At 72.3% G+C, this 55,068-nt stretch carries 56 protein-coding genes (1 of these 56 only partly in view); 23 read left to right on the top strand and 33 right to left on the bottom strand.

Translation table 11 applies throughout. The annotated features are described in order from the left end of the window. The 3 genes from DT019_RS13460 to DT019_RS13450 form a co-directional block, all read right to left on the bottom strand. Window positions 1-1,198: the 5' portion of a phospho-sugar mutase gene (locus DT019_RS13460; RefSeq protein ID WP_114037024.1), read on the bottom strand. 464 nt of this gene lie to the left of the window's left edge; only the first 1,198 of its 1,662 coding nucleotides appear in the window; it begins with the start codon at window positions 1,196-1,198; the stop codon falls past the left edge of the window. 25 nt (window positions 1,199-1,223) lie between these two features. Further along, window positions 1,224-2,045 carry a purine-nucleoside phosphorylase gene (locus tag DT019_RS13455; protein ID WP_114037023.1) on the bottom strand — a complete coding sequence of 274 codons (822 nt, stop codon included), beginning with the start codon at window positions 2,043-2,045 and terminating at the stop codon, window positions 1,224-1,226. 232 nt (window positions 2,046-2,277) lie between these two features. Next, a complete protein-coding gene (locus DT019_RS13450; RefSeq protein WP_100575073.1) occupies window positions 2,278-2,715 on the bottom strand; it encodes a gamma-glutamylcyclotransferase in 438 nt (145 codons plus the stop codon). Window positions 2,716-2,939: 224 nt separating this feature from the next. On the opposite strand from DT019_RS13450, the gene DT019_RS13445 reads away from it, so the two are divergent. Further along, complete coding sequence (locus tag DT019_RS13445; protein ID WP_114037022.1) at window positions 2,940-4,379, top strand: NAD(P)H-quinone dehydrogenase; 1,440 nt, start codon at window positions 2,940-2,942, stop codon at window positions 4,377-4,379. 153 nt (window positions 4,380-4,532) lie between these two features. Further along, window positions 4,533-5,489: a DeoR/GlpR family DNA-binding transcription regulator gene (locus tag DT019_RS13440; protein ID WP_114037021.1), complete on the top strand. Its 957-nt coding sequence runs from the start codon at window positions 4,533-4,535 to the stop codon at window positions 5,487-5,489. Window positions 5,490-5,495: 6 nt separating this feature from the next. Here the strand turns inward: DT019_RS13440 and DT019_RS13435 are convergent, their stop codons facing one another. Together DT019_RS13435 and DT019_RS13430 are read right to left on the bottom strand one after the other, a co-directional pair. After that, window positions 5,496-6,074, bottom strand: coding sequence for a TetR/AcrR family transcriptional regulator (locus DT019_RS13435; protein ID WP_114037020.1), 579 nt, complete (start codon window positions 6,072-6,074; stop codon window positions 5,496-5,498). Window positions 6,075-6,336: 262 nt separating this feature from the next. Then, window positions 6,337-8,091: an acetyl/propionyl/methylcrotonyl-CoA carboxylase subunit alpha gene (locus DT019_RS13430; RefSeq protein WP_114037019.1), complete on the bottom strand. Its 1,755-nt coding sequence runs from the start codon at window positions 8,089-8,091 to the stop codon at window positions 6,337-6,339. 393 nt (window positions 8,092-8,484) lie between these two features. On the opposite strand from DT019_RS13430, the gene DT019_RS13425 reads away from it, so the two are divergent. Further along, window positions 8,485-8,934 (top strand): hypothetical protein, encoded by a 450-nt coding sequence (locus DT019_RS13425; RefSeq protein WP_114037252.1) that lies wholly within the window; start codon window positions 8,485-8,487, stop codon window positions 8,932-8,934. A 10-nt stretch (window positions 8,935-8,944) separates the two neighbouring features. Here the strand turns inward: DT019_RS13425 and DT019_RS13420 are convergent, their stop codons facing one another. Next, window positions 8,945-9,556 (bottom strand): Maf family protein, encoded by a 612-nt coding sequence (locus tag DT019_RS13420; RefSeq protein WP_114037018.1) that lies wholly within the window; start codon window positions 9,554-9,556, stop codon window positions 8,945-8,947. 29 nt (window positions 9,557-9,585) lie between these two features. Beyond that, a complete protein-coding gene (mmpB, locus tag DT019_RS40730; protein WP_262985322.1) occupies window positions 9,586-9,714 on the bottom strand; it encodes a morphogenic membrane protein MmpB in 129 nt (42 codons plus the stop codon). Between the two features lie 229 nt (window positions 9,715-9,943). Between mmpB and DT019_RS13415 the strand changes: the two genes are divergently transcribed. Then, the gene (locus tag DT019_RS13415; RefSeq protein ID WP_114037251.1) at window positions 9,944-11,224 is read left to right on the top strand and encodes an SGNH/GDSL hydrolase family protein; all 1,281 of its coding nucleotides are present in this window, start codon (window positions 9,944-9,946) and stop codon (window positions 11,222-11,224) included. A gap of 60 nt (window positions 11,225-11,284) precedes the next feature. Here DT019_RS13415 and DT019_RS13410 read toward each other — a convergent pair whose 3' ends face one another. Further along, window positions 11,285-11,491, bottom strand: a complete 207-nt coding sequence (locus tag DT019_RS13410; RefSeq protein WP_114037017.1) for an acyl-CoA carboxylase epsilon subunit — start codon at window positions 11,489-11,491, stop codon at window positions 11,285-11,287. 20 nt (window positions 11,492-11,511) lie between these two features. Then, window positions 11,512-13,122 carry an acyl-CoA carboxylase subunit beta gene (locus tag DT019_RS13405; protein ID WP_114037016.1) on the bottom strand — a complete coding sequence of 537 codons (1,611 nt, stop codon included), beginning with the start codon at window positions 13,120-13,122 and terminating at the stop codon, window positions 11,512-11,514. Window positions 13,123-13,253: 131 nt separating this feature from the next. Here DT019_RS13405 and DT019_RS13400 point away from each other — a divergent pair, with 131 nt between their 5' ends. The 5 genes from DT019_RS13400 (at window position 13,254) to hutH (ending at window position 19,470) form a co-directional block, all read left to right on the top strand. Continuing rightward, window positions 13,254-14,108 carry a biotin--[acetyl-CoA-carboxylase] ligase gene (locus tag DT019_RS13400; protein WP_114037015.1) on the top strand — a complete coding sequence of 285 codons (855 nt, stop codon included), beginning with the start codon at window positions 13,254-13,256 and terminating at the stop codon, window positions 14,106-14,108. A gap of 181 nt (window positions 14,109-14,289) precedes the next feature. Continuing rightward, entirely contained in the window at window positions 14,290-15,510 is a 1,221-nt protein-coding gene (locus DT019_RS13395; protein WP_114037014.1) for an adenylate/guanylate cyclase domain-containing protein, read from the top strand. 40 nt (window positions 15,511-15,550) lie between these two features. After that, window positions 15,551-16,339: an enoyl-CoA hydratase/isomerase family protein gene (locus tag DT019_RS13390; RefSeq protein ID WP_114037013.1), complete on the top strand. Its 789-nt coding sequence runs from the start codon at window positions 15,551-15,553 to the stop codon at window positions 16,337-16,339. 87 nt (window positions 16,340-16,426) lie between these two features. Then, window positions 16,427-17,560, top strand: a complete 1,134-nt coding sequence (locus tag DT019_RS13385) for a sensor domain-containing diguanylate cyclase (protein WP_114037012.1) — start codon at window positions 16,427-16,429, stop codon at window positions 17,558-17,560. A gap of 368 nt (window positions 17,561-17,928) precedes the next feature. Beyond that, window positions 17,929-19,470 carry a histidine ammonia-lyase gene (hutH, locus tag DT019_RS13380; RefSeq protein WP_114037011.1) on the top strand — a complete coding sequence of 514 codons (1,542 nt, stop codon included), beginning with the start codon at window positions 17,929-17,931 and terminating at the stop codon, window positions 19,468-19,470. Window positions 19,471-19,580: 110 nt separating this feature from the next. Here the strand turns inward: hutH and DT019_RS13375 are convergent, their stop codons facing one another. After that, complete coding sequence (locus tag DT019_RS13375; protein ID WP_114037010.1) at window positions 19,581-19,862, bottom strand: LPXTG cell wall anchor domain-containing protein; 282 nt, start codon at window positions 19,860-19,862, stop codon at window positions 19,581-19,583. Between the two features lie 108 nt (window positions 19,863-19,970). On the opposite strand from DT019_RS13375, the gene DT019_RS13370 reads away from it, so the two are divergent. Further along, window positions 19,971-20,297: a hypothetical protein gene (locus DT019_RS13370; RefSeq protein ID WP_114037009.1), complete on the top strand. Its 327-nt coding sequence runs from the start codon at window positions 19,971-19,973 to the stop codon at window positions 20,295-20,297. Between the two features lie 215 nt (window positions 20,298-20,512). Continuing rightward, window positions 20,513-21,781: an Ig-like domain-containing protein gene (locus DT019_RS13365; RefSeq protein WP_114037008.1), complete on the top strand. Its 1,269-nt coding sequence runs from the start codon at window positions 20,513-20,515 to the stop codon at window positions 21,779-21,781. 23 nt (window positions 21,782-21,804) lie between these two features. Here DT019_RS13365 and DT019_RS13360 read toward each other — a convergent pair whose 3' ends face one another. Beyond that, the gene (locus tag DT019_RS13360) at window positions 21,805-22,662 is read right to left on the bottom strand and encodes a helix-turn-helix domain-containing protein (protein ID WP_114037007.1); all 858 of its coding nucleotides are present in this window, start codon (window positions 22,660-22,662) and stop codon (window positions 21,805-21,807) included. Window positions 22,663-22,820: 158 nt separating this feature from the next. On the opposite strand from DT019_RS13360, the gene DT019_RS13355 reads away from it, so the two are divergent. Beyond that, window positions 22,821-23,858, top strand: coding sequence for an NAD(P)-dependent alcohol dehydrogenase (locus DT019_RS13355; protein ID WP_114037006.1), 1,038 nt, complete (start codon window positions 22,821-22,823; stop codon window positions 23,856-23,858). A 202-nt stretch (window positions 23,859-24,060) separates the two neighbouring features. Then, entirely contained in the window at window positions 24,061-24,426 is a 366-nt protein-coding gene (locus DT019_RS13350) for a DUF1330 domain-containing protein (protein ID WP_114037005.1), read from the top strand. Between the two features lie 48 nt (window positions 24,427-24,474). Here the strand turns inward: DT019_RS13350 and DT019_RS13345 are convergent, their stop codons facing one another. Beyond that, entirely contained in the window at window positions 24,475-25,476 is a 1,002-nt protein-coding gene (locus DT019_RS13345) for a multidrug resistance efflux transporter family protein (protein ID WP_223279474.1), read from the bottom strand. Between the two features lie 49 nt (window positions 25,477-25,525). Between DT019_RS13345 and DT019_RS13340 the strand changes: the two genes are divergently transcribed. Further along, entirely contained in the window at window positions 25,526-26,176 is a 651-nt protein-coding gene (locus tag DT019_RS13340) for a GntR family transcriptional regulator (RefSeq protein ID WP_223279472.1), read from the top strand. Between the two features lie 65 nt (window positions 26,177-26,241). Here DT019_RS13340 and DT019_RS13335 read toward each other — a convergent pair whose 3' ends face one another. From DT019_RS13335 to DT019_RS13295, 9 genes are all read right to left on the bottom strand, one after another. Beyond that, complete coding sequence (locus DT019_RS13335) at window positions 26,242-26,880, bottom strand: DUF4291 domain-containing protein (protein ID WP_114037002.1); 639 nt, start codon at window positions 26,878-26,880, stop codon at window positions 26,242-26,244. Window positions 26,881-26,935: 55 nt separating this feature from the next. Continuing rightward, entirely contained in the window at window positions 26,936-27,121 is a 186-nt protein-coding gene (locus DT019_RS13330; RefSeq protein ID WP_114037001.1) for a hypothetical protein, read from the bottom strand. Between the two features lie 120 nt (window positions 27,122-27,241). After that, window positions 27,242-27,481 carry a hypothetical protein gene (locus DT019_RS13325; RefSeq protein ID WP_114037000.1) on the bottom strand — a complete coding sequence of 80 codons (240 nt, stop codon included), beginning with the start codon at window positions 27,479-27,481 and terminating at the stop codon, window positions 27,242-27,244. Next, window positions 27,481-27,684 carry a hypothetical protein gene (locus DT019_RS13320; RefSeq protein WP_411292706.1) on the bottom strand — a complete coding sequence of 68 codons (204 nt, stop codon included), beginning with the start codon at window positions 27,682-27,684 and terminating at the stop codon, window positions 27,481-27,483. The genes DT019_RS13325 and DT019_RS13320 overlap by 1 nt, the downstream gene beginning before the upstream one ends. A gap of 38 nt (window positions 27,685-27,722) precedes the next feature. Continuing rightward, window positions 27,723-28,550: a helix-turn-helix domain-containing protein gene (locus tag DT019_RS13315; RefSeq protein ID WP_223279503.1), complete on the bottom strand. Its 828-nt coding sequence runs from the start codon at window positions 28,548-28,550 to the stop codon at window positions 27,723-27,725. Window positions 28,551-28,573: 23 nt separating this feature from the next. Then, a complete protein-coding gene (locus tag DT019_RS13310) occupies window positions 28,574-29,083 on the bottom strand; it encodes a DUF6879 family protein (protein ID WP_114036998.1) in 510 nt (169 codons plus the stop codon). Further along, the gene (locus DT019_RS13305) at window positions 29,070-29,276 is read right to left on the bottom strand and encodes a hypothetical protein (RefSeq protein WP_114036997.1); all 207 of its coding nucleotides are present in this window, start codon (window positions 29,274-29,276) and stop codon (window positions 29,070-29,072) included. Before DT019_RS13305 ends, DT019_RS13310 begins: the two co-directional genes overlap by 14 nt. Before the next feature lie 154 nt (window positions 29,277-29,430). Next, window positions 29,431-30,093, bottom strand: a complete 663-nt coding sequence (msrA, locus tag DT019_RS13300; RefSeq protein ID WP_114036996.1) for a peptide-methionine (S)-S-oxide reductase MsrA — start codon at window positions 30,091-30,093, stop codon at window positions 29,431-29,433. Window positions 30,094-30,190: 97 nt separating this feature from the next. Continuing rightward, window positions 30,191-31,294: a hypothetical protein gene (locus DT019_RS13295; RefSeq protein WP_114036995.1), complete on the bottom strand. Its 1,104-nt coding sequence runs from the start codon at window positions 31,292-31,294 to the stop codon at window positions 30,191-30,193. A 70-nt stretch (window positions 31,295-31,364) separates the two neighbouring features. Between DT019_RS13295 and DT019_RS13290 the strand changes: the two genes are divergently transcribed. Continuing rightward, window positions 31,365-32,528, top strand: coding sequence for a cystathionine gamma-synthase (locus DT019_RS13290; RefSeq protein ID WP_114036994.1), 1,164 nt, complete (start codon window positions 31,365-31,367; stop codon window positions 32,526-32,528). On the opposite strand, the gene DT019_RS13285 is transcribed toward DT019_RS13290, so the two are convergent. From DT019_RS13285 to DT019_RS13275, 3 genes are read right to left on the bottom strand one after another with little or no spacing between them, the layout of a single operon-like run. Beyond that, window positions 32,525-32,779 (bottom strand): hypothetical protein, encoded by a 255-nt coding sequence (locus tag DT019_RS13285; RefSeq protein WP_114036993.1) that lies wholly within the window; start codon window positions 32,777-32,779, stop codon window positions 32,525-32,527. The two genes, DT019_RS13290 and DT019_RS13285, sit on opposite strands and share 4 nt — an antisense overlap. 28 nt (window positions 32,780-32,807) lie before the next feature. Beyond that, window positions 32,808-33,320, bottom strand: a complete 513-nt coding sequence (locus tag DT019_RS13280; RefSeq protein WP_114036992.1) for a sigma factor-like helix-turn-helix DNA-binding protein — start codon at window positions 33,318-33,320, stop codon at window positions 32,808-32,810. A gap of 33 nt (window positions 33,321-33,353) precedes the next feature. Further along, the gene (locus DT019_RS13275) at window positions 33,354-33,857 is read right to left on the bottom strand and encodes a MarR family winged helix-turn-helix transcriptional regulator (RefSeq protein ID WP_189389502.1); all 504 of its coding nucleotides are present in this window, start codon (window positions 33,855-33,857) and stop codon (window positions 33,354-33,356) included. A 156-nt stretch (window positions 33,858-34,013) separates the two neighbouring features. Here DT019_RS13275 and ilvA point away from each other — a divergent pair, with 156 nt between their 5' ends. The 3 genes from ilvA to DT019_RS13260 all read left to right on the top strand — a co-directional run bounded on the left by ilvA (window position 34,014) and on the right by DT019_RS13260 (window position 37,289). Then, window positions 34,014-35,243, top strand: coding sequence for a threonine ammonia-lyase (gene ilvA / locus DT019_RS13270; protein ID WP_114036990.1), 1,230 nt, complete (start codon window positions 34,014-34,016; stop codon window positions 35,241-35,243). Window positions 35,244-35,421: 178 nt separating this feature from the next. Continuing rightward, the gene (locus DT019_RS13265; RefSeq protein WP_114036989.1) at window positions 35,422-36,435 is read left to right on the top strand and encodes an ATP-binding cassette domain-containing protein; all 1,014 of its coding nucleotides are present in this window, start codon (window positions 35,422-35,424) and stop codon (window positions 36,433-36,435) included. Further along, window positions 36,432-37,289, top strand: a complete 858-nt coding sequence (locus DT019_RS13260; protein ID WP_114036988.1) for an ABC transporter permease — start codon at window positions 36,432-36,434, stop codon at window positions 37,287-37,289. The genes DT019_RS13265 and DT019_RS13260 overlap by 4 nt, the downstream gene beginning before the upstream one ends. Window positions 37,290-37,355: 66 nt before the next feature. Here the strand turns inward: DT019_RS13260 and greA are convergent, their stop codons facing one another. Continuing rightward, the gene (greA, locus tag DT019_RS13255) at window positions 37,356-37,853 is read right to left on the bottom strand and encodes a transcription elongation factor GreA (protein ID WP_114036987.1); all 498 of its coding nucleotides are present in this window, start codon (window positions 37,851-37,853) and stop codon (window positions 37,356-37,358) included. Window positions 37,854-38,056: 203 nt separating this feature from the next. Continuing rightward, complete coding sequence (locus DT019_RS13250) at window positions 38,057-38,458, bottom strand: DUF4307 domain-containing protein (protein ID WP_114036986.1); 402 nt, start codon at window positions 38,456-38,458, stop codon at window positions 38,057-38,059. Window positions 38,459-38,604: 146 nt separating this feature from the next. Between DT019_RS13250 and mca the strand changes: the two genes are divergently transcribed. Then, on the top strand, window positions 38,605-39,486 hold the full coding sequence (mca, locus tag DT019_RS13245; protein WP_114036985.1) for a mycothiol conjugate amidase Mca: 882 nt from the start codon (window positions 38,605-38,607) through the stop codon (window positions 39,484-39,486). Continuing rightward, entirely contained in the window at window positions 39,479-39,727 is a 249-nt protein-coding gene (locus DT019_RS13240; protein ID WP_189389500.1) for a hypothetical protein, read from the top strand. The genes mca and DT019_RS13240 overlap by 8 nt, the downstream gene beginning before the upstream one ends. A 77-nt stretch (window positions 39,728-39,804) precedes the next feature. Here the strand turns inward: DT019_RS13240 and DT019_RS13235 are convergent, their stop codons facing one another. Further along, a complete protein-coding gene (locus tag DT019_RS13235) occupies window positions 39,805-43,011 on the bottom strand; it encodes a tetratricopeptide repeat protein (protein ID WP_114036983.1) in 3,207 nt (1,068 codons plus the stop codon). Window positions 43,012-43,124: 113 nt separating this feature from the next. Between DT019_RS13235 and DT019_RS13230 the strand changes: the two genes are divergently transcribed. Beyond that, on the top strand, window positions 43,125-45,146 hold the full coding sequence (locus DT019_RS13230) for a thioredoxin domain-containing protein (protein WP_114036982.1): 2,022 nt from the start codon (window positions 43,125-43,127) through the stop codon (window positions 45,144-45,146). Window positions 45,147-45,496: 350 nt separating this feature from the next. Here the strand turns inward: DT019_RS13230 and DT019_RS13225 are convergent, their stop codons facing one another. The 3 genes from DT019_RS13225 to trhA form a co-directional block, all read right to left on the bottom strand. Beyond that, on the bottom strand, window positions 45,497-46,207 hold the full coding sequence (locus DT019_RS13225; RefSeq protein ID WP_114036981.1) for a TetR/AcrR family transcriptional regulator: 711 nt from the start codon (window positions 46,205-46,207) through the stop codon (window positions 45,497-45,499). 4 nt (window positions 46,208-46,211) lie between these two features. Further along, the gene (locus DT019_RS13220; protein ID WP_114037249.1) at window positions 46,212-47,780 is read right to left on the bottom strand and encodes an MFS transporter; all 1,569 of its coding nucleotides are present in this window, start codon (window positions 47,778-47,780) and stop codon (window positions 46,212-46,214) included. A gap of 164 nt (window positions 47,781-47,944) precedes the next feature. Beyond that, window positions 47,945-48,634 (bottom strand): PAQR family membrane homeostasis protein TrhA, encoded by a 690-nt coding sequence (gene trhA, locus DT019_RS13215; RefSeq protein WP_114036980.1) that lies wholly within the window; start codon window positions 48,632-48,634, stop codon window positions 47,945-47,947. Between the two features lie 290 nt (window positions 48,635-48,924). Between trhA and DT019_RS13210 the strand changes: the two genes are divergently transcribed. Further along, window positions 48,925-50,748: a phosphoenolpyruvate carboxykinase (GTP) gene (locus DT019_RS13210; RefSeq protein WP_114036979.1), complete on the top strand. Its 1,824-nt coding sequence runs from the start codon at window positions 48,925-48,927 to the stop codon at window positions 50,746-50,748. A 272-nt stretch (window positions 50,749-51,020) separates the two neighbouring features. Here DT019_RS13210 and DT019_RS13205 read toward each other — a convergent pair whose 3' ends face one another. The 3 genes from DT019_RS13205 to DT019_RS13195 form a co-directional block, all read right to left on the bottom strand. Then, window positions 51,021-51,407, bottom strand: coding sequence for a hypothetical protein (locus DT019_RS13205; protein ID WP_114036978.1), 387 nt, complete (start codon window positions 51,405-51,407; stop codon window positions 51,021-51,023). An 89-nt stretch (window positions 51,408-51,496) separates the two neighbouring features. After that, window positions 51,497-52,708 (bottom strand): pyridoxal phosphate-dependent aminotransferase, encoded by a 1,212-nt coding sequence (locus tag DT019_RS13200; protein ID WP_114037248.1) that lies wholly within the window; start codon window positions 52,706-52,708, stop codon window positions 51,497-51,499. A gap of 265 nt (window positions 52,709-52,973) precedes the next feature. Beyond that, window positions 52,974-53,504, bottom strand: coding sequence for a hypothetical protein (locus DT019_RS13195; RefSeq protein ID WP_147267308.1), 531 nt, complete (start codon window positions 53,502-53,504; stop codon window positions 52,974-52,976). Between the two features lie 108 nt (window positions 53,505-53,612). Here DT019_RS13195 and DT019_RS13190 point away from each other — a divergent pair, with 108 nt between their 5' ends. Continuing rightward, window positions 53,613-55,061 (top strand): cellulase family glycosylhydrolase, encoded by a 1,449-nt coding sequence (locus tag DT019_RS13190; protein WP_114036976.1) that lies wholly within the window; start codon window positions 53,613-53,615, stop codon window positions 55,059-55,061. Window positions 55,062-55,068: the final 7 nt, after the last annotated feature.

The raw sequence follows: 55,068 nt of genomic DNA, 5'->3' as shown, positions 1-55,068 counted from the left end.
GCACGCCCTCGGGGTCGACGCAGTAGCCGAGCGCCTCCTCGTAGCCGTAGCGCAGGCCGTCCACGCGGGCGATCCACTTGAACCCGGTGAGCGTCTCCTCGTACCCGAGCCCGGCGGCCTCGGCGATGCGGCCGAGCAGCGAGGACGACACGATCGACTCGGCGAACACGCCGGTCACGCCCTTGGCGACCAGGTGGGCGGCGAGCAGCGCGCCGACCTCGTCGCCGCGCAGCATCCGCCACTCGCCGTCCCGGTCCTTGACCGCGGCCGCGCAGCGGTCGGCGTCCGGGTCGTTGGCGAGGACGAGATCCACCCCGCCGTCCCGGCTCTCGCTGCGGCGGGCCGTGGCGAACGCCAGGTCCATCGCGCCCGGCTCCTCCGGGTTGGGGAAGGCCACGGTCGGGAACGCCGGGTCCGGCTCGGCCTGTTCGGCCACGAGCACCGGCTCGGGGAAGCCCGCCCGCGCGAACGCGGCGAGCAGCACGTCCTTGCCGACGCCGTGCATCGCCGTGTAGACGACGTTCGCGGTACGCGGGGAGCCAGGGGTCAGCACCGCGTCCGTACGCGCCAGGTAGGCGTCCAGGACCTCCTCCCCGAGCACCTCCCAGCCGCTCTCGGGACGCGGCACGTCGTGCAGCGAGGCGACCGCGGCGATCTCGGCGGCGATCTCCGCGTCGGCCGGCGGCACGATCTGCGAGCCGTCGCCGAGGTACACCTTGTAGCCGTTGTCCCGCGGCGGGTTGTGGCTGGCCGTCACCTCGACGCCGGCCACGGCGCCCAAGTGCCTTATGGCGTAGGCGAGTACGGGCGTCGGCAGCGGGCGGGGCAGGACCGTCGCCCGGAGCCCGGCGCCGACCATGACGGCCGCCGTGTCGCGCGCGAAGTCCGCGGACTTGTAGCGGGCGTCGTAGCCGATGACGACGAGGCCGTCGCCCTGGCCCTTCGCCTTCAGGTACGCGGCGAGCCCGGCGGCGGCACGGATGACGACCGAGCGGTTCATCCGCATGGGACCCGCGCCCAGCTCGCCGCGCAGCCCGGCGGTGCCGAACTGCAGCGTGCCGCTGAACCGCGCGGCCAGCTCCGCGGCGTGCTCGGCGTCCGCCGAACTCTCGATGAGCTTGGCCAGCTCATCGCGGGTCTCGCTGTCGGGGTCCTCGGCCAGCCAGGCCTCGGCCCGCGCGATCAGGTCCTGCGTCACGTTGTCAGCCTTTCGCGAGAAGGGATCAGATGCGGTCGAGTACCCGGGTGAGCAGCTCGCCCATGCGCGCCGCCGAGTCGCGACCCGCCTGGAGCACCTCTTCGTGGTTGAGCGGCTCGCCGGTCAGGCCCGCGGCGAGGTTGGTGACGAGCGAGATCCCGAGGACCTCCGCGCCGGCCTCACGGGCGGCGATGGCCTCCAGCACGGTCGACATGCCGACCAGGTCGCCACCGAGCACGCGGACCATGTTGATCTCGGCCGGGGTCTCGTAGTGCGGGCCGGGGAACTGCACGTAGACGCCCTCTTCCAGGGTCTCGTCGACCTCCTTGCACAGCGCGCGCAGCCGCGGCGAGTACAGGTCGGTGAGGTCCACGAAGTTGGCGCCGATGATCGGCGAGGTGGCCGTCAGGTTGATGTGGTCGCTGATGAGGACCGGCTGGCCGGGGCGCATGCCCTCGCGCAGACCGCCGCAGCCGTTGGTCAGCACGACGGTCTTGCAGCCGGCGGCGACGGCGGTGCGCACGCCGTGCGAGACGGCGGCGACGCCGCGGCCCTCGTAGTAGTGCGTGCGGCCGAGGAAGACCAGCGCGCGCTTGTCACCGATCTTGTACGAGCGGATCTTGCCGCCGTGTCCCTCGACGGCCGGCGGGGGGAAGCCCGGCAGCTCGGTCACGGGGAACTCGGCCTCGGGGGCACCGAGGGCGTCGACGGCCGGCGCCCAGCCGGAGCCCATCACCAGGGCGACGTCGTGGGTCTCGGCGCCGGTGAGCTCGCGCAGGCGCGCGGCGGCGGCGTCGGCGGCGGCGTGGGGGTCCTGGAGCAGGTCCGGGGTGGCAGATGCGTTCACTGAGTCTCTCGCCTCGCGAAGGAACGTCGTCCCGCCCGGTGACTGTCCGGCCGGGTCCGGGGGTTTTCCCCCGGTAAAGAAGAATTACGCGCACGAGCGTAACCGCTGAAGTCCTACGCGCGTAGATGTGCAGGATAACGGACCTGTCCGATCCCTTTGTGGCTTCGCACGAGAGCGGGCTCGCAAACGGGCGAGGCCCGGCCCCCGCACGGGGGTCGGGCCTCGGCGCGGCTCAGCAGGGCCGCTTGCGCAGTTCCATCACATAGTCGTGCGGCGCGCCCGCGGACTCCGCCGCGTCGGCCAGCTCGCCCAGGTACCGGGCCGAGGGCAGACCGCCCTCGTACCCGTTCAGGACGTACAGCCAGGCCGCCTCCTCGCCGTCCAGGGTGTGCACCCGCACCCGCATCCGGCGGTAGATGTCGAGCCCGACCCCCTCCCACCGGTCCATCGACTCCTCGTCGAGCGGCGCGATGTCGTACAGGGCGACGAAGACCTGCGAGCGGGGTGCCTCGACGATCGTCGCGAGGGCGCCCTCCCAGCCCATCTGCTCCCCGCCGAACGTCAGGCGCCAGCCGTTGAGCCAGCCGGTGCCGCGCAGCGGTGAGTGCGGGGCGCGGCGGGTCATCAGCCGCGGATCCAGGTTGCCGGCGTACGCGGCGTAGAGCGACATGGTGACGAGGGTACGACAGTGGCCCGCGGGGGCACTTCGCGCGGCCCGTCCGCACCCGGGCCCCGCCGGATCCCGCCAGGGCGGCCGAATGGCGCCCCCGGGGCGAGGACACTTGAAGCGTGCGGGACAATGAGGTACGTACTGCGTTCCCCCGGGGCCCCGCCCCGGACCCCCGGCCGGGCGGGCAGGCAGGCCGGGATCGACACTACGAGGCGGACTTTTTCGTGACGCGGATCGTGATCATCGGTGGCGGACCGGGCGGATACGAGGCGGCCCTGGTGGGCGCCCAGCTCGGCGCGGAGGTGACCGTCGTGGACTGCGACGGTCTGGGCGGGGCGTCGGTGCTGACCGACTGCGTGCCGTCGAAGACCCTGATCGCGACGGCCGAGGTGATGACCACCTTCGACTCTTCGTACGAGGAGTTGGGCATCCTCGTCGCCGACGACACGCCTCCCGAGGAGCAGTCCGCCCGGGTCGTCGGCGTGGACCTCGGCAAAGTCAACCGCCGGGTCAAGCGCCTCGCGCTCGCCCAGTCCCACGACATCACCGCCTCGGTGACCCGCGCGGGCGCCCGGGTCATGCGCGGCCGCGGCCGGCTCGCCGGGCCGCAGGGCATCGACGGCACCCGCGACGTGATCGTCACGGCGGCCGACGGCACCGAGGAGATGCTCACCTGCGAGGCCGTCCTGATCGCCACCGGCGGAAGCCCGCGCGAGCTGCCCGACGCCCAGCCCGACGGCGAGCGGATCCTCAACTGGACGCAGGTGTACGACCTGGACGAGCTCCCCGAGGAGCTCATCGTGGTCGGTTCCGGCGTCACCGGCGCCGAGTTCGCGGGCGCCTACCAGGCGCTCGGCTCCAAGGTCACCCTCGTCTCGTCCCGCGACCGGGTGCTGCCCGGTGAGGACCCGGACGCGGCCGCCGTCCTGGAGGACGTGTTCCGCCGCCGCGGCATGAACGTCATGGCCCGCTCGCGCGCCGAGTCCGCCAAGCGCGTCGGCGACCGCGTCGAGGTCGCCCTCTCCGACGGCCGCGTCATCAGCGGCTCCCACTGCCTGATGGCCGTCGGCGCGATCCCGAACACCGCGAACATGGGCCTGGAGGAGTCGGGCGTACGCCTCAAGGAGTCGGGCCACATCTGGACCGACAAGGTCTCGCGCACCTCCGCCCCCGGGGTGTACGCGGCCGGCGACGTGACCGGCATCTTCGCGCTGGCCTCGGTCGCCGCGATGCAGGGCCGGATCGCCATGTACCACTTCCTGGGCGACGCGGTGGCCCCGCTGAACCTGAAGACGGTCTCCTCCAACGTCTTCACCGACCCCGAGATCGCCACCGTCGGCTACACCCAGGCCGACGTGGACGCGGGCAAGATCGACGCCCGGGTCGTCAAGCTGCCGCTGCTTCGCAACCCGCGCGCCAAGATGCAGGGCATCCGGGACGGCTTCGTCAAGATCTTCTGCCGCCCGGGCACCGGCATCATCGTCGGCGGCTGTGTGGTCGCGCCGCGCGCCAGTGAACTGATCCATCCGATCTCGATCGCGGTCGACAACAATCTGACGGTCGAGCAGATCGCGAATGCGTTCACCGTGTACCCGTCACTGTCCGGCTCGATCGCCGAAGTGGCCCGTCAGCTGCACACCCGGAAGAAGGCCGGGGAGGCGTAACTTCCCTGGTGGGACGGGGGGTTGTCGAGTGGGCGCCGGGCCGTGTGGGTTTCCGGCGGGCATATACCACTCGGTGACCCCCTTTGGGTGCACCTTCTGTTATTCGGCGCAAACTGCTGAAAAGATTCGGCCGCCCAGGTTACTGTCAGTTTCGTGTTCGCTGCAGAACGTCGCCAATTGATCCTCGAAATGGTGCGCGCCAACGGGGCGGTATCGCTCCGTGAGCTCGCCCGTGTCGTCCAGACCTCCGAAGTGACCGTACGGCGGGACGTGCGGGCGCTGGAGGCCGAAGGACTCCTCGACCGCCGGCACGGCGGTGCGGTGCTGCCGGGCGGGTTCACCCGCGAGTCCGGCTTCCCGCAGAAATCCCATCTAGCGACCGCGGAGAAGACGGCCATCGCCGATCTCGCCGCCGGTCTCGTCGAAGAGGGCGAGGCCATCGTGGTCGGCGCCGGGACGACCACGCAGGAGCTGGCCCGCCGGCTCGCACGGGTCCCGGGCCTGACCGTCGTCACCAACTCCCTGCTGGTGGCACAGGCGTTGGCGCACGCCAACCGGGTCGAGGTCGTCATGACCGGAGGCACCCTGCGCGGCTCCAACTACGCCCTGGTGGGCAGTGGCGCCGAGCAGTCCCTCCAGGGCCTGCGGGTCTCGCGCGCCTTCCTGTCCGGGAGCGGGCTGACCGCCGAGCGCGGCCTGTCCACCTCCAACATGCTCTCCGCGAGCGTGGACCGCGCGCTGGTCCAGGCGGCAGCCGAGGTCGTGGTCCTGGCCGACCACACCAAGCTCGGCACCGACACCATGTTCCAGACGGTGCCGACCGACGTCATCACCCGCCTGGTCACCGACGAGCCCCCGGCCCACGACGACCGGGCCGTCACCGAGTTGCAGGCCCTCGCCGACCAGGGGGTGCAGATCGCCGTGGCGGGCCCCTCGGGGGCGGCCGGTGAGAACAGCCAGGGCCGGCCACCGCGCCGGGACATGCCGCTCCCCGGCCAGCGCCGCAGCCACGGGCCCGGTGCGGGACCGCAGTTGCGCAGCGCCGCGGCGATGGGCGAGCCGCAGGGGCCGGGCGAGCGGGCCCGCGTGGCGGACCTGCGACGGCGCTGAACGGGCTCAGGCCTTGAGGCCCCGGTAGGTCAGAGCCAGCAGCCGATCGGCCAACTCCGGGTCGTCCGGGGACTGTTCGGCCGCCAGCGCGATGGCGTTGGTCAGCTGCATGAGGTCGGCGATGGTGACGCCCGCTCGTACGGAACCGGCCTCCCGGGCCCGTACGAGCAGGGCGTCACCCGCCTCGCGCATCGGCTCGCTGCACCGCGACAGGGCCGAACTCGCGTCGCCCGACGCCGACATGAGCGCCCGGGCCAGGCCCCGGTACACCCCCGCGTGCGTGATGGTGGCGCGCAGCCACTCGATGAGGGCGGTGCAGGGCTGCTCGGCGTCCAGCAACTCCCTTGCGCGGGCGAGGAGTACGTCCACCTCGCTCTGGAACACCGCGCTCAGCAGGGCGTGACGGGTGGGGAAGTGGCGGTACAGGGTGCCGATGCCCACGCCGGCCCTGCGGGCCACGTCCTCCAGGGAGGTGTCCGTGCCGTGTTCCGCGAAGGCGGTTCGGGCGGCTGCCAGCAGGCGGTCGTGGTTGCGTCGCGCGTCCGCCCGCAGGGGCCGGGCCCCTGCCCCCGTTTTCCCATCCATCCCCCCAGCATGCCACCCGGCCCCCCTGGGGCTCCGCCCCAGACCCCTTTCGCCCCTTCGTCTGCGGACCATGCGTGGTTGCTCGCGCAGTTCCCCGCGCCCCTTCGCGGCACGGGTGCTGGGCGGCATGGGCATCTTCAGCCTGTCCGGCGATTGAGGACGAGCGCCCTTGAGGCGCGAACGGGGTCTGGGGCGGAGCCCCAGGGTGCCGACATGCGGGAGCCCCGGCCAAGGGCTGGCCGGGGCTCCTGGGCAGGGTGGGTCAGTCCTTGATCTCGCAGATCATCGCGCCGGACGACACCGACGCCCCAACCTCCGCGGCCAGCCCCTTGATCGTGCCGGAGCGGTGCGCGTTCAGCGGCTGCTCCATCTTCATGGCCTCCAGGACAACGACGAGGTCGCCCTCCTTGACCTCCTGGCCCTCCTCGACCGCGACCTTGACGATCGTGCCCTGCATCGGAGAGGCGAGGGTGTCGCCGGAGGCGGCGGAGCCCGCCTTCTTCGCGGCGCGGCGCTTGGGCTTGGCGCCACCCGCCGCGGCGGTCCGGGCCAGCGTCATGCCGAGCGAGGACGGCAGGGAGACCTCGAGGCGCTTGCCGCCGACCTCGACGACGACCGTCTCGCGGCCCGGCTCCTCGTCCGTGTCCGCGTCGGCCGGGGCCGTGAACGCCGGGATCTCGTTGACGAACTCGGTCTCGATCCACCGGGTGTGGATACGGAACGGGTCGGCCGTGAACGCCGGGTCGGCGACGACCGCGCGGTGGAAGGGGATCGCGGTGGCCATGCCCTCGACGTTGAACTCGGCGAGCGCGCGCGCCGCGCGCTGGAGCGCCTGCTTACGCGTCGCGCCGGTCACGATCAGCTTGGCCAGGAGCGAGTCCCAGGCGGGGCCGATGACGGAGCCGGACTCGACGCCCGCGTCCAGGCGCACGCCCGGACCCGACGGCGGCGCGAACACGGTCACGGTGCCCGGCGCGGGCAGGAAGCCGCGGCCCGGGTCCTCGCCGTTGATGCGGAACTCGAAGGAGTGGCCGCGCATGACCGGGTCGCCGTAGCCGAGTTCCTCGCCGTCGGCGATGCGGAACATCTCGCGGACCAGGTCGATGCCGGTGACCTCTTCGGTGACCGGGTGCTCCACCTGGAGGCGGGTGTTGACCTCCAGGAAGGAGATCGTGCCGTCGGCGCCGACGAGGAACTCGACGGTGCCCGCGCCGACGTAACCGGCCTCCTTCAGGATGGCCTTGGACGCGGCGTACAGCTCCGAGTTCTGCGCCTCCGTGAGGAACGGCGCGGGCGCCTCCTCGACCAGCTTCTGGTGGCGGCGCTGGAGCGAGCAGTCGCGCGTGGAGACCACGACCACGTTGCCGTGCTGGTCGGCCAGGCACTGGGTCTCGACGTGACGGGGCTTGTCGAGGTAGCGCTCGACGAAGCACTCTCCCCGGCCGAAGGCCGCGACGGCCTCGCGCACGGCGGAGTCGTACAGCTCCGGGACCTCTTCGAGGGTGCGGGCGACCTTGAGGCCGCGGCCGCCGCCGCCGAAGGCGGCCTTGATCGCGATGGGCAGGCCGTGTTCCCGCGCGAAGGCGACGACCTCGTCGGCGCCCGAGACCGGGTCCGGGGTGCCCGCGACCAGCGGCGCACCGGCGCGCTGGGCGATGTGACGGGCCGCCACCTTGTCGCCGAGGTCGCGAATGGCCTGCGGCGGCGGGCCGATCCAGGTCAGGCCCGCGTCGAGCACCGCCTGGGCGAACTCGGCGTTCTCGGAAAGGAATCCGTAACCCGGGTGGACCGCGTCCGCCCCCGAGTCGGCCGCGGCCGCGAGCACCTTGGCGATGTCCAGATAGCTGGCCGCCGGGGTGTCACCGCCCAGGGCGAATGCCTCGTCCGCTGCCCGGACATGCAGTGCATCCCGGTCCGGATCGGCGTAGACGGCTACGCTCGCGATCCCGGCATCCCGGCAGGCCCGGGCAACGCGGACAGCGATTTCGCCACGGTTGGCGATGAGCACCTTGCGCACGATGGCTCCCTCCTTGAAACAAGCTGAGTTTAGGGAAGCCGCACACTGGCTTACGACCCATCCCCAATGGTGAGCTTGCCCACACGGAGTGTGATTCGAGGCACGCTCAAGTCGCGAAATCCCTTGTCGCACCACGGTACGCCGGGCTCCCGTACCGCACAGTAGCGGTGCGGTGTGGTCAAGGTCTCTGTCCCGACGGCCAGCAGGTCCGGGCGTTTCTTTGTGGAGTCCCTACGAATGGCCGAATGATTCTTTGCGGCCCGGTGTCCCCGCGGCGAGGCGTGCGGTCGCGGACCGGCCACGGTTGTTGTCCAGACTCTTGTACGAAGCATTACCGGTTAGTAGCGTGCGCAACCCAGCCGTACTAGGGGTAACAGGGGGTGTCGCGTGGTGCTGCGCCGACCGATCGCCATCGTGACCGCGCTCGTGCTCTTCGCCGAGGCGTGCGCCGTGGTGCTCGTCAACTGGGTGCTGGGCAAGGTCGCCGACCGTCAGCACATGTCGATGGCGGGCCTCGATCCGCACGCGATATCCACCGGGGCGGTGGTCGCGGGCGTCCTGTTCGGACTCTTCCTCGCCGCCTGCGGGGTGATCCTGCTGATCATCGGCGTACGCGACCGCGCCCCGGGCCGCGTCGCCCGCATCGCGGTGATCGCCTGCGCGGTGGTGCACGGCGTGCTCGGTGCGCTCACCGTCGGCCTGGTCGGCTGGCCCGCGTTCGCCTGGATGATGGTCGTGCTCGCCCTGTTGGTCTTCGTGCTCCTGGCGTACGTGAAGGAACGGCCGGTGCCGCGGGACCGGCCCGAGGACGGGGCGCCCGGCGGCGCCCCCGCCGCCGCCTGAGCGCGGGCCGCTAGGCCCAGAGGTCGGTGATCGAGACGCCGAGCGCGGCGAGGAGCCTGCGCAGCAGCGGCAGCGAGAGGCCGATGACGTTGCCGTGGTCGCCCTCGATGGAGTCGACGAAGGGCGCCGAGCGGCCGTCGAGCGTGAACGCCCCTGCCACGTAAAGGGGTTCACCGCTGGCCACGTACGCCGCGATCTCCGCGTCGGTGGGCTCGCCGAACCGTACGACGGTCGACGCGGTCGCCGAGGCGCGCTCGCCCGTGGCCGTGTCGATCACGCAGTGCCCCGTCTGCAGCACCCCGGACCGGCCGCGCATCGACTTCCAGCGGGCCGTGGCGTCCTCGGCGTCGGCGGGCTTGCCGAGCGCCTGGCCGTCGAGTTCGAGCACCGAGTCGCAGCCGATGACCAGCGCGTCGGCGGCCTCGGGGCGGACGGCCACCGCGTCGGCCTTCGCCTCGGCGAGCACGAGGGCGAGTTCGGCGGGGCTGGGCGCGGTCAGCGCGTCCTCGTCGACACCGCTGACGATCACCTCGGGGGCGAGCCCCGCCTGGCGGAGCAGCCCGAGCCGGGCGGGTGATTGGGAGGCGAGGACGACACGGCGCTGAGCAGTCATGGGCGCCATCGTAGGCGTCCCGGCCGGTGGCGTGGGCCTCAGTGCAGGCCGACGACGAGCATCGCGATCACCATGGCCAGCGCGAGGAACAGCCCCGCCCGGCGCATCATCGCCTGGGCGTCGCGCAGTTCCTTCGGCGGCTCGTTCTCCGGGTCTGACCACAGCATGTCCTCGATGGTGCGGCCGGCGCTCGACGTGCGCCTGAGTACGGGTACTCAGGACGCCGGGTGTCCCGTACTTCATCTCCGTTCGCCCGGGGGTATTTGCTCCCCGGCCCGCCAAAAGGTCTCCGGGTTCCGTTAGTCGGCCGGGCCTGCTACTGTCCGAGCTAACGGAACCAGCGAACCGTTAATGGTGGTCGTCAACGGTTCGCGGAAGGAACAGGGGAGAGCCGCCATGAGGGAATCCGTGAACAGGCCGAGGAGTGTGTCCGTCCGCGCGGCAGGTCGCCGGGCCGCCGTGCCGCTCGCCGCCGGGGCCGCGGCCCTGGCGCTGCTCGCCGGGGCGCAGCCCTCCTCCGCGCGGCCTCTCGCGTGGGGCGCCGCCTGGGCCGCGTCCCCGCAGCTCGCCGCCACGGGGTTCACGCCCAACTGGTCGCAGGAGGGTTTCTCGCGGCAGAGCGTGCGCCAGGTCGTGCGCGTCACCGAAGGGGGCGACCGGATCCGGATCCGGCTCTCCAACGCGTACGGCACCTCACCGCTCGCCCTCACCGGCGCCACCGTCGCCAGAGCGGGGAAGGGGGCGGACGTGGAGCCCGGCTCCGTGAGGGAGTTGACCTTCGGCGGCAGCAGGTCGGTGGACATTCCGGCCCACGGCGAGCTGCGCAGCGACGCCGCCGCGCTCGGCGTGCGGAGGCTGGAGTCGGTCACCGTCACGCTCTACTTCGCCGGGACGACCGGGCCCGCCACCTTCCACGCCCAGGGTTTCGCCGACACCTACCGGGCCGAGGGCGATCACCGCGCCGACCCGTCGGGCCGCGCCTTCACCGGGTCGAGCCGGTCCTGGTACTACCTCTCCGGTGTCGAGGTCGGCGGCCGGACCAGGGGAAGCGGCATCGTCCTGTTCGGGGACTCCCTCACGGACGGCTTCGGCTCCACCCCGGGCGCCAACCGGCGCTACTCCGACGCGCTGGCCGAACGCACCGGTCGGCCGGTCCTCAACGCGGGCATCGGGGGCAACCTCCTGCTCAACGACTCGGCCTGGTACGGCGAGCGGTCGGCCGCGCGCTTCGGGCGGGACGTGCTCGACCAGCCCGGCGCCTCCACCGTCGTCGTCCTCGAAGGAGTCAACGACATCGGCTTCAGCGAGGCCCAGAGGGGGCCGAGGCCGCAGCCCACTTACCAGCCCGCTCCGGTCGTCTCCACCGCCCAACTCGTCGCCGGATACCGGGAGTTGATCCGTCAGGCGCACGGCGGTGGGCTCCGGGTCGTGGGGGCCACGCTGCTTCCGCTGAAGGGGTCCGACCACTGGGGCGCGCACGCGGCGCGGGTCAGCGACGAGGTCAACGACTGGATCCGGACCTCCGGCGCGTTCGACGCCGTCGTCGACTTCGACAAGGCGCTCGCCTCGAAGAGCGACCCCGACCGGCTCGCGGCGGCCTACGACTCGGGCGACGCGCTGCACCCCAACGACGCGGGGTACCGGGTCATGGCGGAGGTGCTGGCCGGGGTCCTGTGAGGCGGACGCACGTGCATGGCCGGACCCCTCGCGTGCGGGGTCCGCCCATCCACGGTCAGGCTAGGCCGGCCAGTACGACCTGGCCCAGGACCGCGCTCCCGGGCTCGGCAGCGCACGCCGGGCTATCCGCGCCGGGTCGGACCAGCCCTCGGGCGGCTGCGGCGCGCCGGGTGCGGCCGAAGCCGTCGCCGCGGCGCGCGCCTGGACCACCGCCAGGGCGGCGGCCAGCTCCTCCGGGGTCGGATTGCCCCGTACGACCTTGATCACAGCGGCTCCTTGCGGGGTGGCTAGAGGGGGATGTTGCCGTGCTTCTTCGGAGGGAGGGATTCCCGCTTCGTCCGCAGCTGACGCAGGCCCCGCACGATGTGGGCGCGGGTCTCGGACGGCATGATCACCGCGTCCACGTAGCCGCGCTCGGCCGCGATGTACGGGTTGAGCAGGGTGTCCTCGTAGTCCGCGATCAGCTCGGTGCGGGTCGCCTCGGCCTCCTCGGGGTCCGTGACGGCGGCGATCGTGCGGCGGTGCAGGATGTTCACCGCGCCCTGCGCGCCCATCACCGCGATCTGGGCGGTTGGCCAGGCCAGGTTGAGGTCGGCGCCCAGGTGCTTGGAGCCCATGACGTCGTAGGCGCCGCCGAACGCCTTGCGCGTGATGACGGTGATCAGCGGGACCGTCGCCTCGGCGTACGCGTAGATCAGCTTGGCGCCGCGGCGGATGATGCCGCCGTACTCCTGGTCCACGCCCGGCAGGAAGCCCGGCACGTCCACGAAGGTCAGCACCGGCACGTTGAAGGCGTCGCAGGTGCGCACGAACCGCGCGGCCTTCTCGGAGGCGTTGATGTCGAGGCAACCGGCGAACTGCATCGGCTGGTTGGCGACGATGCCGACCGGGTAGCCCTCCACGCGGCCGAAGCCGGTGATGATGTTCGGCGCGAACAGGGCCTGTGTCTCCAGGAACTCGCCGTCGTCCAGGACGTGTTCGATCGCCGTGTGCATGTCGTACGGCTGGTTCGCCGAGTCCGGGATGAGCACGTCCAGCTCGCGGTCCTCGTCCGAGGTCTCCAGGTCGGCCTCCTCGGGGAAGGCCGGGGGCTCGCTGAGGTTGTTCGACGGCAGGTACGACAGCAGGGACTTGACGTACTCGATGGCGTCCTTCTCGTCGCCCGCCATGTGGTGGGCGACGCCCGAGGTGGTGTTGTGGGTGCGGGCGCCGCCCAGCTCCTCGAAGCCCACGTCCTCGCCGGTGACGGTCTTGATGACGTCGGGCCCGGTGATGAACATGTGCGAGGTCTGGTCGACCATCACCGTGAAGTCGGTGATCGCGGGGGAGTACACCGCGCCGCCCGCGCACGGGCCGACGATCAGCGAGATCTGCGGGACCACGCCGGAGGCGTGCACGTTGCGGCGGAAGATCTCGGCGAACAGGCCGAGCGCGACCACGCCCTCCTGGATGCGGGCGCCGCCGCCGTCGTTGATGCCGATGACCGGGCAGCCGGTCTTCATCGCGAAGTCCATGACCTTCACGATCTTCTCGCCGTACACCTCGCCCAGCGACCCGCCGAAGATGGTGAAGTCCTGCGAGTAGACGCACACCGGGCGCCCGTCGACGGTCCCGTACCCGGTGACCACGCCGTCGCCGTACGGGCGGTTCTTCTCGATCCCGAAGTTGGTGGAGCGGTGCCGGGCGAACTCGTCGAGCTCCACGAACGAGCCCTCGTCCAACAGGAGCTCGACCCGCTCACGGGCCGTCAACTTGCCCTTGGCGTGCTGCTTTTCGATCGCGCGCGCGGAGCCGGCGTGGGTCGCCTCGTCGATACGACGCTGAAGGTCCGCGAGCTTTCCGGCGGTGGTGTGGATGTCGACGGTGGCGTCGCTCTGGGCGTTTTCCGGCTCGGACATCGGGATGCGGCTCCCTGCCTGGTCACGGGGGTGGTGGCTACTGACTCGTAGGGTAGTGGCGCGGATACGGTTCGGCAGTGCGGCGTTTGCCACACCCGGGGCGGCTTGCAATTGCGGCCTAACCTGGCTGCATGACACCCCCGGACGCTTCCGACAGCCGCTGGTCCGACCTCGACCGGCCGCCCCTGAACACCACCGCGTTGCGCCGCGCCCTGCTGCGGCCGGACGCCCTGTGGACGTCCCTCGACGTGGTCACCGCGACCGGCTCCACCAACTCCGACCTCGCGGCCAAGGCGGACGGGCTCGACGAGGGAGCGGTCCTGGTCGCCGAGGAGCAGACCGCGGGGCGCGGGCGGCTGGACCGGCGCTGGTCGGCTCCGGCCCGCTCCGGGCTGTTCTTCTCCGTCCTGCTCAAGCCCGGCGCGTCGGTCCCGGTGGAGCGGTGGGGGTGGCTGCCGCTGCTCACCGGGGTCGCGGTGGCGACGGGGCTCGCGCGGGCGGCGGGCGTCGACACGGCGCTGAAGTGGCCCAACGACCTCCTGGTCACGGTGGGTGCCGAGGAGCGCAAGGCGGGCGGCATCCTCGCCGAGCGGGCGGGCGCGGAGGGCGTCGTGGTGGGCATCGGCCTCAATGTGACGCTGCGCGCCGACGAGCTCCCCGTGCCCGGCGCGGGCTCCCTCGCGCTCGCCGGCGCCGTCTCCACGGACCGCGACACCCTGCTGCGGGCGGTGCTGCGCTCCCTGGAGCAGTGGTACGGCACATGGCGCGAGGCCGCGGGCGACCCGGCGGCGTCCGGCCTCCAGGAGGCGTACGCGGCGGGCTGCGCGACGCTGGGCCGCGCGGTGCGTGCGGAGCTGCCCGGGGGGCAGTCGGTACGGGGTGAGGCGGTCGCGGTGGACGGAGACGGGCGCCTGGTCCTGGCCACGGAGGAGGGCGTCCGGCGTCCGGTGGCGGCGGGGGACATCGTGCACCTGCGCGCCGGGTGACGGGCGCCCGCCTCACCGCGCCGGGAGGCCCGGCCCACCGGGCCGCGCCCGCCGCGTGGCCGGGGGAGGTGCCCCCGCCAGGGGGAGGAGACGTGAGCTACGGCACACCTGCCGTATCGTTGAGCCCGATCCAGCGACAGATCGGCAGGGCAGTGCGCAGGCAACGGGCAGGAGGCGGCCGGTGACCGTCGACGAGACACGGTCCGGGGCGGGCGCGGGTACCGGTGGCGGCGGCAGCTCCAAAGGCGCCTCCGGCACCCCTTCGGACGCCCCGGCCTCGGCGTACCCGACGCCGCACCACGCCGTCGACCACACCGCCGAGCCCACCGACGACCCGCTCGCCATCCGTCTCGAACAGCTGATCCTCGGCGCGGACCGGCGCTACACCCCCTTCCAGGCGGCGCGTACGGCGGGCGTCTCGATGGAGCTGGCGTCCCGGTTCTGGCGGGCCATGGGGTTCGCCGACATCGGGCAGGCCAAGGCGCTGACCGAGGCCGACGTGCTGGCCCTGCGGCGGCTCGCCGGCCTGGTCGAGGCGGGCCTGCTCAGCGAGCCGATGGCGGTGCAGGTCGCGCGCTCCACGGGGCAGACCACCGCCCGGCTGGCCGAATGGCAGATTGATTCTTTTCTGGAGGGCCTGACCGAACCCCCCGAGCCGGGCATGACGCGTACGGAGGTCACGTACCCGCTGGTCGAGCTGCTGCTGCCCGAGCTGGAGGAGTTCCTCGTGTACGTGTGGCGGCGCCAGCTGGCCGCCGCCACCGGGCGCGTGGTGCAGGCCGCCGACGACGAGGAGATGGTGGACCGCCGCCTCGCGGTGGGCTTCGCCGACCTCGTCGGGTTCACCCGGCTCACCCGGCGCCTTGAGGAGGAGGAGCTCGGCGAGCTCGTCGAGGCCTTCGAGACGACCGCGGCCGACCTCGTCGCGGCCCACGGCGGGCGGCTCATCAAGACGCTGGGCGACGAGGTCTTGTTCGCCGCCGACGACGCGGGCACCGCCGCCGAGATCTCGCTGCGGCTCATCGAGACGATGGCCGGGGACGAGACGATGCCCGCGCTGCGCGTGGGCATCGCGTTCGGCACCGTCACGACCCGCATGGGCGACGTGTTCGGCACCACCGTGAACCTCGCCAGCCGGCTCACCTCGATAGCCCCGAAGGACGCCGTCCTGGTCGACGGGGCGTTCGCCGAGGAGCTGGCCCGCACCGGCGACGCCCCCGTCTCCGAGGCGCAGGCCGCGCAGGACGCCCTGGCCGCCGAGAAGGCGGGGAAGGCCGGGGAGGGGGCCGAGGAGCCGGTCGCCCCGGCGAAGTACCGCTTCTCGCTCCAGCCCATGTGGCAGCGCCCGGTGCGCGGCCTCGGCGTGGTGGAGCCCTGGCTCCTGCACCGGCGCGAAGCCTAGGATCGCTCCCGACGTAACGTTCGTTAACGGAGGGGTTGCCATGGCTGAGCAGCGGTTCGGGGAGTTCGTCGTCGTGCGGCGCGAGGGATATGTCGCCGAGCTGGTGCTCGACCGGCCCAAGGCCATGAACGCCGTGTCGACGGAGATGGCCCGCTCCATCGCCGCCGCCTGCGACGCGCTCGCCGCCGACCCCGACGCCCGGGTCACGGTGGTGACCTCGACGAACGACCGGGCCTTCTGCGTCGGCGCCGACCTGAAGGAGCGCAACTCCCTCACGGACGCCGAGCTGGTACGCCAGCGCCCCACCGCCCGCGCCGCCTACACCGGCGTGCTCGAACTGCCCATGCCCACCGTCGCCGCCGTGCACGGCTTCGCCCTCGGCGGCGGCTTCGAGCTGGCGCTGGCCTGCGATGTGATCGTGGCGGACGCCAGCGCCGTGGTCGGCCTGCCCGAGGTGTCGGTCGGCGTCATCCCCGGCGGCGGCGGTACGCAGCTCCTGCCGCGCCGGGTCGGGGCGGCCCGCGCGGCCGAGCTGGTCTTCACCGCGCGCCGCGTCGAGGCCGTGGAGGCGCGGGAGTTGGGGCTCGTCGACGTCCTGGCCGGGGACGCCAGGACCGAGGCGCTCGCGCTCGCCGGGCGCATGGCGGCCAACTCGCCGGTCGGGCTGCGCGCGGCGAAGCGGGCGATGCGGCTCGGCCAGGGCCTCGACCTGCGGGCGGGCCTGGAGGTCGAGGACGCGGCATGGCGTTCGGTGGCCTTCTCCGGGGACCGCGCGGAGGGAGTCGCCGCGTTCAACGAGAAGCGGAAGCCGCAGTGGCCCGGGGAGTGATCCGGGTGGTCCAAGCGCCCGCTGCCGTCCGGCCGCATGACGGCGTCCCGTGGGTCAAAACCTCCTAAACCTCCCTAAGCTGGAGGAATGGGTGGAGAGGATGCCCGGCTGCGGGCCGTGGTTTCGCTGGCACAGGCCATGGCCGCGGCACACACGCCGCGCGAGTCGTGGCGCGCCGCGGCGCTCGGCGCGCGGGACGCGCTCGGCGGGAACTTCGCCGCGCTCTCGGTGTGGGAGCGCGAGCTCGGCCGCCTCCGGGTGCTGGTGAACGAGGGCGAACGGGCCCACGGGGAGGAGGAGTTCCCCGACGACGAGACGTACCCGGTGCACCAGTTCCCCGAGATCACCGAGTTCCTGCACGAGCGGTGGGCGGGCGGCGGCGAGCCCAACGCCTGGGTCGAGACCGCCGTCGCGCCGCCCGAGGGCGAGGCGGGCTACTGCCACGAGCGGGTGACCGCGCTGCGCAGGCGCGGCCGGGGCTGCTGCGTGGTCGCCCCGATCGTGCTGCACGGACGGGCCTGGGGCGAGCTGTACGTGGCACGGCCGCTCGGGGCGCCCGTCTTCGACGCGGCCGACGCGGACTTCGCCACCGTGCTCGCCTCCGTCGCGGCGGCCGGCATCGCGCAGACCGAACGCCTCGAAGAGGTGCGCCGCCTCGCCTACACCGATCCGCTCACGGGCCTCGCCAACCGGCGCGCGGTCGACATGAGGCTGGACGAGGCCATCGAGCGGCACCGCGTCGACGCATCGGTCGTCAGCCTCGTCGTCTGCGATCTGAACGGGCTCAAGCGGGTCAACGACACGCTGGGCCACGCCGTGGGCGACCGGCTCCTGGAACGCTTCGGCTCGGTGCTCTCGCTGTGCGGGGCGATGCTGCCGGGCGCGCTGGCGGCCCGGCTCGGCGGCGACGAGTTCTGCCTGCTCTCGGTGGGGCCCGCCGCGGACGAGGTGGTGGCCGTGGGGGAGGAACTCTGCCTGCGGGCGGGGGAGTTGGAGCTGGGGGAGGGGGTGGCGTGCGGGGTGGCCTCGACGGGGGACCCCATCGGGCCCGTCCGCTCGGCCCGCCGTCTCTTCCGCCTGGCCGACGCGGCGCAGTACCGGGCGAAGGCCGCGCGGTCGGCGAAGCCGGTGGTGGCGGGGCGGGACGGGGCGGTCCTCCGCCTCGCCGAAAACCCGCCCTCGCCTCCGCACGACCGCCGCCGCTTCCGCGGCCGCGGCTGACGTCCCGGTCCCCCGCGCCCCTTCACCCGCTTCCGTCTGCGGGCCGTCCCCGCGTCTCGCGCAGTTCCCCGCGCCCCTAAAACCCCCTTTCGGTCTGCGGGCCGTGGTCGCTTCTCGCGCAGTTCCCCGCGCCCCCAACCCCTCTCCGTTCTGCGGACCGTGCCCGCTTCCTCGCGCCGTTCCCCGCGCCCCTGGCGGTACTGGTGCGGCCCAGTGCTGGCATCTTCAGCCCGTCCGGCGTTTGAGGACGAGCGCCGTTCAGGCGCGAAACGGGGGCTGGGGCGGAGCCCCAGGGGTGGGGTAAGGAGCCAACCGTCGCTCCGCTAGTGACATGACGGGATTCAATCCGTAGGGTGCTGAATATGGATATGCACACTGTCGTGGTGGGGACCTCCGGGACCACCCCCGAGGACGTCATCGCCGTGGCCCGCGGCAACGCGAAGGTCGAGCTCTCCGCCGAGGCGCTCGCCGCGCTGGCCAGGGCCCGCGAGATCGTCGACGCGCTGGCAGCCAAGCCGGAGCCGGTGTACGGCGTCTCCACCGGCTTCGGTGCCCTCGCCTCCCGGCACATCAGCCCCGACCTCCGCGCCCAGCTCCAGCGCAACATCGTGCGCTCGCACGCGGCCGGCATGGGCCCGCGGGTGGAGCGCGAGGTCGTCCGCGCGCTCATGTTCCTGCGCCTGAAGACCGTGGCCTCCGGGCACACCGGCGTACGTCCGTCGGTCGCGCAGACCATGGCCGACGTGCTCAACGCGGGCATCACGCCGGTCGTCCACGAGTACGGCTCGCTCGGCTGCTCGGGCGACCTCGCGCCGCTGTCCCACTGCGCCCTGACGCTCATGGGCGAGGGCGACGCCGAGGGCCCCGACGGGGTCGTGAAGCCCGCCGGCGAGCTGCTCGCCGCTGCCGGGATCACCCCCGTCGAGCTGCGCGAGAAGGAGGGCCTGGCCCTCCTCAACGGCACCGACGGCATGCTCGGCATGCTCTGCATGGCCATCGCCGACCTGAAGAAGCTCTACACCTCGGCCGACATCACCGCGGCGCTCTCCCTCGAAGCGCTGCTCGGCACCGAGAAGGTGCTCGCCCCCGAACTGCACGCCATCCGGCCGCACCCCGGCCAGGGCGCCTCGGCCGCCAACATGCTGGCGGTGCTCAAGGGTTCGGGCCTGACCGGCCACTTCCAGGAGGAAGAGGCGCCCCGCGTCCAGGACGCGTACTCGGTGCGCTGCGCCCCGCAGGTCAACGGCGCGGGCCGCGACACGATCGCGTACGCCCTGACCGTCGCCGAGCGCGAGCTGGCCTCCGCGGTCGACAACCCGGTGGTGCTGCCCGACGGCCGCGTCGAGTCCAACGGCAACTTCCACGGCGCCCCGGTCGCCTACGTCCTCGACTTCCTCGCGATCGCCGCCGCCGACCTCGGCTCGATCACCGAGCGCCGCACCGACCGTCTCCTCGACAAGAACCGCAGCCACGGCCTGCCGCCGTTCCTCGCCGACGACGCCGGGGTCGACTCGGGCCTGATGATCGCCCAGTACACGCAGGCCGCCTTGGTCAGCGAGATGAAGCGGCTCGCGGTGCCCGCCTCCGCCGACTCCATCCCGTCCTCCGCCATGCAGGAGGACCACGTGTCCATGGGCTGGTCGGCCGCGCGCAAGCTGCGCACCGCCGTCGACAACCTGACCAGGATCATCGCCGTCGAGATGTACGCGGCGACCCGCGGCATCGAGCTGCGCAAGGGCCTCACCCCCGCGCCCGCCTCGCGGGCCGCCATCGCCGCGGCCCGCGCGGCCGGTGTCCAGGGCCCCGGCCCGGACCGCTTCCTCGCCCCCGACCTGGCCGCCGCCGACGCGTTCGTGCGCGAGGGCAGGCTGGTCGCCGCGGTGGAGCCGGTGACGGGTCCGCTCGCCTGACCGGTTCGCGTGACACGGCAGGGGCCGCCCGGGATGTCACATCCCGGGCGGCCCCTTTCGTACCGTCAACTCCCTTGTGCGGAGCGTGAGTCGACCGACGGGCGGCGAGGTCAGCAGGTCCGCGAGCGGCGGACCGAGTACGTCACGAACCCCGCCCCCAGCCCCAGGAACAGGGTGCCGCCGACGAGATAGGGGGAGGTGTTCGCGCCGCCGGTGTCGGCGAGGGCGACGGGGCCTTCGGAGGGGGCGGGGGCGGCCCGGTACGCGGAGTGCGCGGGCGTGGCCGAAGGGCGTTGCTCGTCCGTCGCGTTGGCGGACGGGACGAACCACAGGGCGCAGAGCAGGGTGCCCGCCGCGGTGGCGGTGAGCAGGGGACGACGAGCGACGGACAAGTGAGCGATCCCCTTGCGAGTACGTCGAATTGGCGGGATGCGCTGATGCTAGTGAAAGCAGCGGGTCGCGGGAAAGTCGAGGTTGCCTTGAGCCCTACGCTCCCTGGCATGAGCGAAGAAGAGACATCACGGTATGTGCGGCTCCGCGTCGATTTGGTCCTGGAGATCGAGGACGCGGACGAGTTGGCGGCGGCCGCTCTCGGCCGCATCGCCGAGGACCCGGCGATGCGGCCCGAGGAACGCGCGCATGCCGAGGCGGCCGTACGGGAAGACGGAGCGGAGGCCCTCGCCTACCTCGTGGACCCCGTGGACCTCGTGGAGGCGCTGCCGGGGGCGGAGCTGGTCCAGGCCTCCTGGAGCAGCGAGCGGGTCGGCTACGACCCCGACGACGAGGAATGGGACCTGGACGAGGAGGACAGCAATGACGACGAGTGAACGGGGCCGCCGCGAACGGGCGGTGGCCGAGCTCGACTGACCGGTGCGCGCGGCCGGGCGGGGCGGGAGGGGCCTGACGCCCTTTCGGTGATCTTGTGCCGTCCCGCCCCACCCGTCCGCCCGCGCGTGGTGTGCCCCACATTCACCCCCCGCTGCGGAACCACGGCGAGCGGTCTGATGTTCTAGACGTGATGACTTTTCGGGGGACGGCGACGATGGAGAAGCGTGTGAAGACGGAGAGTAAGCGGCGCAAGCAGGGTCTCGCGGCGGCGTGCGCGGTGCTCGGCGGCGTACTGGTCCTTTCTGCCTGCAACGGTGACGGCGACAAGGGTGCCAAGGCCGACAGCTCGTCGTCGGCGCAGGCGGCGGCCGACAAGGCGGCGGCCAAGGACACCTCGGACGCCAAGATCACCATCACGCCGAAGAACGGCGCCACCAACGTCGGCATCAACAGCGACACCAAGGTCACCGTCGCCCAGGGCAAGCTGACCGACGTCACGCTGACCTCCGCCGACGGCGACAAGGTCACCGGGAAGATATCCGCCGACGGGCTGAGCTGGGCGCCCGACAAGCAGCTGAAGCGCTCGGCCACGTACAAGATCAGTGCGACCGCGGCGGACGCCAAGGGGCGCCAGGCGCACGAGAACGCCTCCTTCACCACCGTCTCCCCGAAGAACAGCTTCATAGGCAGCTTCACGCCCGAGGACGGCTCCACCGTCGGTGTCGGCATGCCGGTGTCGATCAACTTCGACAAGGCGATCACCAACAAGAAGGGCGTCCAGGCCAAGATCACCGTCTCCTCCAGCAGCGGCCAGGAGGTCGTCGGGCACTGGTTCGGCTCCCAGCGCCTGGACTTCCGCCCGCAGGAGTACTGGAAGGAGAACTCGACCGTCACCATGAAGATGGACCTCGACGGCGTCGAGGCCTCCAACGGCATCACCGGTGTCCAGGAGAAGACGGTCACCTTCAAGATCGGCCGCAACCAGGTCTCCACCGTGGACGCGAACACCCACACCATGACCGTCACCCAGGACGGCAAGGTCGTGAAGTCCATCCCGATCTCCGCGGGCTCCCCGGAGCACCCGACCTACAACGGTCAGATGGTGATCTCCGAGAAGTACAAGGAGACCCGCATGAACGGTGCGACGGTCGGCTTCACGGACGACGACGGCAAGGGCGAGTACGACATCAAGGACGTGCCGCACGCCATGCGCCTGTCGGCCTCCGGCACCTTCATCCACGGCAACTACTGGGGCGCCAAGTCGATCTTCGGCAGCGCCAACACCAGCCACGGCTGCGTCGGCCTGTCCGACACCAAGGGCGCGGGCGACGACGGCACCTCGGCCGCCTGGTTCTACAACAACTCGATCACCGGCGACGTCGTCATCGTCAAGAACTCCCACGACAAGACGGTCCAGCCCGACAACGGCCTCAACGGCTGGAACATGAGCTGGGACCAGTGGAAGGCCGGCTCCGCCGTCTGATCCTCACGGCCCCCGCGGGGCCCTCAGGCCGCTCGCACCGGCTGCTCGGCGCTCCAGCTGCCGAGCAGCCGCAGCGACTCCTGTGACGCCGAGCCCGGCTCCGCGTGGAAGGTGACCAGCGACAGGTCGTGCGCGTCCGGCAGCTTCAGCGTCTCGTAGGCCAGTGTCAGCTCGCCCACCACCGGATGGCGCAGCCGCTTCACGCCGTGGCCCTTGTCGGCGACGGTGTGCGCCGCCCACATGGAGCGGAACTCCTCGCTCTTGACCGACAACTCCCCGATCAGCGCCGTGAGTTGGGGATCGTCGGGATAGCAGCCCGCGCACAGCCGCAGCACGCTCACCACGTCGACGGCCTTGTTGTGCCAGTCGACGTACAGCGAACGCGACGCCGGGTCCAGGAAGACGTGGCGCGCCAGGTTCCGCTCCTGCGGGGGCAACCGGGACAGGTCGCCGAGCAGCGCGGCCGCCATCCGGTTCCAGGCGAGGATGTCCAGGCGCGGCCCGACGAGGTAGGCGGGCACGCCCTCCATCGCGTCGATGAGCTGCTGGAGCGCCGGACGGAACTCGTGCGCCCGGGCCGCCGACGCGCGCTTCTTCTTCGCCTTGCCCTTGGCGAGGTGGGTGAGGTGGTTCTGCTCGGTGTCGTTCAGGCGCAGCGCCCGCCCGATCGCCTCCAGGACCTCCACCGACACGTTCTGCGCGTTGCCCTGCTCCAGGCGCGTGTAGTACGCCACCGAAACGCCGGCCAGCTGTGCCAGCTCCTCCCGGCGCAGCCCAGGCACCCTGCGGTGGCGCCCGTGGTCGGGCAGCCCCACGTCCTCGGGCTTCAGCCGGGCCCGGCGGGAGCGGAGGAATTCGCTGAGTTCGGCGCGCTGGTCCATGACACCCCAGTATCCGTGGTCCCCGCCCTGGTCGTACGACCACGAGCCTGACCCTGTCAGTGGTACGCACGCTGGTCGTAGGCAGAACAGGGGTCTGGGTGGCGGACGGCGACCGGGGCAGGCTGGAGCGCGTACCCGAAGATCTGAGGAGAACGGCAATGACCACCGTCGCCGCCTACGCCGCCCCCGCCGCCAAGGCTCCGCTGGAGCGCACCACCATCGAACGCCGTCCGGTGGGCCCGAACGACGTACTCATCGAGATCAAGTACGCCGGTATCTGCCACTCCGACATCCACCAGGCCAACGAGGGCTGGGGCCAGGCCATCTTCCCGATGGTGCCGGGCCACGAGATCGCCGGTGTGATCACCGAGGTCGGCTCCGCCGTCACCCGGTTCCAGGTCGGTGACCGCGCGGGAGTGGGCTGCTTCGTCGACTCCTGCGGGGTGTGCGAGGCCTGCGCGTCGGGGCAGAACCAGTTCTGCGCCAACGGCACCCCCACCTACAACTCCCTCGGCAAGGACGGGCTGCCCACCTACGGCGGCTACTCCACCCACATCGTCGTGGACGCCGACCACACCCTGCGCATCCCCGACAGCATCCCGCTGGACGTCGCGGCCCCGCTGCTGTGCGCCGGGATCACCCTGTACTCCCCGCTCAAGCGCTGGCAGGCGGGCCCCGGCAAGAAGGTCGCCATCCTCGGGCTCGGCGGCCTCGGCCACATGGGCGTGAAGATCGCGCACGCGCTGGGCGCCGAGGTGACCGTGCTCAGCCAGTCGCTGCGCAAGAAGGACGACGGCCTGCGGCTCGGCGCCGACCACTACTACGCGACCAGCGACGAGGACACCTTCAAGCGGCTCGCGGGCTCGCTCGACCTCATCGTCTCCACCGTGTCCGCGCCGCTGGACCTGGGCGCGTACCTCTCGCTCCTGAAGACCGGCGGCGCGTTCGTCAACGTGGGCGCCCCCGAGGAGCCGAACGCGCTCAACATGTTCGGCCTCATCGGCGGCAACAAGATCCTGGCCGGTTCGATGATCGGCTCCATCGCCGAGACCCAGGAGATGCTCGACTTCTGCGCCGAGCACGGCCTGGGCGCGGAGATCGAGCTGATCCGCGCCGACCAGATCAACGAGGCGTACGCGCGGGTGCTCGCCAGCGACGTGCGCTACCGCTTCGTGATCGACACCGCCACGATCTGATCCCCCCGGCCAGGCCGGTCCGGCACGGCCCCGACCGGGCCGGATCGACACCGCCCGGGCCGTGCCCGCCGACGGCCCCGGAGGAACCCCCGCCTCCGGGGCCGTCGGCATGCCTGCCTTACCTCGGCGGTAATCGACCGCCCCAGAGTGGCCGGGACATGATCGGAGCGTTCGCACGGAAGACCGTCACCCGGAGGACAACGTGACCGCTTACGCCATCGGCAACCTGCGCCCGCCCGCCCACCTGGACGAGCAGGTCTTCGTCTACATGGAGCGCATCCAGGCCACGCTGGACCCCTTCGGCGGCCGCTTCCTGGTGCACAACGCACCCCTGGAGGTCCGCGAGGGCGCGTGGCCCGAGGCGCTGGTGATCATCGGGTTCCCGGGTATCGAGGAGGCGCGCGCCTGGTACGACTCAGCCGCCTACCAGGAGCTCATACCGCTGCGCGCCGACCACATCCCGGGCGACGTGGTGCTCGTCGAGGGCGTCGCGGACGGCTACGACGCGTCGCGCACGGCCGCCGCGTACCGCGCGGAGCAGCTCGCGTCGACGGCGGACCAGGGGTAGCCCACGGCCGTGGCGGGCCGCTCGCGCGGCCCCAAGTCGTCGGGATGTTCAGGGAGTTCGGGCCGACGGCGGCCGAGGGGCGGGGACTTCCGCACGGGGCGGGACTTCCGCACGGGCCGGGACGGCTCCGGCCGAAACGGCGGCCGTGCGCGCGGGCGGCCGGTGCAGGGCGTGCAGGCAGAGCCCGCCGACGATGAGCGCGAGGCCCGCCCAGGCGGACGGGGGCGGGGTCGCGACGCCGGTCACCAGGGCCTCGCCCGCCAGGGTGAAGGGCACCTCGGCGGCCTGGGTCGCCTCCACCGCGCCGAGCGCGGCCGGCCGGTCCCGTACGAGGTCGGTGGCGCGGAAGAACAGGGTGGTCGCCGCCACCCCCGACACCAGCGCGACGATCAGGCACTGGACCACCTGGTCCCGCCCCGGGGCGCCGACGCGCAGGCCCGCCGTGCCGGCCAGGGCCACCCACAGCGGCAGCGAGCCGAGCGTCATGGCGAGCGTGCGCTGCACCCCGTCGAGGCCGTCGCGGCCGAGCAGTCTCCGGTTGCCGAGCGGGTAGGCGACGGCCGCGACCAGGACCGGCACGACGACCCGGGCCACCGAGCCCGTGTCCAGGCCGTCGGCGTTCTGGGTCTGGGCGAGCGCGACCCCGGCCACGATGAGCAGCGAGACCGCGAGGGTGCGGCGCGGCACCCGCCCGCCGATCACGATGCCCGCGACGATCACCAGCTGCCAGGTCGCCGCGAGCAGCCAGCCCGCGCCCTCCCGGCCGGCCCAGGTGAGCGGCGCGTAGAACAGTCCGAACCCGACGGTCGACCAGCCGAGCCAGGTTCCGGGCCGGGCGCGCAGACTCCGTACGACACCGGGCAGCCCGCCCCGTACCCACACGAGCAGGACCAGCGGCGGCAGCATGAACAGATAGCGCAGGCTCGCGGTCCACAGCCAGGAGCCGCCCGCCACGCTCATCTCGCGGTTGAGCACGAAGCTGGACGCGAAGCAGGCGGCGGCGACCACGCCAAGGGCCATGGGTGCGGCGGTCCCGCTGTTCCTGTTCACGCCCGTACTCCCTGCGGCTCGCACCCGGCAACGAACTAAAATGTTAGCCGTGACCGCAGAGCCTCCTGCCCTTGCCCCCGCCCCCGAGCCGCCCCGCCGACTGCTGCGCGACGTCGCGTACGAGGCGCTGCTCGCGTCGATCGTCTCGGGCGAGCTCGCCCCCGGCGCGAAACTGAGCGACGCCGAACTCGCCGCCCGCCTCGGTCTCTCGCGCGCCCCGGTGCGCGACGCCCTGGCCCGGCTCGCCGCCGAACGGCTCGTCGTCTCCAAGCCCCAGAGCTACACGCGGGTCGCGCCGCTGGTCGCCGAGGAGATCCGGGGCGCGCTGGCCGTGGTCGGCGCGATGCACACCCTCGCGGTGCGCGAGGCCCTGCCGCGCCTGCGGCCGGACGACCTGGGCCGGATGCGCGCGGCCAACGAGGAGTTCGTACGAGCCGTGAACGCGGGCGACATCGCGGCGGCGATCACCGCCGACGACGCCTTCCACGCCGTCCCGGTCACCGCGAGCGGCAACCAGCCGCTCGCCGACACGGTGGCCCGCTACACCCCGCTCCTGCGCCGCCTGGAACACCAGCGCTTCTCCAGCACGGCGGCCCGCGCCTCGGCCGCCCGCCACGAGGAACTGATCGCGGCATGCGAGGCGGGTGCCGCGGACCGGGCGGCGGAGATCTCGTACGAGATCTGGGCGGAACTGGAGTGAGCGGGGTTTGAGCGGCGTCGAGCAGTCCGTCTCGTACGAGGGTGTGGGCGTGTCCGGGGCCGAGGTCAGGTGCCGCGGGGGTAGTCCCGTTCGTCGGGCAGCAGGGCGCGGGCGGCGTCGAGTCGCTCGTCCCGTACGAGCGCGTGGACGCGGTGGGCGAGCGGGGTCACGTCGCGGATGCCGACGATCCACTCGTCGGCGTACCGTCGCACGGCCTCCCCGGCGAGGCCGAGCTGGAGCGAGCGGTACGGCAGCGCCTGGAGCCGCAGATCCCGCTCGGGGTCCCACTGCACCCGGGCGGGCGATTGCTCCAACTCGCGTCGCCAGGCGTCCCGTTCACCGTGCACGCCGGGCACGTAGTGCGAGAGGCAGGCGTGATCCAGCGCCCAGTCGAACCCGTCCCGCCGAATCTCGACGGCCAGCACCGTGCGCTGCCCCTCCTTCATGGCCCACCCCGAGCGGTACATCATCCACAGGAAGGACGGCTTGACCCAGGTCATCCGCTCCCGCTTCCACGCCGCCGGAAAACGCCCGTCACGGGCGGCGGGCAGCCCGAGCGCCGGGTCGTACGCCTGGTAGACGGTGACGGTCGACTCGGTGTGCAGAGCGCGGATCTGCTGGCGGGGCGGGGCGGTGGTGAGGCCGTGCGCGGCGTCCGTGACGTCTGTGGCTTCCGTGGCTTCCGTGGCTTCCGTGGCTTCCATGGGGGAAGCGTGGCCCGGCCGGGCGGGGTGTGACCAGTCAATATCGGGGCCGGGGTCAGCGCCGGCGGCCCCGGGCCGGGTGGGGGTGGTGGCGGATCTCCACGTCGGCGTCCGTGGCCGCGGACAGGTCCCCGCGCCCGCGCGCGGCCCGCCGCCGCACGACCATCTCCGCGCACACCGCACACCCCTGCGCGGGCTGGGGCGGCGCGTGCGGCAGCGCGAGATGTACGGGGTCACCCATGGTCGTCCTCGGATCGCTCACGCCTACCGCCTGTCCGGCCGATTTGTCGGTGTCCCCAGCAATTCACCCGAACCCGCGCCCCGCTATGCCGCGAACCGGCCGGACTCCCCCGAACGGTCCCTAGCCCTCGCCCGGCGCCCGCCCCCTGACCGCCCCGGCCCGCAACGCCTCGGCCAGCTCCTCGACATGCGCGGCGTCGAGCACACCGACGTGCACCTGGGCCGTGCCCCGGTAGTGCACCTGCGGACGGAGCGAGACCCGCACCGACTCGGGAAACCCGAGCCCCTCGAACACCCCCCGAAGCCCCTCACAGGCCCCCTCGGCCCGCGCCCAGGCGTCGCGCCATGCTTGCATGTCCACTACCGCCCCCCGGGGTGCGTCTTGGGGTGCGCGGCCAACTCGACGTTGCAGTCCGAGACGGCGGACAGATCCCCGGCGCCGTACGCCGCGGCGCGCTGCCGGGCCAGGGCGGCGCAGACACCGCAGCCCGGCGCGGGAGCGGGCGGCGTGCGAGGAAGGGACAGGTGGACCGGCGGGTCCATCGTGGTACTGGAACTGCTCACGGGGATTCCTTCCGTCGGGTGGTGTCACCACTGATGCTTCACCCGGCGGTCGACTCCCTCCAGGGCCTTTCCTGTTCGGGCAGAAATCCGTCCCGCACGTCCTCGACCAGGGCTCTCATGGCATCCCCGTAGACCGCCACCGCGGCGAACCGCTCGAAGGTGTCGAGATAGAGCTGGACGTCCTTGGGTTCGCGGGTGGTGATCTCGCAGTGGAACGTCTCCACGATGACGAGCCGGTCGTCGTGCAGGCTGAAGCAGGTCATGGGGAAGTCCGGCATCCGGCGGTCGGACGGCAGGACACCGAGCGAGACGTTGGGCAACCTGGACACGGACACGAGCCGATCCAGTTGGAGCGCCATGACCACGGGCTCGCTGATGCGCCACCGGAGTACGTGCTCGCAGATCAGGAAGCGGAAGCATCGACCGGACTCGTAAAGCACCGACTGTCGTTCGAGGCGGGCCGCCACGGTCCTGGCCCTGGTCTCCTGCGGCATGCCCGGAGGGAGGGAGAAGACGGCGCGAGCGTACTCGGGGGTCTGGAGGAGTCCGGGCACGAGCTGGCCCTGGAAGAGCCGGAGCGTGGCGGTGCCCGCCTCGATGGCCCGGATGGTCTTCTGGTGCTTCCATGGGCCGGTGCGGCGCAGCAGGCGCCACGCGGTGGCCTCGGTGGCTTCGGCGCGGGCCGTCGCCAGGAACTCCTCCTTGACCTCCTGGCTCACGCCGAGGGCGGTGAGGACCAGGTCCACGTCCTGGACGGTCGGCCGTACCTTGCCGGTCTCGATCTTCGACAGCTTCCCGGCGGACATGGAAGCCCGGCGGGCCACCGAGTCACCCGTGCGTCCGGATGCGTCGCGCAGCGCCCGCAGGGCTCTCCCGATCGAGTCGTCGGTCAGCGGTGCCGCTCCCAGTAGTCCGCGAACCTCACCGCCGAGGCCAAGGCGTGGTCCCGGTAGTGCTGGTACTCGGCGAGTCTGTGGGCGGGAAGCGGTTCGGCGCCCAGGAACACGCCTCCGCATGTGTAGTGCATCCGGTACACCTCCTGATCATCGAACAACCAGAAGTCGTGATCGGGCAGGCCTGTCACGTCCTGCTCGGCCTGATCGATGATGCCGATGGTCTCGCCGGCCGTGATGTTGCCCGGGTAGGAGGCCAGTTCGTACCGCAGGTAGTCGGTGAGCGGAGACCTGAGCACATGGACGCGCGAGATCTGTCTGCCCTTGTCGGTCATCGATCGCACCCAGGGGTTGTCGTCCCAGTCCGGGCCCATGTCCCCGCCGGCCAGGAAGCGCTCGAAGTCCTCGCGTTCCTCGTCCACGCTGTAGACGGAGAGCGTCTCCAGACGGAAGGCCGTCCGCTCGAAGGTCTCGAAGAGACGGCCGAGTTCCTCACCGCTGAGCACGGAAGTACTCCTCCAGCACCGCGGCCGGTACGAGGACGGCGGTCTCGCCCTCCGGCAGATCGAGCTGCGCCAGCAGCTCGGGGTCGGTGATGACGTAGCCCTGGACCACGTAGTTCCTGGCGTCCTCGGTGCCCCACAGCGTCGGACACGTCCCGTTCCTGCACTCCGGGTCACCGGACAACTTCCGCAGCATTCTCGGCCCCCCCACATCGGCGCAGCGCGTCGTGGTCGATGCTCCCGAGCCGCTCGGGGGGAGGTCAAGCACCCGGCCTTTCCACAACAGGAAAGGCCGGGTGCGGGAAGGGCGTGACGCGCGGGCCGGGACGCCGCCGACCCCGAGCGGGGGCTCAGCCGGCCTTGGCGATGCCGATCGGGCAGGACACCCCCGTGCCCCCGATCCCGCAGTACCCCGCGGGGTTCTTGTCCAGGTACTGCTGGTGGTACGGCTCCGCGGGGTAGAAGGGGCGGCCCTCGGCGGGGAGGAGTTCTGTGGTGATCGTGCCGTGGCCCGAGCCCGTCAGGACCTTCTGGTAGGTCTCGCGGGAGGCCTGGGCCGTGGCCGCCTGGGCGGGGGTGTGGGTGTAGATCGCCGAGCGGTACTGGGTGCCCACGTCGTTGCCCTGGCGGAAGCCCTGGGTCGGGTCGTGGGACTCCCAGAACACCTTCAGGAGCTGCTCGTACGAGACGAGCGCCGGGTCGTAGACCACCCGGACCGCCTCGGTGTGGCCGGTCAGGCCCGAGCAGACCTCCTCGTACGCGGGGTTCACCGTGCTGCCGCCCTGGTAGCCGACCAGGGTCGTCCAGACGCCCGGCAGCTGCCAGAACTTGCGCTCGGCGCCCCAGAAACAGCCCATCCCGAAGTCCGCGATCTCCAGGCCCTCGGGGTAGGGCCCGGCCAGCGGGTTGCCCAGGACCGTGTGCCGGGAGGGCAGGGTGAACTCGGGCTCCGGGCGTCCCTTGAGGGCCTGCTCGGGGGTGGGCAGCTCGGGCGTGCGGCGGCCGAAGATCATCGGGGGCTCCTCGAAGTGTGGATGCCTAGACAGAACGCATGGCCGGGCCGAGAGATTCCGGCCACCGCACCGGCCGCTACGGCCACCGCACCGGCCGCTACGGGCGCCGCAGCGTCGCCGGGCTGCCGCCGTTCGCCTCGTACCCCGCGACCGCCAGGGCCCGGTGCAGCGCGTAGGCCGCCGCCGGGTCCTCGGAGACCGTCCAGGGGAGGGCTCCCACATACCCGTCCAGGGCCACGAACTGGTCCATCGCCTCCGCCCAGCGCGCGGCGCCCACCAGGAAGTGGGCCAGCAGGTGGCGGACCTGGGGCAGGACAGGGTCGTCGGGGCGGGCCTGGTGGACGGCGTGCAGGGCGCCCTCCATGGCGCGGCTGACCACCGCCGTGCCGTAGAAGTCGTTCACCATCGCGTCCGTGGCGTGCTCGTACACCGCGAAGAGCGGCAGCGCGGCCAGCAGCGAGCCGTGCGGGGCGCGGGCCGCGGAGGCCGTCGCGAACTCGTCGGCCTGGGCGCGCGAGCCGTGCCACTTCTCGCAGTGGTAGTGCAGCGCCGCGAGGTGGGCGCCCATGTGGTGCGGGGCGCGGTCCATGACCTTGGCCCACAGCTGGTCGAACTCCGGGCGCGGATAGGCGAGTCCACGGGCCACGGCGAGCTCGATCACGTACGGAACGGGGTCGCCCGGGGCGAGCAGCGCGGCCTGGCCGCAGACCGTGCGCGCCTCCTCCAGGATGATCCGGAAGTCGTCCTGACCGACCGACGAGGACCGCCAGGCCTGCTGGACCAGGAACTCCGCGTGCACCTGCGCGGCCCCCGCGTCCTTCGGCGCCTCGGAGCGCCAGGCGCGCAGCCAGGCCCCGCCGACGCCCGGGTGCTGGGCGAGTTCGAGGGAGGCGGCCCCGGCGAACGCCTGGACGCGCTGCCAGCGCCGTTCGCCCTCCTTCGGCGTCCCGGCGAGCAGCTGCGCGGCCGGCTTCCAGTTCTGGGTCCCCTGCACGACCGCGAGCACGTCGAGGAGGTCCTGGTCGGGCCCGGGCATGCGGACGTCGAGCTCCTCCTGGAGCAGGAAGCCGTACGCCGCCGGGTCGGCCGCGTCCGGGGCTCCGGGCCGGGACAGCTGGATTCCCCCGCCGCGGCGGAACACGAACCGGCTGATGATCGCGAAGAGCACGCACAGCGCGAGCAGGGTCCACAGAATCTCCATGTCCACCAGCGAACCAGACGGCACAGGGATATGACGAACCCGGCGGGCCGACGAACTAGGCTCTGGAGCCATGAGCCACAAGCACGCAGATGATGCGGTCAAGAGCTTCGAGACCCTCGCGATCCACGCCGGGAACACCGCGGATCCGCTGACCGGTGCGGTCGTACCCCCGATCTACCAGGTCTCCACCTACAAGCAGGACGGCGTGGGCGGCCTGCGCGGCGGCTACGAGTACAGCCGCAGCGCCAACCCGACGCGGACGGCCCTCGAAGAGAACCTGGCCGCCCTCGAAGGCGGCGTCCGCGGCCTCGCCTTCGCCTCCGGCCTGGCCGCCGAGGACTGCCTGCTGCGTACGCTGCTGGCCCCCGGCGACCACGTCGTGATCCCGAACGACGCCTACGGCGGCACCTTCCGCCTGTTCGCCAAGGTCGTCTCGCGCTGGGGCGTCGAGTGGTCGGTCGCCGACACCTCCGACCCGGCCTCGGTGCGGGCCGCGATCACCGACCGTACGAAGGCCGTCTGGGTGGAGACGCCCTCCAACCCGCTGCTCGGCATCACCGACATCGCGGCCGTCGCCGAGGTCGCCTCGGCCGCGGGCGCCCGGCTCGTGGTCGACAACACCTTCGCGAGCCCCTACCTCCAGCAGCCCCTGTCGCTCGGCGCGGACATCGTCGTGCACTCCCTGACCAAGTACATGGGCGGCCACTCCGACGTCGTGGGCGGCGCGCTGATCACCAACTCGGCCGAGATCGGCGAGGAACTGGCGTACCACCAGAACGCGATGGGCGCGGTCGCCGGGCCCTTCGACTCGTGGCTGGTGCTGCGCGGCATCAAGACGCTCCCGGTGCGCATGGACCGGCACAGCGAGAACGCGGGCAAGATCGCCGAGATGCTGACCCGGCACGCCAAGGTCACCCAGGTCCTGTACCCGGGCCTGCCCGAGCACCCGGGCCACGACGTCGCGGCCAAGCAGATGCGGGCCTTCGGCGGCATGGTGTCCTTCCGCGTCGAGGGCGGCGAGCAGGCGGCGGTCGAGGTCTGCAACCGTACGAAGCTGTTCACCCTCGGCGAGTCCCTCGGCGGCGTCGAGTCGCTGATCGAGCACCCGGGCCGCATGACGCACGCCAGCGTCGCGGGCTCCGCCCTGGAGGTCCCGGCGGACCTCGTCCGCGTCTCGGTGGGCATCGAGAACGCCGACGACCTCCTCGCCGACCTGCGGCAGGCGCTGGGCTAGAGCCCTTCGACGGGTGGCGTCACGGTAGAGGGCGGCGCCACCCACGGCTGAGCCGTCGAGGCCCAGACCAGAAAGGCGATCACCGCCACCGCGAGCAGCAGCCACAGCGTGCGGCGCACCACGCGCCGCCGGTGCAGCATCCGAAGGCCCAACTCGGCCGCCCGCGCGGCCAGTTCGACGGGGACGACCGGATGCGGCCCGCCCTCCAGGAGCCGGCGGACCTCGGCGGTCTTGCGATCGGGCATGCTCATCGGCCGGCCTCCCCCTGCCCGCGTCCGTTCATGTGGCCACCCCGGTCGCCGGGGCGGCGGACGCGGGCGGCGCCGGCGGGGTGCTGCGCATCGTGGCGATCGCCCGGGTGCAGATGGCCCGGACCCGGTCGACCGGCAGCCCGACCAGGGCCGCCGTCTGCTCCTCGGCGACCCCCTCGTACAGGCGCAGGACGAGGATGAGCCGCTCCTGCGGGGTCAGCCGCGCGAGGAGGCCGTCCTCGGCGGGCGGCCGGGACCGGCCCGGCAGCAGCGGCCGGTGGTAGCGCCAGGCGGCCCGGGCGAACCGGGCGGCGAGCTCCTGCCGGGTGCGGTCGTAGGGATCCTCACCGCGCAGCCGGTGCCAGCGGGCGTACGTCTCGGCCAGGGCGGCGGTCAGCAGGCGCCGGGCGCGCGGGTTGTCGTCCGGGGGCTCGGCGGTCAGCAGGGTGGCGGCATGCAGCAGCCGGCCCCCCGCGCCCGCCACGTACGACTCGAACTCCCGGGTGCGGCGGCGGTGTTGGGTGGAGTGCCGCTCGCGCATGAGCCTCATATGAGGGCAGGCGCGAGCCCCGGGTCAAGAGGTCGGCGCGGACGGCTCCTGAGCGGCCGACTGGCGGGCCGAGAGCGCCGAGTTGAAGCGGGTGAGCAGCGTGCAGAACGACTCGCGCTCCTGCTCCGTCCAGCCGTCGGTGACCTGGGCCATCAGCTCGCGGCGCGAGGAGCGCACCTCTTCGAGGCGGGACTGGCCGCGCGGGGACAGCTGGAGCACGACCGCCCGGCCGTCCTCGGGGTGCGAGGTGCGCTTGACCAGGCCGGTGTCGACCAGCGGCGCCACCTGACGGGTCACCGTCGACGAGTCGATCCCCATGCCCGCGGCCAGCGCCTTGACCCCCATCGGGCCTTCCAGGTCGAGCCGGTTGAGCAGCAGGTACGCCGCCCGGTCCATCGAGTTGCGGACCTGTCCGACGCCGCCGAGCCTGGTCTGCTCGGCGCGGCGGGCGAACACGGCCACCTGGTGCTGGAGGGCATCGAGGAGGCCGGGGTCAAGCGGGGGAGTCATGTCCTGAACTGGGGGCATGGCCGGGGCTCTCTCGTGCGGGTGTCGGTGTGGTGGGGGACAGAGTACGCGGCCTGACCGGCATACGTACCGGCGGTGCGCAAACCTGTGGACAACTCCCGCCCGGATCAGGATCCGGGCGGCCGGAAGGGGGCGTGAGCTGCGAGACTTGCCGTCATGAGCTTCAGTACGTCTGGCCCCTTGCACCACCTGATCCTCGATGACATCCGCGGCGCGCAGAAGATGCTGTCGGGGGTGGCCCGGGCCACCCCGATGGAAGGCTCCCGCCACCTGTCGTCGCTGGTGGGGGCGCCGGTCCACCTGAAGTGCGAGAACCTCCAGCGCACCGGCTCCTTCAAGCTGCGCGGCGCGTACGTGCGGATCGCCGGGCTGCGTCCCGAGGAGCGGGCCGCGGGGGTGGTCGCCGCGAGCGCGGGCAACCACGCCCAGGGCGTGGCGCTGGCCTCCTCGCTGCTCGGCGTGCGCTCGACGGTCTTCATGCCGATCGGCGCCCCACTGCCCAAGGTCGCCGCGACCCGGCACTACGGGGCGGAGGTGATCCTGCGCGGCTCGGTCGTCGACGAGACGCTGGCCGCCGCCGAGGCGTACGCCGCCGAGACCGGCGCGGTGTTCCTCCATCCCTTCGACCACCAGGACATCATCGCGGGCCAGGGCACGGTGGGCCTGGAGATCCTGGAGCAGTGCCCCGAGGTGCGCACCATCGTCGTCGGCATCGGCGGCGGCGGGCTCGCGGCGGGCATCGCGGTCGCGGTGAAGGCGCTGCGGCCCGACGTCAGGATCGTCGGGGTGCAGGCGGCCGCCGCCGCGGCCTATCCGCCCTCGCTGGCCGTCGGCCACCCCGTCGCCATCGACCCGGCGCCCACGATGGCCGACGGCATCAAGGTGGGGCGTCCCGGCGACATCCCGTTCGCGCTGGTCAGCGAGTTGGTCGACGAGGTGCGTACGGTCACCGAGGACCAGCTCTCCAGCGCGCTGCTGCTCTGCCTTGAGCGGGCGAAGCTGGTCGTGGAGCCGGCCGGGGCGAGCCCGGTGGCCGCGCTGCTCGGCGAGCCCGACGCGTTCCGCGGGCCGGTCGTCGCGGTGCTCTCCGGCGGCAACGTGGACCCGCTCCTGATGCAGCGGATCCTGCGGCACGGCATGTCGGCGGCGGGCCGCTACCTCTCGCTGCGGCTGCGCCTGACGGACCGCCCCGGGGCGCTGGCCTCGCTTCTCGGGGAATTGTCAGTGCTGGATGCCAATGTGTTGGACGTGAGTCACGTACGGACCGATCCCCGGCTCGGACTCACGGAAGTGGAGGTGGAGTTGCACCTGGAGACCAAGGGTCCGGAGCACTGCGCCGAAGTGTCCGGCGCGCTGCGGGAGGCGGGCTACACCGTGCTGGACTGAGGCCGGGACCCGCGCGCGGGCAAGGGGGCGGAGGAAGCACGCGCAGGACCGCTGACAGGACGCGATGTATCGCGTTATGGTGTGGCTCGACAACGGCTCCACCGGGCGATCCCTGCCCGGTAAATCTAGGATTTGTCCAGTACATTCCGGAAAGTCACACCCAACTGGGGGTACTCACATGCCAGGCGCCATATATGCCGAAGGCCTGGTGAAGACTTTCGGCGACGTCACGGCTCTGGACGGCGTGGACCTCGATGTCCCCGAGGGGACGGTCCTCGGCCTGCTCGGCCCCAACGGCGCCGGCAAGACCACCACCGTGCGCGTTCTGACCACCCTGCTCCAGCCCGACCGCGGCAAGGCCGTCGTCGCGGGCATCGACGTCCTCAGGCATCCCAACGAAGTCCGCCGCTCCATCGGCCTGTCCGGCCAGTTCGCGGCCGTCGACGAGTACCTCACCGGCCGCGAGAACCTCCAGATGGTCGGCCGGCTCTACCAGATGAACGGCAAGGCCGCGAAGGCGCGCGCGGGCGAACTGCTCGACCGCTTCAACCTCGCGGACGCCGCCGACCGCCCCGCCAAGACGTACTCGGGCGGCATGCGCCGCCGCCTGGACCTCGCGGCCGCCCTCGTGGTCTCCCCGCCCGTCATGTTCATGGACGAGCCGACCACCGGCCTCGACCCGCGCAACCGGCAGCAACTGTGGGAAGTCATCCAGGAGTTGGTCGCCGGCGGCACCACCCTGCTGCTCACCACGCAGTACCTGGAGGAGGCCGACCGCCTGGCCCACGACATCTGCGTCGTCGACCACGGCAAGGTCATCGCCCGCGGCAGCTCCGACCAGCTCAAGGCCCGCACCGGCGGCGAGCGCGTCGAGGTCGTCGTCCACCAGAGCGACCAGATGACCCCGGCCCGCGACGTCCTGGCGGGCTTCGGCAAGGGGGAGGTCAAGGTCGAGGAGCACACCCGCCAGCTCACCGTCCCGGTCACCGGCGGCGCCAAGCTGCTCGCCGAGGTCATCCGCGAACTCGACACCAGGGGCGTGGAGATCGACGACATCGGCCTGCGCCGCCCCACCCTCGACGACGTCTTCATCTCCCTGACCGGCCACGCGGCCGAGGCCGCCAAGGAAGAGGACGACGAGCCCACCGACCCCCACGGCCGCGCCAAGTCCCGCAAGGAGGCAGCGAAGTGAGCGCCATCACCGACGCCGTACGCACACCCCGCGCGCGCGGCGGGATCGGGGGGTCCGTACGGGACTCACTGGTCGTCGCCCAGCGGAACCTGATCCGGATGACGCGGATTCCTGAGATCGTCCTTTTCGGACTCATTCAGCCCATCATGTTCGTGGTGCTCTTCACGTACGTGTTCGGTGGGTCCATCAGTGTGGGTGGCTCCACCGATCCGAAGCTCTACAAAGAGTTCCTGATGGCGGGCATCTTCGCGCAGACCGTCACCTTCGCGACCGCCGGAGCCGGCGCGGGCATCGCCGACGACATGCACAAGGGCCTCATCGACCGCTTCCGCTCGCTGCCCATGGCGCGTGGCGCGGTCCTGACCGGCCGCACGCTGGCTGACCTGGTGCAGACGGCGCTCACGCTTGTCGTGCTCGCGGGCGTGGCCCTGCTCGTCGGTTGGCGGACGCACGAGAACCTCGGCAAGGTGCTGTGCGGCTTCCTGCTGCTGCTCCTGCTCGGGTACGCGTTCTCCTGGATCGGCGCCCTGATCGGCCTGACGGTTCGGACTCCGGAGGCAGCCACCTCGGGCGGGCTGATCTGGCTGTTCCCGTTGACGTTCATCTCGAACGCCTTCGTGCCGGTCACCGGCATGCCGTCATTCCTTCAGCACGTCGCGGAGTGGAACCCCTTCAGTGCCACCGTGGCGGGTGCCCGTGAGCTGTTCGGGAACACGATGCCGAACGTGCCCAAGTCGATCACCGGCGCGTGGCCGATGGAGCACCCGGTGCTCGCCTCGGTCATCTGGTCCGTCCTGATCATCGCCGTCTTCCGCACGCTCGCGGTCCGCAAGTACCGTTCGGCCAGCGTCTGACGGATGCGAAAGGCCCCCGGTCGCCCGAAGGCGGCCGGGGGCTTCGTGCCGGGTGGCGGCGGAGTGTCAGCCGCTGAAGGGGACGGCCGCGAGGATCTTCACCGAGGCCTTCTTGCCGTTCGGCAGCTCGTACTCGGCGTCCTCGCCGACCTTCTTGCCGTTCACGCCGGAGCCGAGCGGCGACTGCGGCGAGTAGGTCTCGATCTCCGTCGAGGCGTACTCGCGCGAGGCCATCAGGAATTCCAGGGTGTCGTCCGGGTCGCCGTCGAAGGCGATCGTGACGAGCATGCCGGGGGCCACCACACCGTCCGCCGCGGGGGCCTCGCCGACCTTGGCGTGCTCCAGGAGCTGCGTCAGCTGGCGCACCCGGAGCTCCATCTTGCCCTGCTCCTCCTTGGCCGCGTGGTACCCGCCGTTCTCCCGGAGGTCACCCTCCTCACGGGCCGCCGCGATTTTTACGGCGATCTCCGTGCGCGCGGGACCAGACAGGTACTCCAGCTCGGCCTTGAGCTGGTTGTACGCCTCCTGGGTCAGCCAGGTGACGTTGTCGCTGGTCTGGGTCACAGGTGCTCCTCGTCGGTACTGGGAATACAAAGCATCGCCCTACCCAGAAGCATGTGCCAGGTTGGGTGGGCGAAACCACGAGCCTAACAATTCAGGCGCCGTAGGGGGAGGACATAAACCGCTAGAACTTCATCAACGCAGGTCAGAGACGGTGTGTCGGAAATGCGAACGCGGCGGCTTGGGGAGGACGGGCCCGGCCCGGCTCAGTCGGACTGGCAGCCGACCAGATCCGCGGCCGTCGCGCGCGAGGTCGTGGTGATCGTGACGACCTTGTCGACCTGCTTGACCGGCTCGTCGAACCGGAAGTCCGCCCGGCCCACGTCGTCGCCGCTGGTCTGCTGGGCGCGCAGGGTGCAGGTGCCCTTGGCGTCCTTGTCCTTGACGACTTCGAGGTGCACCTCGACCGAGGTGTCCGAGACCACCTTGAACTTGATCACCTGCGCGGAGAGCGACTGCCCGCCCACGTAGTCGTAGCCGATCCAGCCGACCACGCCGAGCAGCACGGCTCCGAACGCCGCGCCGACGATCTTCAGCTTGCGGTCCGCGCGCTGATCCGCCGAGCGCCCGTAGCGCCCCTGGGCAAGCTGCTCGCGCACAGCGGCCATGATCGTCCTCCTGCTGGTGGGGGTCACCGGAATTTTCCGTCCCCCGATTCGGTCACTATAGAAGCCGCCCGTCGCGCCGACCGACAGAGGGCGCCCATTCGCTTACTGAGCAACCATTCACTTACTGAGTCACCGAGGATCGAGTCTTGACTGAGCAGCTGCGACTGATGGCCGTCCACGCGCACCCCGACGACGAGTCGAGCAAGGGCGCGGCCACCATGGCGAAGTATGTGTCCGAGGGGGTGGACGTGCTGGTCGTGACCTGCACGGGAGGCGAGCGCGGCTCCATCCTCAACCCCAAGCTCCAGGGCGACAAGTACATCGAGGAGCACATTCACGAGGTCCGCAAGAGGGAGATGGACGAGGCGCGCGAGATCCTCGGCGTCCGCCAGGAGTGGCTCGGCTTCGTCGACTCGGGGCTGCCCGAGGGCGACCCGCTGCCGCCGCTCCCCGAGGGCTGCTTCGCCCTGGAGGACGTCGAGACCGCCGCCGGCCGCCTGGTCAGGTCCATCCGTACGTTCCGACCGCAGGTCATCACGACGTACGACGAGAACGGCGGCTACCCGCACCCCGACCACATCATGACCCACAAGATCACGATGGTGGCCTTCGACGGCGCGGCCGACACCGAGAAGTTCCCCGAGGCCGAGTTCGGCCCGGCCTTCCAGCCGCAGAAGCTCTACTACAACCAGGGCTTCAACAAGCCGCGCACGGTCGCCCTGCACGAGGCGCTGCTGGCCCGCGGCATGGAGTCCCCCTACGGCGAGTGGCTGGAGCGCTGGAAGGAGTTCGAGCGCGCCGAACGCACGCTGACCACGCACGTTCCCTGCGCTGAGTTCTTCGAGATCCGGGACAAGGCGCTGATCGCGCACGCCACCCAGATCGACCCCGACGGCGGCTGGTTCCGCGTGCCGCTCGACCTCCAGAAGGAGGTCTGGCCGACCGAGGAGTACGAGCTCGCGAAGTCGCTCGTGGACACTTCCCTCCCCGAGGACGACCTCTTCGCGGGCGTACGCGACAATGCCTGATATGAGCGCAAGCCTCGCAATGACGCACATGGTCCCGCTGGCCGCCGAAATCAACAATGACAAGGTGACGCCCGGCGTCCTCGGCTTCATCGTCTTCGCCGCCCTCGCCCTCGGCGTGTGGATGCTGATGAAGTCGATGAACCGCCACATGGGCAAGGTCGACTTCGAGGAAGCCCCGGACCCGTCCGCGGCGACCCCGGCGGCCTCCGCCCCGGGCAAGGGATCGCCGAAGAACGTCTGACCCCCTCGGGTCCGCCGAGCGCCCCGCCGCGTCCCTCCCGGACGCGGCGGCGGGCGCCGTTGGCCGTGGCCGGGGCGTCAGCGCCCGGCCCGCACCGGCACCCCCATGACCTCCCGGGCGTGCCGGTCCGGGACCATGCCCAGGTGCCAGGCCTGCCAGCCCGCCTCCAGGGAGACACCGCGCTCCAGCATCAGGGCGAAGGCCTCCGCGCAGTCCTCCAGCTTGCTGTCGCGCGCGTCGTGCCGGGAGCGGATCAGCTGGGCCACCTCCTCCTGGGCGACCGCGGTGCCCACCTCCACGCCGCCCGCGCCCGCGTACGGCAGCAGCGTGCAGCGCAGGAAGCGGGACCAGTCGCCGCCCCGCCGGTCGTCGTACGAGGCGAACAGCGCCGTCGCCTCGTCGCACAGCGCGAGCGCCGGGCCGGGCCGGTTGTTGCCCGCGTCGATCAGGGCGAGCTCCAGACAGGTCCAGGCCTCGCCGTGCGCCACCCCGATGCGGTGGAAGTCGGCGCGCGCGTCCACCAGGAGCTGGCGGGCGAAGCCGGAGTTGCGCAGATTGCCGGTCTGGGCGGCCCGCTGGTCGCGGGTGACCCGGCCCGAGTGGTGGCGGGCGCAGGCCAGCCCGTACACGTCCCGCATCCGCGAGAACATCGTGCGGGCCCGCTCCAGCTCGCGCACCGCCTGGTCGCGGTCGCCGCGCTCCTCCAGGGCTTGGCCCAAGTAGTACAGCGTCCACGCCTCGCCGCGCGCGTCCTCCTGCTCACGGTGGCGCGACAGCGCCTGGCGGAGCTGGTCGACCGCGGCCGACGCGTCGCCGTCCACGAGCCGGGCGCGGGCCAGCTGGGTCATCGCCCAGGCCTCGCCGCGGCCGTCGCGGGTGCGCCCGTACATGTCGAGCGCGGTACGCAACTCCTCGTCGGCGCGCGGCACTTCGCCCATGCGCAGATACAGCTGGCCGAGCTGGAAGTGCGTCCAGGCCTCGCCGTGCAGCGACTCGTTCTCGCGGTGCAGGGCGAGGGCGGTGGCGAGCAGGGTCAGTGCGCCCGACAGGTTGGAGCGGTCGCGCTCCACGGCCGCGAGCGCGTGCAGCGACCAGGCGCGGTCACCGGCCAGCTCCTCGCCCGCCTGGAGGTCGATCGCCTCGCGCAACCGCGCCGCCGCCTCGGCCAGGTTGCCCTGGTGGTGCAGCGTGATGCCGAGCGAGCACAGGGCGAGCGCCTGGCCCGCGTCGTGCTGGGCCTCGCGGTAGAGGTTGACCACCGAGGACAGCGTCGTACGCGCCGTGTCGAGCTCGCCGAGCTGGCGGGCGGCGATGCCGGTGCGCCATTGCACGGACCGGACGAGCAGGCCCTGGTCGACGGCCTGCGTCAACTCGCTGATCTCACCGAGGCGGTAGAGGTCGCCGCGCAGCAGGCAGTAGTCGCACAGCGCGCCGAGCAGGCTCAGGACGGCCTCCTGGTCGACCCCCTCGGCCTGCCGCAGGGCGGCCGTGATGAAGCTGGACTCGTCGTCCAGCCAGCGCAGCGCCGCGTCCAGGGACGGGAAGCCGTGGCCGCCGAACTGGCCGGCCCGGGTCGACATCTTGCCGTCGACCATGCGGCCCACCGCGTCCGCGAGCTCCGCGTAGGTGCGGATGAGCCGCTCCTGCGCGGCCACCCGGTCGGCCTGCTCCTCCTCGTCGGCCAGGCGGGCCTCGGCGAAGGAGCGTACGAGGTCGTGCAGCCGGTAGCGGCTGCCCCGCACGCGGTCGATGAGGCCCGCCGCGGCGAGCGCGGTGAGCTGGCGCTGGGCCTCCTGCTCGTCGGCGGCCAGCAGCGACGCCGCGGCCGCCGCCCCCAGTGAGGCGCGGCCCGCGAGCGCCAGGCGGCGCAGCAGCCGGCGGGCCGGCTCCGCCTGGTCGGTATAGCGCAGCCACAGGGCCCGCTCGGCGGGCGCGACCGGTCCGTACGCCGCGAGGTCGGCGGCCAGCGCCCGCGTCGAACGCGGCCCGAGCGAGGACCCGGCGACGCGCAGCGCCAGCGGGAGCCCGCCGCACAACTGCCGCACCAGCTCGGTCGATTCGGCGTCGTAGGGCCCCGACTCCTTCTCCTCGGCGGCCTCGCGGAGCAACTCCTCCGCGCCCGCCGCGTCCAGCGGCTCGACGGCCAGCTGGTGCACCCACGCCGGGAAGTCGGCGGGCAGGTCGAGCGGCTTGGAGGAGGTGACGAGCACCAGGCCCTCGGAGCGCTGCGGCACCAGGGTGCTCACCTGCTCGGCGTCGTCGGTGTCGTCCAGTACGACGGTGACGGCGAGGCCCGTCAGGTGCTGGTGGTAGAGCTCGGCGAGGCGGCGCACCTGCTGCTCGGGGGACGACCTCTCGCGGAACAGGAGCTGTTCGCGCGGGGCGCCGAGCCGGTTCAGGAGGTGCAGCAGCGCGTCCCGGGTGGGCAGCGGGCCCTCGCCGGAGAGGCTGCCGCCGCGCATGTCGACCAGGCACGCGCCGCGGAACTGGTCGCGCAGCGCGTGCGCCGCGCGCACCGCGAGGGTGCTGCGGCCCGAGCCCGGCGGCCCGTGCAGCACCACGACCACCGGCCGGGTCCGGGTCGAGGCCCGGGCGGCCTGAACCCACTGGCCGATCCGCGCCAGCTCCGCCCGCCGCCCCGCGAACGGGCCCTGCGGGTCGGGCAGATGGCCGAACGACTGCTCAAGGACCGAGCGGCGGCGGGCCGCGGCGCTCTTGTCGGTGCCGCGCAGCTGGGTGGGCACCTTCTTCGGCGGCGGCTTGGAGCTCACCGCCCGCTGCTGGTCCAGGAACGGCCGGATGCCGCGCACCTCCAGGGCGGTCAGCCACTGGAGGCGCAGCTGCTCCAGGCCGCCCGGCTGGCCCAGCGCGCCGGCCCGGCGGTGCGCGGCCGGCACGTGCGCGGCCGTCACCTTCGCGACCGTCCCCGCGGCCCCGGCCACCAGCACGGCAGCCCCGGTGGCCACGGCGCCACCCGCGCCGGTCCCGAGCGCCGCGTCGACCACGACGGCCGCGACCGCGCCGACTCCCGTGGCCAGCAGCCCTGTTGATCCGCCGTCGCGCCGGAAGCGCTCCCCGAACGACAGCTGCCCGGCCGCCGCCTCGTCCAGGGCGTGGGTGTAGGCCGCGTACTCCTCCGCGGCGCTCTGGGCCAGCGCGTCGAGCGCGCCCCGGCCCCGGGAGAGCAGGGCGCTCCCGTCGGACCGCCCGCCGGAGCGCCGTACCTCTTCCTCCACGGCGCGTACCAACAGCCGCTCGGCCTCGGCCCGATGGCTGTCCCGCATGTGCGTCCCCCTCCGAGAGCCCGTCGTCCGCCTGCACCTCCAAGTGTCGTGGGTGACGCGCGTCGGCGCGAGGGAGTCGGCGGATCATCTCTCGTGTGGGGGAGTATGGAGTCATGCCGAACCGCCTCGCCCATGAGACGTCCCCCTACCTCCTCCAGCACGCCGACAACCCGGTCGACTGGTGGCCCTGGTCGCCCGAGGCCTTCGCCGAGGCCCGGGAGCGCGGGGTTCCGGTGCTGCTCAGCGTCGGGTACAGCAGCTGCCACTGGTGCCATGTCCTCGCGCACGAATCGTTCGAGGACGAGGCCACGGCGGCCTTCATGAACGAGCACTTCGTGAACGTGAAGGTGGACCGCGAGGAGCGGCCCGACGTCGACGCCGTCTACATGGAGGCGGTGCAGGCCGCGACCGGGCAGGGCGGCTGGCCCATGTCCGTCTTCATGACCCCCGCCGGGGAGCCCTTCTACTTCGGCACGTACTTCCCGCCCGAGCCCCGGCACGGCATGCCGTCCTTCCGGCAGGTCCTCGAAGGCGTGCAGGGTGCCTGGGCGAACCGGCGCGACGAGGTCGCCGACGTCGCCCAGAAGATCACCCGCGATCTGGCGGCCCGGGAGCTGGACCACGGCGCGGGCGGACTGCCCGGCGAGGAGGAGCTCGCCCAGGCGCTGCTCGGGATCACCCGCGAGTACGACCCGGCGACCGGCTGGCTCGGCAGCGGCGACACGAAGTTCCCGCCGGGCATGGTGATCGAGTTCCTGCTGCGCCACCACGCCAGGACCGGCTCCGAGGCGGCCCTGGAGATGGCCGAGGGCATGTGCGAGGCCATGGCGCGCTCCAGCCTCTACGACCAGGTCGGCGGCGGGTTCCACCGCTATGTGCTGCGCCCGCGACCGCAGGCGACGCTGGTGCCGCACTTCGAGAAGATGCTGTACGACAACGCCCTGCTGTGCCGCGTGTACGCCCACCTGTGGCGGATCACCGGCTCCGACCTCGCGCGCCGGGTCGCCCTGGAGACCGCCGACTTCATGGTGCGCGAACTGCGCACCAACGAGGGCGGATACGCTTCCGCGCTGGACGCCGACAGCGACGATGGTGCCGGGCACCATGTGGAGGGGGCGTTCTATGTGTGGACGCCCGCGCAGCTCGTCGAGGCCCTGGGCGAGCGGGACGGCGAGGCCGCGGCCCGGCACTTCGGGGTGACCGAGGAAGGCACCTTCGAGGAGGGTGCCTCGGTCCTCCAACTCCCCTCCGACGGGGGGGAGTTGGGCGCGGGTGTACGCGACCGGCTGCTGGCGGCGCGGGAGCTGCGGGAGCGGCCCGGGCGGGACGACAAGCTGGTCGCCGCCTGGAACGGCCTGGCGATCGCGGCGCTGGCCGAGGTCGGCGCGCTCTTCGACCGCCCGGACCTCGTCGAGCGCGCGACCGAGGCCGCCGACGTGCTCGTACGGATCCACATGGACGGCCACGCCCGGCTCGCCCGGACCTCCAAGGACGGCCAAGTGGGCGCGAACAGCGGGGTGTTGGAGGACTACGCCGATGTCGCCGAGGGCTTCCTCGCGCTCGCCGGGGTGACCGGGGAGGGCGTCTGGCTGGAGTTCGCCGGGTTCCTGCTCGACATCGTCCTGGACCAGTTCGCCGGCGAGGCGGGCGTGCTGTACGACACGGCGCACGACGCGGAGAAGCTCATCCGGCGGCCGCAGGACCCCACGGACAACGCGACGCCCTCCGGGTGGACGGCGGCGGCCTCGGCCCTGCTGTCCTACGCGGCGCACACCGGGTCCTCGGCGCACCGGGAGGCGGCGGAGGGGGCGTTGGGCGTGGTCCGCGCGCTCGGGCCGCGGGCCCCGCGATTCATCGGGTGGGGGCTGGCGGCGGCCGAGGCGCTGCTCGACGGGCCCCGGGAGGTGGCCGTGGTGGGGGCGCCCACCGATCCCCTGACGGGGGCGCTGCACCGCACGGCGCTGCTGGCGTCCGCGCCGGGGGCGGTGGTGGCGGTGGGGGCTCCGGGGGACGAGTTCCCGTTGCTCGTGGGGCGGCCGTTGGTGGGTGGGGGTGCGGCGGCGTACGTCTGTCGGCGCTTCCGTTGTGACGCGCCGGTGACGACCCCGGACGCCCTGGCCGAGTCCCTGACCTAACCCAAGGGGGCTCCGCCCCTCGACCCCGGGCGGGGGCTCCGCCCCCACACCCCCGTTCGCGCCTTAAGGGCGCTGGTCCTCAATCTCCCCCAAGGCCTTAAGGGCCAGGGGGGACCCCCATGACGGGCTGAGGTTGCCCGTGCCGACCAGCACCGTCCTGCTAAGGGGCGCGGGGAACTGCGCGAACGGCCACGTACGGTCTGCGGACGAAGGCGGGTTTCACGGATGCGGGGTGTCCGGCGGCAACCCTGCCAGGGGCGCGGGGAACTGCGCGAACGGCCACGTACGGTCTGCGGGTGAAGGCGGGGTTCGGGGGCGCGGGACCGGGCGTCCGGGCCCCGCCCCGGGGGCTAGGCGGCGGGGCCCGGGGGCAGGCCCCGGTGGAGGGTGGTCATCGTGCGGGCGATGAGGTCCAGGAGGTCATCCTGGTGCCCCCGCTCCGCCCAGTACACCGACGCCTCGTGCAACGCCCCGAGCACCGCCATCGCGAAGACCCGCACCTCCAGGTCGACGGCGTTCCGCCCCGCCCGCTCCGCCAGCACCTCGCACAGGAGCCGGCTCGTCGTCGCCATCGACTCCATCATGCGGGCCCGCAGCGCGGGCACCTCCGCGATCAGACGCGTCCGCAGCAGCGTCTCCTCGCGGTCGTCCGCCAGCGAGAGGCGGGCCGCCTCGGTGACGACGTGCCGCAGCGACTCCAGCGGCGGCTCCGCCGGGGGCCGGGCCCGCATCTCCCGCAGGAGGATCGGGTCGAACTCGTCGGTGAGCACGATGTCCTCCTTGGTCGGGAAGTAGCGGAACACCGTGGAGGGGGAGACCTCCGCCGCCTCCGCGATCTGCTCGACCGTCGTGGCCTCGTACCCCTGCTCGGCGACCAGCCGATAGGTGGCCCGGCGGATCGCGGTTCGGGTCTTGATCTTCTTGCGTTCCCGCAGGCTCAACTGCGGCTGGAGGCCTTCCACGACGGACACGACCGGGTCGACCGGGCCGGTCGAGGCATCCGGGTCGGACGAGGTGGGGGAGCCGGCGGAGTCGGGGGCGGTGCGGGAGGTGGCGGCCATGGGGTCATTGTCCGCCATCGGCCGCCGCCGGGGCGACCTCGCCGGGCGCCGGACCTGCGGATTCGGCCTTCGGAAGCAGGGCCATGGCGAGCAGCGCGGTCGCCAGCGCGGCGACGGCACAGACGAGCAGTACGACGCCCATGCCGTGCACGTACGCCGAGTCGGCGGCCGACAGGAGGCGCGGGTCACCGGTCTTCGCGGCCACCAGGTGGGCGGCGACCACGGAGTCGGCGGCCGCGTGCGGCGCCCCGCCGGGGAGCCCGTCCGCGTACACCCCGGCGAGCAGCGAACCGAGCAGGGCGATGCCGATCGCGCTGCCCACCTGACGCACCGTCATGAGCAGCCCGGAGCCGCTGCCCGCGCGCTCGGGGGGCAGGGTGGCGAGGGCGGCCGTCATCGCGGGCACCATCGCGAAGCCGAAGCCGAGCCCGGCGAGGGAGAGCCACAGGGCGGTGAAGGCGTACGCGTCTCCGTCGGCGGTCCGGCTGCCGAGGAGTGCGGCGAAGGTGAGCACCACGAGCCCGGCGCTGATCACGCCCCGCGCCCCGAACCGCGCGCACAGGCGCGGCGTACCCTTCGCGGCGATCATCAGCCCGCCCATCAGCGGCAGCATCCGCAGCCCGGTGCCGAACGCGTCGTTGCCGAGGACGGCCTGGAGGTAGGGCGGCAGCACGAACATGAGGCCGGACAGGATGAACATCACCAGCGTCGCGGCGAGCGTGTTCAGCAGGAACGGCCGGTGGCCGAGCAGCTTGAGGTCCAGCATCGGGCGCGGGGCCCGCCGCTCGCGTACGACCAGGGCCGCGATCAGGGCCGCGCCCGCGCCCAGCACGGCGAGGACCAGCGGGCTGCCCCAACCCCGGTTCGGTGCCTCGATGATGGCGTAGATCAGCGCCCCGAGCCCCGCCGCGGTCAGCAGGGTGGACAGGGCGTCGACCCGGGGCGCGGCAGGGTCGCGGGTCTCGGGGAGCAGGAACGCGCAGGCGGCCGTCCCGATGGCGACCATCGGGACGTTGATCAGGAAGACCGAGCCCCACCAGAAGTGGTCGAGCAGGAAGCCGCCCACGATCGGGCCGAGCGGCAGGCCGAGCGCGGAGGCCGCGGTCACGATGCCGACGGCCTTGCCGCGCTCGTCCGGGGCGAAGAGCGAGGGCAGCACCGCGAGCGCCAGCGGCATGACGAGCGCGCCGCCGACGCCCATGACCGCACGGGCCGCGATGACCGGTTCGACGCTGCCCGCGAGCGAGCCGACGAGCGAACCGGCCAGGAAGATCCCGAGTCCGGTGATCAGCATGCGGCGGCGGCCGAAGCGGTCGCCGAGCAGCCCGGCGGGGAGCATCAGGGCCGCGAACACGACGACGTACGCGTCGGCCATCCACTGCTGCTGGCCGGTGGTGGCCCCGAGTTGGCCGGCCATCGTCGGCAGCGCGACGTTGAGGATCGTCAGGTCGAAGCCGAGCACCAGCATGCTCGCGACCATCGCGCCCAGCGCCCACCAGCGGCGGGGGTCGGGGGCGGGCGCGGCCGCGCCGGAGGGCGCCGCGGCGCCGGTGAGGGGTGCGGGTGTGGTCATGGTTCGGCCCCCGTGGGTGAGGTGGTCCCCCTGCACGGGATCGTGCAGTGAAAGCTCATGCCTTATGAGAGTAGCTCTCAAAAGAGTGCGGGTGTCAATGGGGACGGGAACGCGAAGGGCCCCGGCGCTGGTGCGCCGGGGCCCTTCGAAGGTCGGGGTCGGGGTTATCCGTGCTGGTAGGCGACGAGCGAGATGCCCACGTAGTGCACGACGAACGCGGCGAGGGTCAGGGAGTGGAAGACCTCGTGGAAGCCGAAGAAGCGGGGCGACGGGTTCGGGCGCTTGATGCCGTAGATCACGCCGCCGGCGCTGTAGAGCAGCCCGCCCACGATGACCAGGACGAGCACCGCTATGCCGCCGGTGCGCAGGAAGTCGGGCAGGAAGAAGACGGCCGCCCAGCCCATCGCCAGGTAGCACGGGGTGTAGAGCCAGCGGGGGGCGCCGATCCAGAACACCCGGAAGACGATGCCGGCGGCCGCGGCCGCCCAGACCGCCCACAGCAGGACCCTGCCGGTGGAGCCGGGCAGCAGGAGCAGGGTGAGCGGGGTGTAGGTGCCCGCGATGATGAGGAAGATGTTGGCGTGGTCGAGGCGGCGCAGGATCGCCTCGCCGCGCGGGCCCCAGGTGCCCCGGTGGTAGAGACCGCTCACGCCGAACAGCAGGCAGGCGGTCAGGACGTAGATCCCGCAGGCGATCCGCGCCTTGGTGGAACCCGCGAGCGCGGTGAGCACCAGGCCCGAGATCAGTACGGCCGGGAACATCCCGGCGTGCAGCCAGCCCCGCATCTTCGGCTTCACCATCTGGGTCACCGGGTCGATCGCGGATGCCATCACCTGATCAGTCATGGTTCGCATGCTACCTACGGACCCGTAGGTTACGGATAGGTACGGCCGGTCACCGAGCGTCCCCCAGCCGTCTGGTAAGTGAACGGCAAATGGCAGTTAAGAAGGCGGTAAGTGGTGATGCTCACGTGAGAGGCCCCCTGGACATATGGGCGAACGACGCGGAAGATCAGATGAGTGCGGTCGGCACCGGATGAGCGCCAACAGGATCCACGGGGTCAAGCATCCGGGTCGCAGCCCCCACGGGGCGGCAATGAAGCAGTACGTCAAAACCCTCCCAAGACCCTCATCAAGGAGCGATCGTGGCGCGCGATATCGCGGCTCCCCTCTCGGCCCCCACCAAGCACCAGGAACTGATCTCGTGGGTCAACGAGATCGCGGAACTGACCCAGCCGGACAGTGTGGTCTGGTGCGACGGATCCGAGGCAGAGTACGAGCGCCTGTGCGGGGAGCTCGTCGCCAAGGGCACGTTCAAGAAGCTCGACGAGGCCAAGCGCCCCAACTCGTACTACGCCGCCTCCGACCCGCGCGACGTCGCCCGGGTCGAGGACCGCACCTTCATCTGCTCCGAGAAGGAGGAGGACGCGGGCCCGACCAACCACTGGAAGGCCCCGGCCGAGATGAAGGCCATCTTCGCCGGTGAGAAGGGCATCTTCCGCGGGTCGATGCGCGGGCGCACGATGTACGTCGTCCCCTTCTGCATGGGCCCGGTCGGCTCGCCGCTCTCCGCGATCGGCGTCGAGATCACCGACTCCGCCTACGTCGCCGTCTCGATGCGCACCATGACCCGCATGGGTCAGCGCGTCCTGGACGAGCTCGGCACCGACGGCTTCTTCGTGAAGGCCGTCCACACCCTCGGCGCCCCGCTGGCCGAGGGCGAGGCGGACGTGCCGTGGCCGTGCAACTCCACGAAGTACATCTCGCACTTCCCCGAGACGCGCGAGATCTGGTCGTACGGTTCGGGCTACGGCGGCAACGCCCTGCTCGGCAAGAAGTGCTACGCGCTGCGCATCGCCTCCGTGATGGCGCGCGACGAGGGCTGGCTCGCCGAGCACATGCTCGTCCTCAAGCTGACCCCGCCGAACGGCGAGCCCAAGTACGTCACCGCGGCCTTCCCGAGCGCCTGCGGCAAGACCAACCTCGCCATGCTGGAGCCGACGATCCCCGGCTGGAAGGTCGAGACGATCGGCGACGACATCGCCTGGATGCGCTTCGGCGAGGACGGCCAGCTGTACGCGATCAACCCCGAGGCCGGGTTCTTCGGCGTCGCGCCCGGCACCGGCGAGCACACCAACGCCAACGCCATGAAGACGATGTGGGGCAACTCCGTCTTCACCAACGTCGCGCTCACCGACGACGGCGACGTGTGGTGGGAGGGCATGACCGAGACGGCGCCCGCGCACCTCACGGACTGGAAGGGCAACGACTGGACGCCCGCGTCCGACACCCCGGCCGCCCACCCCAACGCCCGCTTCACCGTGCCGGCCGGCCAGTGCCCGATCATCGCGCCCGAGTGGGAGGACCCCAAGGGCGTGCCGATCTCGGCGATCCTCTTCGGCGGCCGCCGCGCCTCCGCGGTGCCGCTGGTGACCGAGTCCTTCGACTGGAACCACGGCGTCTTCCTCGGTGCGAACGTCGCCTCCGAGAAGACCGCCGCCGCCGAGGGCAAGGTCGGCGAGCTGCGCCGCGACCCGTTCGCGATGCTGCCGTTCTGCGGCTACAACATGGGCGACTACATGGCCCACTGGGTCAAGGTCGGCGCGAGCGCGGACGCCGCCAAGCTGCCGAAGATCTACTACGTGAACTGGTTCCGCAAGAACGACGCGGGCAAGTTCGTGTGGCCCGGCTTCGGCGAGAACAGCCGCGTCCTGAAGTGGATCGTGGAGCGCCTTGAGGGCAAGGCCGACGGCGTCGAGACCCCCATCGGCATCCTGCCGACGAAGGAGTCCCTGGACACCGACGGGCTCGACCTGCCGGACGCCGACCTGGAGTTCCTGCTCAAGGTCGACAAGGAGGTCTGGCGCGAGGAGGCGGCGCTGGTCCCCGAGCACCTCAACACCTTCGGCGACCACACGCCGAAGGAGCTGTGGGACGAGTACCGCGCCCTGGTGTCCCGCCTCGGCTGAACCGCCCCCGCTGAACCCCCTCCGGTCATGGCCGCCTGTCCTGGCCCGGCCGGAGGTGTTCGCGGCGGGTCGGTTCGACATCCGCCCTGACCTGTGGGGTCACTCGTGACCCGCCGCGCACGAAGGCCGGCCCCCGGAGTCCCCTCACGGCCCCGGGGGCCGGCCTCTTTTCGCGTACGCCAAGTCGGGCCCGCATCAAGCGACTTGGGGATGTGTGGCACCCGGTCCGCGGACCTCCGCGGCTCGCGGACCGGGGCCGATCGGGGGCCGCCTCAGGAGGCGGCGGTGAGGGTGGCGGCCGCCGCGTGGGCGTCCATGCGCTCGGCGGCGAGAATCGCGGCGGCGGTGTCGGCCCGCGAGGCGGCGACGACGAGGGCGCGGCCCGCGAGGGCGTGGGCGCGCGCGTGCAGGCTGTCGGCGTCGGCCCGGCTCAGACCCGCGTGCCGGACCGGCGGCAGACCGCCGCGCAGCCGGGCCACCTGCCGCGCGATGGCGTCCCCGGCCTCGCTGAGCCCGAGCTCGTCGGTGACGGCGAGCAGGGCCGAGAGGTGGCCAGCGAGCTGGATGTCGAGCTCGTCCTCGCGGGAGCGGTGCGGGATGCCGGTGCTGTCGGCGGCCACCGTGCTGTGGACCGACTTGGTGCGGATCGGTTCGTACATGGGAATGGCCTCCTGGATGTTTCAGGAAGCCATCCTAGCTTAGATCCTGTCTAAAGTTGAGTCGGACCCAAGATGTGATCGGCGCAGGGCTACATCTGGCTGTAGCCCTCCAGGAACTTGCCGATCCGCGTCACCGCGTCCGCCAGGTCCTTGGCCGAGGGCAGCGTCACGATCCGGAAGTGGTCGGGCTCGGGCCAGTTGAACCCGGTGCCGTGCACCACCATGATCTTCTCGGCGCGCAGCAGGTCGAGGACCATCTGCCGGTCGTCCTTGACCTTGTAGACGTTCGGGTCGAGACGCGGGAACAGGTACAGGGCGCCCTTCGGCTTCACGCAGGTGACGCCGGGGATCCGGGTGAGCAGCTCGTACGCCGTGTCCCGCTGCTCCAGGAGCCGCCCGCCCGGCAGCACCAGCTGGTCGATCGACTGCCGGCCGCCGAGCGCGGTGGCCACCGCGTGCTGGGACGGCATGTTCGCGCACAGCCGCATGTTCGCGAGGATGGTCAGGCCCTCGATGTACGAGGAGGCGTGGGCCTTCGGCCCGCACACCGCGAGCCAGCCGGAGCGGTAGCCGGCCACCCGGTAGTTCTTCGAGAGGCCGTTGAAGGTGAGCACCATCAGGTCGGGGGCGATCACCGCGGTCGGGGTGTGGGTGGCGCCGTCGAACAGGATGCGGTCGTAGATCTCGTCCGAGCAGACGACCAGGTTGTGGCGGCGCGCGATCTCGGTGAGCCCGCGCAGCATCTCGTCGTCGTACACCGCACCCGTCGGGTTGTTCGGGTTGATGATGACGATGGCCTTGGTGCGGTCGGTGACCTTGCGCTCGATGTCGGCGAGGTCCGGCATCCAGTCGGCCTGCTCGTCGCAGCGGTAGTGCACCGCGGTGCCGCCCGCGAGGGAGACGGACGCGGTCCACAGCGGGTAGTCCGGCGCCGGGACCAGCACCTCGTCGCCGTCGTCGAGCAGCGCCTGCATCGACATCTGGATGAGCTCGGATACGCCGTTGCCGAGGTAGACGTCCTCGACGTCGAGCTCGATGCCCTTGGTCTGGTAGTGCTGCATCACCGCGCGCCGCGCGGACAGCAGGCCCTTCGCGTCGCCGTAGCCGTGCGCGCCCGCCAGGTTGCGGAGGATGTCCTCCAGGATCTCGGGCGGGCACTCGAAGCCGAAGGCCGCCGGGTTGCCGGTGTTCAGCTTGAGGATGCGGTGGCCCGCCGCCTCCAGGCGCATGGCCTCCTCGAGCACCGGGCCCCGGATCTCGTAACAGACATTGGCGAGTTTGGTCGACTGGATCACCTGCATGACGGCCACCTTACGGCCGTGTTTCCCGGGGTGCCTCGTTGTTGTGGGTCCGCCGGGGCGAGGCGCCCCCGGGGTGGGCTTTCATCGCAATGCGCGGGTCGGGTCCGGGCCCGGGTAAGCGTGGTCGCCGGGGTGGCGGGGCTTCAAATGCGGGTGCGGGCCCGCGCGCGGTGAGATCTTCCCCACCCCGCCCCTTGCCCGACGGCTTCCGGCGGTTCGGGGCGGCCGGGACCGGGCCCCGGGCGCGTGCGAAGGGCGCCCGTCATCACGGGCCGGGGCGGGACCCCCGTGCGGGTCCGGACGTCGCGACCAGCGCCGCCGCCCCCGTGAGCCAGCCGAGCGCCAGCCCCCACGCCGCTCCGAAGACCGCGCCCGCCGCCCCGTACAGCAGCCAGCCCGCCGGGCCCGCCTCGACCATCCGGGCCGCCACCAGGCCCCGCCACACCCCGGCCGCCGCCGCGCCCGCGACCAGGGCGGTCCAGCCCGCGAGCAGACGGCGGGCGTGGCCCGCGGCCGGGCGCAGGCGCAGATGGCGCCGCATCCGCAGCCCGGCCACCGCCACCAGGACGGCCGCCGCGAAGTCCTCGCAGAGCAGCTGGGTCCAGCCCGTGTCCCCGAACGGCACCGCGCGTAGCGGGGGCAGGGCGAGCGGCGCCCCGAGCGCGCTCGGCACGAGGACCGCCCCCTCGTGCGCGGTGGCCGCGGTCAGCACCCCGGTGATGCCCAGGAGCAGCGTGAGCAGCAGGCACATCCCGGCGACGGCGGCCACCGCCGCCTCGATTCTGGGCAGACGCATGGCCGGACCCTAGGGCACCCGGGAGCCGTTGAGAAGATGCTGAACAATTCTCAACTACGGCTGTCATCAGGGGTGTTGAAGGCACGGCCAAGCCCTTAGGGTCCGGCCATGCGGCTCTGGGGGACGGCACGGGCGATCGGGTGGACGGCGGCGGGCGCGGCGCTGGCGGTCGCCGCCAGCCTCCTGGTGGCGGTCGGCCCCGCCGGGGCGGGGCCCGCGCACACGGCCGCGGGCCACCGCTGGATCACCGACGACCAGGGCCGCGCCCTCGTCCTGACCGGCCTCAACACCGCGAGCAGCGCCAAGTCCCGTCCGGACGGGCTCCCTTGGATCAAGGAGGCCGACGTCCAGCGCGAGTCGGACGAGCTCGGCTCCGACTTCGTACGCCTCCTGATCCAGTGGCGCAACGTCGAGCCGAGGCCCAGGGAGTACGACGACGGCTATCTCGCCCGGATCGCCGAGCGCGTGCGCTGGTACGGGGCGCGGGGCATGCACGTCATGCTCGACCTGCATCAGGACGTCTACGGCCCAGCCGTCAAGGGCAACGGCGCGCCCGAGTGGGCGACCGAGGCGGAGGGCCTGCCGGTCGCGGAACAGGGGCAGTGGGAGCTGAAATACATCGAGCCGGGCACGGTGCGGGCCTTCGACGCCTTCTGGGGGACGCGCCGGGCGAGCCGCGATCTGCGCGCCCACTACGCCGCCGTCTGGGCCCACGTGGCCGCGCGGTTCGCCCGCGACCCGGCCGTCCTCGGCTACGACCTGATGAACGAGCCGTTCGGCGGCAGCGTCCAGGGTCCCGCCTTCGAAGCGGGCCCGCTGGCCGCCCTCTACCGACAGACCATCGCCGCCGTCCGCGAGGTCGACCGCGACTCCTGGATCTTCGTGGAGCCCGAGGCGGTGAGTGCCAACTGGGGCCTGCCGAGCGCCCTCCCGTACCTCAAGGACCCCCGCGGCGATGGGGCGGACGCACATATCGCGTATGCGCCGCACCTCTACCCGCTCCCGATGGACCTGGGCGGCGGCTACACCGGGAGCGCCGAGAAGTGGGTGGACCGCACACTCGCCTCCTGGCGCGAGCAGACCCGCAAGACCGCCCGGCGGCTGGGCGCGCCCGTGCTCATCGGCGAATACGGTCTCGACACCACCCTCCCCGGCGCCCTGCGCTACGTCGCGAAGGTGCGGGCGATGGCCGAGGACCTGGGCGCGGGCACGGCGTACTGGTCCAACGACCCGGGGCCCTGGGCGCCTTGGGACCAGCGGCTCAGGCCCACCCCGCTCCTGCCGGTCCTGGACCGCCCCGGGCCCAGGGCGATCGCGGGGGACCCGGTCGCGTACGCCTGGGACGAGGCGAGCCGCACCCTGTCGGTGAGCTGGCGGCCGCGGGCGGGGGTGCGCGGTGACACGGAGGTGTACCTGCCCGCCCGCTTCTTCCCGCACGGAGGCGTGGTCACGGGCGGGACCGCGAGGGCCTGGGAAGCCAAGTCCCGCGTTCTGCACGTGGCTTCCGGGACGGTCGGGGAGGGAGAGGTGTCGGTGCGGATCCGGCCGGGGCGGTGACGGGCTC

The organism is Streptomyces sp. SDr-06, assembly GCF_003324565.1.
In the GTDB taxonomy this organism is placed as follows: domain Bacteria; phylum Actinomycetota; class Actinomycetes; order Streptomycetales; family Streptomycetaceae; genus Streptomyces.
The sequence above is the reverse complement of the archived record's forward strand: the minus strand, read 5'-3'. Positions and strand labels throughout refer to the sequence as shown.

What these genes read in the sequence shown, in the direction of transcription:
- DT019_RS13450 (WP_100575073.1), bottom strand. Translation starts at nt 2,715, where the DNA reads ATGTCGCTCTACGCCGCGTACGCCGGCAACCTGGATCCGCGGCTGATG.
- DT019_RS13435 (WP_114037020.1), bottom strand. Translation starts at nt 6,074, where the DNA reads ATGGATGGGAAAACGGGGGCAGGGGCCCGGCCCCTGCGGGCGGACGCG.
- DT019_RS13420 (WP_114037018.1), bottom strand. Translation starts at nt 9,556, where the DNA reads ATGGCGCCCATGACTGCTCAGCGCCGTGTCGTCCTCGCCTCCCAATCA.
- mmpB (WP_262985322.1), bottom strand. Translation starts at nt 9,714, where the DNA reads ATGCTGTGGTCAGACCCGGAGAACGAGCCGCCGAAGGAACTGCGCGAC.
- DT019_RS13415 (WP_114037251.1), top strand. Translation starts at nt 9,944, where the DNA reads ATGAGGGAATCCGTGAACAGGCCGAGGAGTGTGTCCGTCCGCGCGGCA.
- DT019_RS13405 (WP_114037016.1), bottom strand. Translation starts at nt 13,122, where the DNA reads ATGTCCGAGCCGGAAAACGCCCAGAGCGACGCCACCGTCGACATCCAC.
- DT019_RS13400 (WP_114037015.1), top strand. Translation starts at nt 13,254, where the DNA reads ATGACACCCCCGGACGCTTCCGACAGCCGCTGGTCCGACCTCGACCGG.
- DT019_RS13390 (WP_114037013.1), top strand. Translation starts at nt 15,551, where the DNA reads ATGGCTGAGCAGCGGTTCGGGGAGTTCGTCGTCGTGCGGCGCGAGGGA.
- DT019_RS13385 (WP_114037012.1), top strand. Translation starts at nt 16,427, where the DNA reads ATGGGTGGAGAGGATGCCCGGCTGCGGGCCGTGGTTTCGCTGGCACAG.
- hutH (WP_114037011.1), top strand. Translation starts at nt 17,929, where the DNA reads ATGCACACTGTCGTGGTGGGGACCTCCGGGACCACCCCCGAGGACGTC.
- DT019_RS13370 (WP_114037009.1), top strand. Translation starts at nt 19,971, where the DNA reads ATGAGCGAAGAAGAGACATCACGGTATGTGCGGCTCCGCGTCGATTTG.
- DT019_RS13365 (WP_114037008.1), top strand. Translation starts at nt 20,513, where the DNA reads ATGGAGAAGCGTGTGAAGACGGAGAGTAAGCGGCGCAAGCAGGGTCTC.
- DT019_RS13360 (WP_114037007.1), bottom strand. Translation starts at nt 22,662, where the DNA reads ATGGACCAGCGCGCCGAACTCAGCGAATTCCTCCGCTCCCGCCGGGCC.
- DT019_RS13355 (WP_114037006.1), top strand. Translation starts at nt 22,821, where the DNA reads ATGACCACCGTCGCCGCCTACGCCGCCCCCGCCGCCAAGGCTCCGCTG.
- DT019_RS13335 (WP_114037002.1), bottom strand. Translation starts at nt 26,880, where the DNA reads ATGGAAGCCACGGAAGCCACGGAAGCCACGGAAGCCACAGACGTCACG.
- DT019_RS13330 (WP_114037001.1), bottom strand. Translation starts at nt 27,121, where the DNA reads ATGGGTGACCCCGTACATCTCGCGCTGCCGCACGCGCCGCCCCAGCCC.
- DT019_RS13305 (WP_114036997.1), bottom strand. Translation starts at nt 29,276, where the DNA reads ATGCTGCGGAAGTTGTCCGGTGACCCGGAGTGCAGGAACGGGACGTGT.
- msrA (WP_114036996.1), bottom strand. Translation starts at nt 30,093, where the DNA reads ATGATCTTCGGCCGCCGCACGCCCGAGCTGCCCACCCCCGAGCAGGCC.
- DT019_RS13295 (WP_114036995.1), bottom strand. Translation starts at nt 31,294, where the DNA reads ATGGAGATTCTGTGGACCCTGCTCGCGCTGTGCGTGCTCTTCGCGATC.
- DT019_RS13290 (WP_114036994.1), top strand. Translation starts at nt 31,365, where the DNA reads ATGAGCCACAAGCACGCAGATGATGCGGTCAAGAGCTTCGAGACCCTC.
- DT019_RS13285 (WP_114036993.1), bottom strand. Translation starts at nt 32,779, where the DNA reads ATGAGCATGCCCGATCGCAAGACCGCCGAGGTCCGCCGGCTCCTGGAG.
- DT019_RS13280 (WP_114036992.1), bottom strand. Translation starts at nt 33,320, where the DNA reads ATGCGCGAGCGGCACTCCACCCAACACCGCCGCCGCACCCGGGAGTTC.
- DT019_RS13275 (WP_189389502.1), bottom strand. Translation starts at nt 33,857, where the DNA reads ATGCCCCCAGTTCAGGACATGACTCCCCCGCTTGACCCCGGCCTCCTC.
- ilvA (WP_114036990.1), top strand. Translation starts at nt 34,014, where the DNA reads ATGAGCTTCAGTACGTCTGGCCCCTTGCACCACCTGATCCTCGATGAC.
- DT019_RS13265 (WP_114036989.1), top strand. Translation starts at nt 35,422, where the DNA reads ATGCCAGGCGCCATATATGCCGAAGGCCTGGTGAAGACTTTCGGCGAC.
- DT019_RS13250 (WP_114036986.1), bottom strand. Translation starts at nt 38,458, where the DNA reads ATGGCCGCTGTGCGCGAGCAGCTTGCCCAGGGGCGCTACGGGCGCTCG.
- DT019_RS13240 (WP_189389500.1), top strand. Translation starts at nt 39,479, where the DNA reads ATGCCTGATATGAGCGCAAGCCTCGCAATGACGCACATGGTCCCGCTG.
- DT019_RS13235 (WP_114036983.1), bottom strand. Translation starts at nt 43,011, where the DNA reads ATGCGGGACAGCCATCGGGCCGAGGCCGAGCGGCTGTTGGTACGCGCC.
- DT019_RS13230 (WP_114036982.1), top strand. Translation starts at nt 43,125, where the DNA reads ATGCCGAACCGCCTCGCCCATGAGACGTCCCCCTACCTCCTCCAGCAC.
- DT019_RS13225 (WP_114036981.1), bottom strand. Translation starts at nt 46,207, where the DNA reads ATGGCCGCCACCTCCCGCACCGCCCCCGACTCCGCCGGCTCCCCCACC.
- DT019_RS13220 (WP_114037249.1), bottom strand. Translation starts at nt 47,780, where the DNA reads ATGACCACACCCGCACCCCTCACCGGCGCCGCGGCGCCCTCCGGCGCG.
- trhA (WP_114036980.1), bottom strand. Translation starts at nt 48,634, where the DNA reads ATGCGAACCATGACTGATCAGGTGATGGCATCCGCGATCGACCCGGTG.
- DT019_RS13205 (WP_114036978.1), bottom strand. Translation starts at nt 51,407, where the DNA reads ATGTACGAACCGATCCGCACCAAGTCGGTCCACAGCACGGTGGCCGCC.
- DT019_RS13200 (WP_114037248.1), bottom strand. Translation starts at nt 52,708, where the DNA reads ATGCAGGTGATCCAGTCGACCAAACTCGCCAATGTCTGTTACGAGATC.
- DT019_RS13195 (WP_147267308.1), bottom strand. Translation starts at nt 53,504, where the DNA reads ATGCGTCTGCCCAGAATCGAGGCGGCGGTGGCCGCCGTCGCCGGGATG.
- DT019_RS13190 (WP_114036976.1), top strand. Translation starts at nt 53,613, where the DNA reads ATGCGGCTCTGGGGGACGGCACGGGCGATCGGGTGGACGGCGGCGGGC.